Raw genomic sequence first — 57,671 nt, forward strand, 5'->3', positions numbered from 1 at the left:
GAGGAGATGGTTGTCGTTAGCCATCTTTTTCTCTTTTTATAGAAAAATTTCAGGGAGGTATGTGACTCGGACGAGTCACATACCTCCCTGTTTAGAACTGTCTATTAACCGACAGCCCCCTCTCCTTTTGAATATGTTTCAGCAGTCCTTCACAGCCTTCAAGCACATCCCGATAGGTCACATCAAAATTTCCCGTATACCATGGATCCGCCACATCATCCGGGCGGTCGGCAAACTCAAGCAGCTTATAAACCTTATGCTCCGGGTCACTGCCAAAAATACGCAGCATATTCCTTATATTCCAACTGTCCATACCAATCAGATAATCATAATGGGCATAGTCGCTTTTCGTTGCCTGAACCGCATACTTTCCGCGGCAGCTGATCCCAAGCGGCTCCAAAATCTTCCGGGTACCCGGATGCACCGGATTTCCAATCTCCTCCCGGCTTGTCGCCGCGGACGCAATCTCAAAAGAACGGCTTAAACCAGCCTTCGCAACCATATCCTTAAAAACAAATTCCGCCATCGGCGAACGACAAATATTGCCGTGGCAGCAAAAAAGTACTCTAATCATAACCAAAACTCCTTCCTGCTTTTTGGTAAAATTACTTCTTTGTTCATAAAACTACCTCTTTATGTTTCGTTCCACTCTCTCAATTTGTACACAATTGATCAACTTATTGTTTTCTATTTCCAGCTTCGGAATTCATGATCCCACTTTGCGGTGTATTTCTGATCATCGGTTATACTGTCAACAACAGGCAGCAGTAATGTTCGCAACAAATCTACCACATCAACCAGTTCTGCTTTCACCAGTGCCTTTTTCTTTTTCAAAAATGCCTTCCACCTGTTTTGATGAATCTCGCTTGTTATGAAGTCATTCGTGAAAGCAAATATATCACCGAATCCGGTACCTCTGTGGTCAAATGTTTCTTTGACTGCTTCCTTCAGCTCCGTTCCATCAAGATCGTACCGATCAGCAAGTATGTAGATATCATAGAAGTCTTTATATCTGCTGTTGGCATCTCCCAGAGAAACGATTGCTTCAAACTTCTCAGAGATTACCGAAGAGATCGAATACGCGTAAATTTCGGGCACTTCCATATCGAGCAGCACCGGAAAATCCATCTTCACTCTGTCCGGATAAACGACGTCACCAAACCCGATATCAATAGATACCGGAACTTTTGTCCTGTCCAAATATGCCATAATGGACACACTTATGCCGTGATATTCCTTGAATTCTGTTATATTCTTTACATTCAGCGTGCCCAAGTCATACCGCAATGCATCATCGCACTCGATAGAGAATATGTTTTCAAATACTTTCTTCATATCCTCCACATTATTCGGCATGTTTCTTGCCAGAAGATCAATGTCTCTTGTGGCTCTTGCAAATTCACCTTCAAAAAGAGCATACAGGAATATACCGCCCTTCAGAGTAAAACGCTCCACATATTCTGACACCGACAGTCTGTATACGGTTCTTTCCAACCCATACGCCGTCAGTACTTCCTGAAACGTCTTCCCGTTTGCAACAGCCTGATTCTTCCGTCTGTTTTTTACTGATATCGCACTTATCATATGAGCACCTCCAGATATTGTCTCATCGCTTTATCGCATTTCATCAATTCTGCATATTTTAGAAGGCGGTTCAGATTCCGATCCTTCCGTTGCAGATAGGTCACAAGGATTTCCCTGGTTTCTTCTATCCCGACCTTCTCTCTGTAAAACACGATATCCACGACAGTCTTTTCCATATCGTAGATCTGGAACTCATTCTTACCTTCCCTGACCGTTGTGACTCCCAGCTCATGTCTGTCATCTGTATAATGATGGACATTCATCTGCGGCCACTCCGGCATAGTAGATATCTTCGCCTTCCTCGGAATGGCAACATCAACTGCATCCGGAACGAATGTCGTCAGATGATAATAGACTGCTGCACTGAGGAGGCAGATCACACCTTTCGGCGCATAGGCCTCTGCATAATAAAAATCTGATTCCTCTCCACAATACTCTGCGTTCTCGTAATAGCTCTTATTCAATTTTATAAGCTTTCCTTCACTGACCAGCTTACTGACCTTATACTGTGAGAAGCCTCTGCTCTTAAGCTCCTGCATGGAAAAAATCTTCTGATCTTCAGGAAGGACCTCGGTTCCTGCCATCTTTTCCACCTCGATTCTGTTTAATTTGTTTTCGGCATTTTCCTATTCTGCCGAATTTCAATCAAATATTATAACTAAACCGACTGTTTGTCAATCAAAATCTGAGGTGAACATACAACTCCATACCTCTGTCTTTCTTTTCGCGATTTTACATATGTGCCCCGCGCCGTTCCCTGGAAGCCTTACATATAGAGATTTCACCACTCCTATCCGCAACAGTTTTCCCAATAGTCCCCTCTCTTCGCGTGTATGCCTGAATGCCATGACTTGCACAGTGCGGTCAGGTTACTGCGATCGTGCATTCCGACTTCACTCAAAGGCAGCTTGTGATGGCTCTCTTCAGTAGACACGTTCAAAGCAAAGGCAACCTGCCGCAAGCGCGCCGAACACAATCTGAAATTTTTGTTGGGCTATTGAATTTTAATTCAACTCAGCATTCGTTTCCTTTTTATAAAATATCATCCTACATACTCCTGATAATATCAATATCGTTGCATTAGCATAAATTACTATACACAAATCTTTAACAAACAGCCATAGAACGCGAGCTGGTGTATTTACCATAAATGGAATACACAACAATAGGATTGGCACCAAAATATAAACCATGATATCCAACACAGTTGCTTTTAAGGTTCTTTCCTTATTCTTGCAATGGAATGCTCTTGATATACTATACACGCTTAATGTGCATAACAAAATGCATACGACGTCAATTACTCCATGTAAAATGAGATACAAATCAGGCAAATCATTTCTCTCCTCACCAATAAGAGGATTAATAATATTCCCGATAATATTATTGGTTACCAGATAATCATTCATGTTTGCAAGAACAACTGCAGCTATTCCTTCCTCTGGAAGAATAAACATATTTGAAGTATAGTTCTCTACCAGTCCTGCATGCCACAAAATCGGTTGGCTATACATTTTTTCGGAATACATCCATCCCATTCCATAATAATAGGAGCCATTATTAACAGAAACATTATCATAAAGTACGGATTCTATACTTTCTTCATTTACTATATCTTCTCCGTCATTTAAATACATTTGTAAATATTTACCCATATCCGAACAACCAGAAGAAATGTATCCTGCAGGTACATTAGTCCAGGTACCATTATGAATAGCTTCCGGATAATCAGCTTCTCCTGCAACGGGAATCCCAAAGTAGTTTCTGTATCCTTCAATCAAGCCATTATCTTTTGCTTTTTCTAACGATGCCGCTGAACGATCCATACCTAACGGATTAAATATATTTTCTGTTACATAATCCTCATATGACATTCCACTAACAGTTTCAATAATCAATCCAAGTAAACCATAATTTGCATTTGCATAAACGTGAGTGCCATAAGAATCTGTTCTCTCTAATTTGCCCAAAGTCTGATATGTATCTATTCCACTTGTCTGATTAAGCAAATCTCGTATTGTTATTTCATTACTATCAGTCGGATTAATAAACCATTCTGAAGCATCTATATATTGAGAAATTGAAGCATCCAAATCAATTCTTCCTTTCTCTTGAAGTTGCATAATTGATATTGCAGTAAAAGATTTACTCATAGAGCCAATAATAAATGGTTGTTCTACACTTATACAATTTCCATATGTTTCTTCAAATATAACTTCATCCTTATCCACGACACATACAGCCATTCCTGGAATATGATTTTCCTCAACATCCCTCGCAATTTGTGCGCTAATTGCTTCATAATCTACACTTTTTTCGGTTGCCGAAACTATCTCCCCGCAAAAAGCTAAACATAGAATCATTGTCATTACAAACCATAATATTTTATTACTTAGCAAGCCCGACTCTCCAGAAATATTAATAAATCATTGGTAAACTCAAGCAAAAAACACAGAAAATGCCTTTTTCCACCATAGAATCATAAGAGTATAGCATCGATCAATTTACCATTATTCGGCTTTTCCTTTGTATTGTCCCCAATGGGTCAACAGTTTTTGTAAAAGTATTTTTAATTGGTTTTGTTCTGTTTCGTCTAAACAAGCGAATAACCGTTTTTCATCTTCGATACTTCTTCCATGGAGCATTTTGTGAAGATAATGGCTACTATAAAACAGCAAATATGGCAGACTGTCCTTGGACAAGTCTGCTGTTAAATATTCTTTTTTTTCACCGCCAAAGCCCCTGAAAGATTTACGGTGAGAGTAACGGTTTCCTGTTGTCTTGTTATTGTTCTTAAAATGTGCGTGTCCTTTTCCACATTTTAGGTGGGTTGTCGGGCAATGATTAGGACAGAGCAGACAAGTTTCACTTCTTTGGTTTCTCATAATTTACCTCCTCATTTATGATTAAGTGCCCAAATGCACTTTGGAACCGAACTAAATAAAATCAGTGGCGTGTTCCCGCGCCCATTGTTCAAAAGAACGAGCCGGATGACCGGTCAATTCCAGAACAGTAGGCAGGACAGTGTACATATATGGTTCAGGGTGCTTATTGGATTCAATCGCATAATCAATTAAAGCGTCCGAAAATCCCAAACCTGCATATTCCGCCCTTGCTTCTTCCTCAGTCTGGATCACCATTTGTACAGGCCTATGGATTGCTTCAGCAATCGACTGTATTCGCAAACGCGGTGTGGAAATTTCGGCTCCCGTGAGATAATACGATTTTTTTTCGTGTCCGGCATTACACAGAACAACTTCCGCAACTTCCGCAATATCCGCTTCGTGTATCAGTGCGCCTTTCGCATCGGGAAAAGGAGTGCGGGCGATATGTTGTGTGCGAATAGATTCCTGCCAAAAGATCAGTGTATTCTTCATAAATTCCACAGGAAAAAGCATCGTCCAGTTTAATTTCGACTGATACAGGGCTTCCTCTGTTGGGTACCTTGTACCATCTGAAAGAGCAACAATGTGTTTAACATTCGCTTCTGCAGCATATTGGATAATGGCAGGATCACCATCCGGAGTAAGCAGCAAGAAAAGGCCATCTATCTCTTTTAAACTGTCTTTCCACGCAAAAGCATTAGACAAATCACCCTGTACTTTTGTGACATTGCCTGAAAAAGCCATTTTGTTGGGATTGCGCATAAGAACAACGATATTTTCCTGTTTTTGCGAAAGATTATTTACCAAAATATTGCCGACGGTTCCAGTGGCTCCGGTAATTAAAAAGTTCATTTTGATACCTCGCTTGTATTATAAAGTAGTAGTGTTTATAGGCTCTCTCCAAGGTCTTAATGCTATTTCTATCATGGCATTCTTTACCTTTTCTACAGGTACAGCTATAATATATGAATTTGATTGTTAATCAGTTATATACGCTTATAACAAGTTCACAATTGCGAAGAACAACTGTAAGTTTATAGCTTATCATTTACTGTTTGTTTCCTTGCTATTTTCTGCAAATTCTCTCAAAAATCTTTTGCCATAAGCACATTGACTTGGACAACGCTTGCAGTAACCGGGTCCGCTGTCGCAGAGATAGTGTATAATATTTTCAATTTTTACATCTGTAGCTGGTTTTGTTGAACCATAATAAACAGATGTATGTGTATTTTGTTGTGCCATGCTGCTATCACCGTCCTTTCATTAAAGATTACAAGTACATTTCCAACAAACAGGCAGGCAGAAAACAGCCTGTGACACGTTTTCTTTTGGTACTGCAAGATTGTTTATTATCTATTCTGATATTTCTCCCGTATCTTCAAATGTTCCATAATCAAATCGGCTGCGCCATCTGCGGTCAGATCGCTGGAATCAATGGATAAATGATAATTTTTTGAGTTTCCCCAAGTTTTATCTGTAAAATGCCTATAATATTCGGAACGTGTCTTGTTTGTTCGCATGATAAGCAGTTCGGCCTCCTGTCGGGTAACGTTTGTTGTCATTTGTATCCGTTTGACGCAATCAGACATCGAAGCATGAACGAATACCCTTAACACTTCCGGCATATCTCTCAACACATAATCGGCACAACGGCCTACAAAAATACAGGATTCTCTCTCGGCAATATCCTTTATGACCTTAGTTTGGGCAAGATATAATTGTTGATGTAACGGTTGGTTATAAGATACCGCAGCATTTCCCATTGCCAGGGAATATAAAAATCTACTTGGCCTTTTTTCCTCAAACTCCTCAATAAATTCTTTTGTAAAACCACTCTGTTTCGCAGTTTCATACAAGATTTCGTTGTCATAGCATTTAATACCCAGCCGGACGGCCAGGAGCTGGCCGATATAGTGACCACCGCTGCCTTTTTCTCTTCCGATCGTAATTATTGTTTTGCTATTCATGGCTAATCCCCCTTTGTTTTATAACCCGCTCCATATGTTTCATTTCAACAATAACAAATATCAATGCGATTACAAATGCCAAAATGTCAGCTGCAGGAGCTGCCCATAAAAGTCCTGTGATTCCCCAGAGTGACGACATAATTATCATAGCCGGGAACTGAAAAAGCAAATCACGGCTGATAGATACAATAATAGATTGTATCGGTTTGCCTATTGCCTGCAAAAACACACCCGCACTTTTCTGAAAACAGGTAAACAGTATCAGACACAAATAGATTCGAAAGCACAAAACCGCAAAGGTGACATAAGCTTCTCCCTCATTACCAAAAACACGAATCAAAACATGAGGGAAAAATTCAAAAATAATTGTCGCAACAGCCGCAACTGCAACAGTCAGTATTGTCGTCAGCCTAAATGTATCACGCACTCGTTTATAGTTTCCGGCAGAGTAATTAAATCCGATAATGGGTTGTGAACCGATTGCAAGGCCAATTGCAATAGAGATCACAATAGCAAAAACTTTCATAACAATGCCCATAACCGCTATAGGGATATCTGAACCATAAACAGAATCTACGCCGTATTTTACTAAAAGCATGTTAGAAACACCGGAAGTAAGTACAATAGCGGCTTGTGTTAAAAAGCTTGAAATACCAAGCGGCAACACCTGCGCTACAGCTCCAAATTTAGGGCGAAAACTTTTTAATTTCAAACGAAAAGTTTTGCTTTTCAACAGATAGAGTACCGCAATCACACACGACAAGATCTGTCCCAAAATTGTAGCAATAGCTGCTCCCTGAACACCCATTTGAAAAACGAAAATGAAAATAGGGTCAAAAATAACATTGAATACGGCCCCGGATGCCATAGCTAACATAGATATTTGAGGGCTGCCGTCCGCCCGGATGACTCCGCTGAGCAGATTTGAAATCATATAAAAAGGCATGCCCATAAAAATTACTGTGCCATATTCTCTGGCATAGGGAAGTGTGACTTCTGTTGCTCCAAAAGCAGTTAGAATACTATCTGTGAACATAAAAAAGAAAATCATGTAAATTATGCTTAAAATAGTACACAGCACTAAACCATTACCCAGACAAAAGTGAAAATCCTCTGTTTGATTTCTCCCTTGACACAAACTTAAGTGAGCGGCTGTTCCGTCTCCAATCAGCAACGCTATTGCCAAACCGATAACCGTCAACGGAAATATGATTGATGTGGCGCAGTTTCCAAGATAGCCAACACCATTACCGACAAAGATTTGATCGACGATATTATATAGGGAACCGATCAACAGGGAAATAATGCTGGGGATTGCGTATTGAAGCAGCAATTTGCCTATATGTTCTGTTGCAAGTGGATTAAATGTATCTTGTTCCATAAAAGTACCTCCTTGTTTACGATTAAGCGCAAAAATGTTTTTTGAACCATGCCGCTATCACCATCCTTTCAATACAGGTTACAAAAAAAAATACGGCATGGAATCCATGCAGGATTCCATGCCGTAACACTCGCGCACACAGTAATAATATCACATCATGTCTAAAAAATCAAATTTTTTTTCAATCTATCTTCTCATTGACCATTCCGCCTTTCTTCCAATGCCTTCAGTAAATATGCCATATTTCTGCCTAAATTTTTCATCGTGTTATATTCTGCAGCATAAAGAAATGATACATTGCATCAAGTGTGGTGAGCGCGCCTCCCCGGCGTGCCGCCGTGACCGCCGCACCAACTTTGTGCTGAAACAGATCCACCTTGCAGATTATTCTAATACCAGTCATGCTTTTCGCCACGATCAAGGGCGTTGATACGCTCCATTTCCTCCTGCGTCAATTCAAAATCAAACAATTCTGTATTTTCCTGAATATGATCAGGATTGCTGGAACCGGGAATAACCACGACGCCCTCTTGCAGATTCCACCGCAGAATAACCTGAGCCGATGATTTGCCATGCGCCGCCGCAATTTCCGAAATCACCTCATTTCCAAGTAATTCTGCCGTATGTCCTCTTCCGCCGAGCGGATACCAGCCCTGCACCACAATTCCGAGACTGTGAATATATGGAATCACATCATTTTCCTGATAATACGGATGTATTTCATTCTGAACCAAAGCAGGCGTAATATTTACCTGCGGTAAAAATTCCTCCAGTTCTTCCACATACCAGTTTGATAAACCCAATGAGTGGATTTTGCCTTCCGCAACCGCTTTTTCCATTGCAAGGTAAGCCTCCACGTCGCCATCTCCGGGGTGGTGGAGCAGCATCATGTCAATGTATTCTATATCTAATTTGTCAAGCGCCTCCTCAATCGCAGCTTCCGGATCAGCGAACTGATTCGGATACAACTTTGTGATGACAAAAATATCCTCCCTCGGTATACCGGAGTTTCTCACAGCCTCTCCCACACTTTCCTCATTATGATACATATAGGCAGTATCAATCAGACGGACTCCACTATCTAATGCCGCCGTGACAGACTCCACACAGGTATCCCCGGTCAGACTATATGTGCCAATTCCGTATATGGGCATTTCATACCCACTGTTCAATAAAACTGTCTTTGTTTCAAAATTAAAAGAAATATCTCCTGCCATTGTATTATCACCCTCCTGTCTTACCTGCTCTGTCGTTTCTACACTTTCAGTCTCCTCATACTGTTCTGTATCCTTATCCGCAGCGGATTCCGTCTCTGCCTGTTTTCCACAGGCTGATAACATAACGATAAGCAGAACAACCAACATAAGACTATATTGCCGTTTCATACCGCTCCTCCTTTTCCTCTTGAACCACCTTCAGCACTTTTGCAGGAACGCCTCCCACTATTGTCATAGCAGGAACATCCCGTGTCACTACGGCCCCCGCCGCAATCACCGCATAATCGCCAATGGTCACGCCCGACAATATGGTTGCATTAGAACCAATCCATACATGGGCACCAATTTTTATCGGCGCATAATGATTTTTCCTGTTTTCTTTTGGATTCAGATCATGGTTGATTGTTGCCAGTACAACATTATGACCAATCAATGCGCCGTCCCCAATCTCAATTCCGCCCTGATCCTGAAAATGGCATCCTGAATTGATAAAGACATCCTTCCCGATTGTGATATTCTTTCCAAAATCCGTATAAAACGGAGGAAACATTCGAAAAGAACTGTCTACCCTTTTTCCGATCAGTCTGCTCATAATCTCCCGAAGTTCCTCTGGTGTATGATACTTCGTATTAAGCTCCATTCCGATGCGGACAGCCTCCTGAAAAAGTTCATTTGCATACGCATCCCGCTCGGCATTATCTTCTGCATCTCCCCGAAATCCGCCGATTACTTCCTTTATAGTCATGATTGACATCTCCTTTCACCTTTCTGACTCTATTGTAATTTGACGCAAGTAAAATATCAAATACATATATAGAATGATGTTCCATACTTGAAAAGTATGCCTTCTTCTGCTATTGTTAAGACAAAACACGATCAGGGAGGCCTTCCAATTGGATATTCGGGTATTACAGTACTTCCTTGCAGTCGCAAGAGAAGAAAGCATCACAAAGGCAGCGGAAACTCTGCGCATGACACAGCCGCCGCTCTCCAGACAGTTAAAAGATTTGGAAGAAGAATTAGGAAAACAGCTATTCATTCGCGGAAGTAAAAAAATCACATTGACTGAGGACGGAATGCTGCTCCGTAAACGTGCAGAGGAATTAGTTGATTTAATGGAAAAGACAAAGGCGGAACTGGCATCTTCCAGCGAGAACATCAATGGCGATATTTATATTGGCTGCGGAGAAACAGAAAATATTTCCTTTTTGGCGCAGGCAGCTTGCGATTTGCAGAAAAGGCACCCTCTTATTCACTACCATATTTACAGCGGCGATGCGGAACGGGTTATGGAAAAACTGGATAAAGGCTTAATCGACTTCGGATTATTGGTTGGAGAAGCAGACACAAGCAAGTATAATTACCTCAAACTTCCTCAAAAAGATGTATGGGGTGTATTGATGCGCAAAGACAGTCCGTTAGCCAAAAAGGAAACAGTCTGCGCAGAAGATTTATGGGATAAGCCTTTGATCGTATCACATCAGTCCTCAATCAATACAGAAATGTTACATTGGTTAAAGACAGATATCTCTAAACTCAATATCGTTGCAACCTACGATTTAATATACAATGCGGCGCAATTTGTTAAAAAAGGCTTTGGATACGTGATCGCATTGGACAGGTTGATCAATACGACAGAGGACAATAATCTATGCTTTAAACCACTTTTTCCCCCAATGGAAGCAGAACTTTGCATTGTTTGGAAAAAATACCAGGTTCTTTCAAGGGCCTCAAATATATTTCTTCAACAATTAAAAGCAGAAAAGACACCTACATCCCTGTAAGTGCGGGAGTATCCCAAATGGACTGGTCATCGCCAGGACTGGGGGCAGATTCATTCCCAGTGAGAGAGTTTCAAGTTTTGTGTAAACAGAAAAAACTGATATAAGATATGTCATTAGTTACCGAAGACAGAGTCTGATTTTCAGGCTCTGTCCTGGGAATATCCCAATAGGTAAGCAGCATCGCCTTACTGGAGGCACTATTCTATTTTTTTACCATACACCACCAAAGTCACCACAAATAATAACGTAATCATCTTTTGTCATTTCATTCTGCTCCAGAAAAATACTGGCATTAAACCTATAGTATAATTTTTTTATATCCGTCTTGCATTCAACTGAATTATTAACTATAATATACTTAACAAGCAATCGGAAGGTGAGTGCACTTCACCTAACCCGGCGAATTTATAACAATCTACAAAAGTAGCGGTCCAAAACTTGCCAGGTGCGGACGGCTACTTTTTATTTTTCATATTTAGAATCAATACAATCAATGACACTACATTCAAGATTATCATGAATTCTTCATATGTACTCATAATCATCATCCTTTCCGTCAAGCTCGGATCGGATGAGAGCACGTCCTCCCGACTACCTGAGTAAATATATTATATTTTTCTATATCTTATATAGAGTAAAGCCGCAGCTTTCGCCACGGCTTCCATTCATAATCTGCCTACATTACAGCCATGAGGCTTATCCCCGGTCAATCAGTTTCTCACCTTAACCTTCTCCACGGATTTCAGCACATTCCTATGCCTAAAGAAAAGTTTTCTATTTAACTAAAACTGTTCAAGAACAAAATCGTTGACTATTTAATGATAACAGTTCAAACAAAATCCAAAACAATTAACAACTGGAGATGTCCTGCAACATCGTTCGCAAACCACTTTTTCCGGAAGTAGGACTCGAACCCACAAATCATGATCACTAATCATGTGCGTTACCATTACGCCATCCCTTAAGCAGCTACCCAATTTAATCAGAATTGGTATACTCTTCTTGTAACATAACCCCGTTACAGGGAAACTAAGTTTAGGATTTTCGTAATGCAGGCAATGTCTTTATGCTATTTCAATAAATGTCGTTGCATTAGATACTTTAATTTGTGTATCCAGTTCTGTAAGCAAAATATTTCGCTTCTCTTCCAACAATTCCAATTTCTTCTTTATATCCAAAGGATCCACCAATTCTGTAGTATTTTCTTTTACGTAAGCATCAACCACACCTAATGGCTTATCATCTTTTGCCTTGGTATCCCGACCCAGAATACTCAAACGCATGTTTTCTGCTGTTGACTGAAGCTGACTATTCTTCATATCGCAGAATCGAACACGTTCATTATATTCATTATTCAATTTTTCTCTCAATTTGCCTTCAAAATCCGCATCCCCGTCATAGGAATCCATACCGCGAAGTCTGCTTCTAAGCGAAATTGCTCCGGCAACTGTAAATATTCCATAAGAAGTCCTAACTTCCGTCTTTGCGTTAGAATCCACGATAGCAGCATCAATTTTTTGGAAACGTTCGATCAAATCATTAATCTGCTGATAAGAGGCTTCGGCCTCTTTCGCATACTCTGCTTTATCGATTCTCTTTGCATATACTTTATCCTCATTCGGTTTAACCGTATCTACAAAGCTCGCTTTTGCAATTTTATCCGTTATTTTCTTTACCAACAGATCTCTTTCATCCAAGGCCTGTGTTACTAACATCTTTTCGCTCATAAAAATCCTCCCTCAAATCATTCCTAAATACTTCCTGGAAATAATTTTAAGGGAGACTTGCTCATTTGTCATTGAACTTGTAGTATAATTCTACGCAGCCCGCTTATTCAATTCCGCATAATATGCATACAACCGTCTTCCCTGTGGCGTTTTTGGCTGATATACATATTTCTTTCTATTTCCGCAAACCATTTCATCAATAGGAATTTGAAACAGTTCACTCAACGCATACAGATTATCTATGGTAGGCATACTGATTCCATTTAACCAATGATAGACGCTTTGAATACTTCCAAGTTCCAAATACTGTTGAACATCTTTTACAGTAAAACCTTTTTCATCCATGATTTTTCTTAACTTTAAACCTGTTTCTTTCCTGCTGATTACCGGAATCATGATACCACTCCTCTCTATTTATTTCTCTTTAAAATCAACTCGCAGAGCTCTTCTATTCCATCAAACCCCTGCCGGCTTAGTTCATTAGCCGCCGACCTCAATGCATCAGGAAATTTTTCAACCATTGTGTCGAATCTTTTCATCGCCATCTTGTTTCCTAAGCCCACATTGCGCGCCTCTTTTTCAAAAGACTCTCTGGTAATATCCCGGATACAATATGTTCCACCAATGCTGAGTGCCATATCTTCGGTGCTGCTCTCATAAACCATCGTGCTTACAATATCATAAGCAGGTGCCAAGCGAATCGATTTCAGATCCTCGCTGTATATTAATGAAAGATTCTTGATATGATTATCTGTATTCCCAATCAAATAATTAAACACGCAGATATCCCACAATTTCATTTGATCTGTGATAGGATCTACCGAATAATTCCGTAAAACCTCGAACATTTTCCGCAGATAACCGGAATTATTTTTTTCATACTTTTCCGCAGATGAAATTCCAAGTGCCTGCGAAAAGTCTTCCTGATGCAATCTATATGGTACTGGCATGCCATCAAGCCTTCTACAATTATCATTCATTTTTCGATCATATCGTTTCGTTGCAAACAATACATCTTCATCTTCTGCACTTCCAAGATGAATGATAAAACTATCCGGTATTTCAATTCCAAGTTTTTTTGCAGTAAGTAAACACAATTGTTCATTCCAGACGATTCTTTTCAATCTGATATGGCTCTGCTTTACAATGTGAGTGCTTGGTGCCTCTCCAATTGGCAGAAACCAATGTTTCCCATCATAATACAGTCCAACCTTTCCTGATGCACCTGTCAGTGATAAATGAGATTTTGTCACAAGCTCTGCGGATTCTGCTGCCCCTTCTTTTGCCAGCTTTTTCACCTCTTCATTTGTTAATTTTCTATACTCAGGCTTTATTTCCGCGATACTTTCATCAATAACTTTTATTGCTCCCAAACACTCCTGCCCAAGACCGGCAAGAATAGATAAATAATCATTCTCTTCCGCATGCATCCATTCAGCGACACATCTTCTTGTAAATCCCTCGGGCAATAAACCTTCAAAAAAATTTCTGGTAGCCTGAGCGTCAAAAGTTCTATCCATTAATGGAAGGCTGATAGATATTGATCTATGCTCGGGAACATTTACGTAACTTTCAGCATATGTAAAACACGCATCTTTAGAATCATTTCCAACAATATCTCCTACATAAACATTTTCTCCATTTAGTTCTATCTGGATCAACAAGTCCCGCATAACCCTATCCTCTTCTCTCTACGAATACATCCATCCCCAGGACGTGAAGTAACTCTATGATTTTTCCAATTTCTGCCGTTGATTTCCCTCTCTCCACATCAGAGATAAAGGTAACACTAAGACCGGTAAATTCCGCTAAAAATGCCTGGGTATAATTTAACTCTTTTCTTCTCTCGCGTATCGCTTGTCCTAAAGACTTTGAATCAATAATTTTCATAGACTTCCCCACTTTGCCGTTCGGCTTATTTCTTATTTTTTAATATCTTTTTATGCCGTTCGGCTTATTTTTATATAAAACATTATATTCTTAGCCGTTCGGCTGTGTCAATAAATATTAGCATGATTCGACTTTGCAAAATTTTCTATAACCTGCCACCAGCAGCTTCCTCCGGATGCATGACAATGCAAAAGAGAGGCCGCAAAAATACGGCCTCCCGGAAATCACTTTTCACCCGGCTTGTCGCCGCAGACGCGATCTCAAAAGAAGGGCTTAAACCAACCTTCGCAACCATATCCTTAAAAACAAATTCCGCCATCGGCGAACGACAAATATTGCCGTAGCAGAAACCTCCATCTCCGTTCCATTCGAAGTGACATTCAAGGTGACACTTTGAATGTCACTTTGAATGGAGCTCATTGAAACTAAACTTCATCTTTGCGGTTCACCTCCTGCTCCAACATGAGAAAGCGGTCGAAGTCACTCTCGTAAAGGCGATCCTGTATAATCCGATACTTTTCATATTCGGTCTCAGCATGGAGCTTCGCTTGCTCTGCGCTGATTTTTCCGGGGCCGATCAGTAATTCATTGCCATTGAACTCCAAAAATCCGTCCAACCGCTTTGCCCAGTCCTCCATGCTCATCGGAATCTTACGCTCAGCCTGCAGTTCGGCATAATCCAGATACAGCGACACAATGCGCTCCAGATAGTTCATTTCCTCTTTGCTCAGATAATTCTTGGCAATCGTCACATCCGCTTTCAGGATTTTGCCATCCGGTGCATTCTCCCATGTGGTAAGCCCCATGTGTTCCTTAGCCGCGTCAGCACGCTCCACGATCAGTTCCGCGGCTGTGTGCCGATGAACGGCAAAGTGCATCTTATTCTGCACTGTCTGAAAGAACAGGCGGGTTGTCTTTGCGCTTTTATCATAATCGAAAGCTGTTGCGTACAGGTCTGTGACCTTCTGATAAAACTTTCGCTCGGATAGCCGTATTTCACGAATCTGCTGCAGCTGCCGCTCAAAGTATTCATCCGTAAACATATGCCCTTTTTTCAGGCGGTCCGCATCCATTGTCCAGCCCTGAATGGTATGGTCCTTTACAATTTGCCCCGCCCATTTGCGAAACTGTACAGAACGCTGATTATTCACCTTGAAACCCACAGCGATAATCAGCTGCAGATTATAATGGGCAACTTCACGGCTGACCTGCCTTGCACCTTCCGTCTGAACTATTCGGAATTTCCGAATAGTTGCCTCCTCCATCAATTCTCCGTCAGCATAAATCTTTTTGATATGCCCATTGATGGTGGGCAGCCCAACGTCATACAGCGCCGCCATCATCTTCTGCGTCAGCCAGATGTTCTCATCTTCATAGCGCATTTCAAAGCTGGCATCGCTCTCTCCGGTAGAGGCCACAAAGGTCAGATATTCCGCTGCGGAGCTGCGAATAATCAATTCTTTTTTTTTATTTTCTACCATATCACAGCACCTTCCTTACTGTATTCCATTATCATTTTCCTCCCCATTTTTTCTAATAGGATTAGTCCCCTTCTGTATTGGAAGAATCCTGCCACGCCCTTGATATCTTATTCCGTTTAACCGTCTTATTACTTTCAACCCATGTGTATTCTGTTATCAAAATCTGCAAGCCCGACTCTCCAGAAATATTGGTAAATCATTGGTAAAACTGAGTAAGGAACCCAGGAAATGCTCAATTTTCAACACTTTTCTCGTGCCCGGTAAATCCTGCCGTGGCAGATAAATAATATTTTTATCATTTTTATATCGCTCCTTATAAGTCCTGTATTTCTTCTCAAATACTTGATTTACAAAGGATTCCAGAGTTATTTCTGGACTTTCATAGAATTATTTTATACAATTCATAATTAAACTTATCATCATTTCTTTTTCTTCTGGATTTGATTCTGCAATCATAATAGTAAGTGCCACAAGAGTATGATCATCAATTAACTTTTCTCCATCCTGAAACAACACGTCATTTTTGTCTAAAAAATACAGAAACATCGTTGCCGCAATCCGCTTATTTCCATCAGAAAAACTGTGATTCTTCGTTACAAAATATAATAAATTTGCTGCCTTTTCTTCCAAACTAGGATATAAATCTTTTCCCGCAAAACTTTGATAAATTGCACCAATGCTTCCTTTGAAAGAATCATCCTTTTCATTCCCAAATAAAGAACTACTGTTCCCAAATTTCATATTATCAATTACTTTTCTACATTCCTCATAAGTCAGAATATACGTTGCCTTATTTCCTTTTGGGCGTATCATATTCTGATGATCATAGGCATCCAACAGTTCCAATGCCTGACTGTATCTTTCTACTACTGTCAACACTTGCCTAGTGTCAAGACTATTTTCTACTCTTTTCATAACCCGTATTACCTCATTCAACTGATTCATACGGTTATGGTTCACAGAGTATCCTTTAATTATGTATTCTTTTAAAACAGAATTTGCCCAACGTCTGAATTCAACACCTCGTTTTGATTTTACACGGTATCCCACGGAAATAATGACATCCAGATTATAGTACTTGATTCGATATTTTTTCCCATCTGAAGCAGTTGTCAAGGATTCCTTGACAACTGACGTTTTATCCAGTTCACCTTCCCTGAAACAATTATTAATGTGTAAACTAATATTCTGTTTTGAAACATCAAAAAGCTGTACCATTTGTGCTTGTGTCAACCAAACTGTTTCCTCTGCTATAGTAACATTTAATTTTACACTTCCGTCTTGTGCTTCAAATAGTACTAATTCATTCATCCACATCACCGCCCTTGTCGTATCAATTCACAAGTTTTCTTTATATTATCATATCAGAGCATCTTTCAAAAGTTGTAAATCAGTTGTACAAATTATCTACTCCATTTAAAATCTCGCATAAATCAAAGAAATCTTATCCAATCAACACCTCCTGCCGTGGCAGATAAATAATACTTTTATCATTTTTGTCTTTTCCTTTCATTTCTTGGCAAATCTTTGCATATTTTGGCATATCTTAGTCGGCAAAAGTGGTACGAGGAGTAGTAAAATTCTTTGGGAACCTCTGCTTTAAATTTACTTTTAAACACTCAGAAACTCGCTCATCCTATACATACCAACTATTAACTATACATAAGTTGTACTCTTTGAATAAATTCATTAAGTTGTACATCATCAAACAAATCACCAGAATATACAGCAGAACAAAGTTCATTCATTTGATTAGCAATCTCTAAATCCAAATGATCCTGAACTTCTTTTTGCATGATATCTATTTTATCCATCACCTTCTTAAGTTCATAAGCACAATATATTTTATCTTCCTCATCATGAAGTAATTCTCGAATTTTTGAATATACCCACAATTCCTCACCTATATCACCAATATTATGAATATATGGATTAATATTTTGTGGTTGCAATTCCATATCATAATCAAAGCACTTCATCATTTCTGGTGTTACATCTACCGGATATGGTGTCATAAACGAATTTTTCACATTTTGATCTTCTGATATAAGAATTTCGTGTACTGTTTCAAAAAATCGTTTTGGAAATTTAAGTGCCATAGGCAGAATATAATTTTCATCATTGCAAATCAAAACAATCAAATAGTCAAACGAACTCTCCGCAAATGCTACTGAATTTACAATAAAATTCTGCATCATCTCTTCATTAGTTAAATCAAATGCTTTAAAAATAATTGGATAGCTTTTGAATATTTCATCTTCATAAACTCGAGTAGGAAAAACAGCATCATATTCATGTTGCATACTTTCGAATACTACATTTACTTCACTAATTTCCTTTTTGCAAATATCTATGTACCAACTTTTTACTTGATATTTATTAAAATTCAAAACTGCATTATGTTGCAAATAATATCTACAACACATATCGGTTTCAATGATTTTTTGAGATTCATACTCACATAATCTTAAATGCTTTGTAATATATTCATCTTCCAGTGCCATATTTTCAAAAAATTCATGCATACGTGATAACGACGCTGTCGCTTGTTTCAAATTAAAAAGAACTAATCGTGAATCCTTTTCATTCTTCTTTATCAAGCCAACAACTTGTCGCAAAAAATTTTGTATACTGTTAAAATACTCTTGTCGTATTTTTGTAAACTTTTTAGGCACATCTATTACTTTTTCAAATGGTCTATACTCTTTAGGATATGATAATACACCACATACCATACTTTCAAATTTTTCTCTCTTTTTATCAAATTCTACACCAGTACTACCAATCTTTTTACCTGCTAAAAGTTTATAAATACATATACATAATTTATCTAAACTTTCACAGATACATTGACGGATATTGAACCAATGTTCTATCCATTCAGACACTGAGTCAAATTCATAATTGCTTTGTATCGTTTTAATCCATAAAGAAGTAAATTCTTGATGAAACATAATCACTAAGTTTCTTCGTGGCATCTCTTTATGTGCATCATCCGGTATCGTATAGCCTTCCAAAATATCTAACCGCGGCATTATAGCATCTGAATAATATTTTTCATAAACAGGTAAAGTTCTGCAAATATATTTTAAACGCGAAACGCTTTCCTCATTTCCTTTTTGTATCTCACTTGACCTAAGTACATATTCAACATGGATTGTATTTTCCGCTACAAATATTCTGTGAGAAAAGGTCTTATACTTCAGATACTTCAATATTATTTCAAGATTTTCTGTGATGAATCTTTTATAAACTTCTCTATTTCCACAATAAGATGTATACATCAATAAAGAAACCGTATCTATTGAACATTTTTCTGCGCGAACCCAAAGATTTTCCAAGTTAATATTGGTAGCTAAATTTAGCGAAATATCCATATTATATAACCAATCTGATATCAGTGCGTATGAATCAATATCTGCAATATCTTTTGTATTTATTTCTTTTAATTTATTGTATAACTTCGAGCTTAAAATATATATATCCGTTTGAACTATGTCTATTCTTGTAATGGTATCTCGTAACCTTAATAAATACTGAATATTTTGATTATCTGGCATTAACTCCTTCATTTTTTCAAGAGTTTGTAAAGATTCATCTATTTCCTGAAATTGTGCAAATGGGCAAATATCTGTTGCTAACACATATAATCCATTATGATCATTAGCATCATTAAATACTTCCTCATTTTGCTTAAAATACTGCATGACACTACCTGAAAAAGTTCCACGTATCGCAAACACAAAACATTTTAAATCTTCAAGATTCCACCATTGTTGTACAATATCTGAATAGAATTTTTCTTTATCAAATTCAAATTCCGGATAATGCGAGAACAGAATAGCAAAATCTTTTATGTCAGCAAGTTTCGTAACATTATATGCTGTTTCTTCAAATGGATAATATTCATGCAAACGATTTACAATATGCTGTGAGCGCACAGGATGCAAGCCCTCTACATAATCCCCATCCTTACTGACATGAACCAAAAATTCATCTACCATACTTTTCAGGATTTCTCCCACATCATAAGATGATTTTCTTGACAAATCTTGCAATAACTTTCTTGTTAATAATTTAGTTCCGCATATGTCAGCAAAACATACTGTTCTTAATATTTCAAATTTAATTCCACTTTCTGCAGTAGTCCCGATTTCACTCATTTGAGCAGAAATACGTTCTGCGATCATTTCACCATGCGTAAGTAAATAAACATATTCTATCAACAATTTTTTTTCAGCTATCTTTTCCCAAGAATTTTTCCAATCCATTATTTTAGAATGTATATGACCTGATTTTTGTAGGGTATTAAAAATCTCAATAGCTTCTTCTTTCGATAGTATCGGCTTAATAATGTTCATAGAGTGTATATTACTTATATCCCCACCATAATTGTACCAATCATTTTCTCTTGAAGTTACCAAGAATTTATAATTATATGCCACATCAGATTGCATAAGTTGAACAAGCTGATTCCATTCACTCAGATGAGCATCTAAGTTATCAAGCAAAATCAATGGTTTTTCACCAAGTCGAATTCTAGAATGAAAATATTCTACAATATGTCCAAGTTCTTTTCTATTATTGCAGCATATGATTTGATAAGGTGTATATTCTTCTTTTAAAACATACTGTGTTTTCAGTGCTAAAGTGGTTTTTCCCTGTCCACTTGATGATTTTATTATCGTAACCATATAATCATTAACGGAATTAGTTAATTCTCTTTCAATTATAGGACGAGACACCGGCAACCCGTTTGCTATATCTAATGGCGTTGCTTTTTTCCCTTCATAGTAATCAGACTCTGAATTTAAAGAAGTGATAAAATCAATCTTCTTTATCCAACTATGAGCAGGATTTTGTGGACCCATGCTTATATCAAATTTAACTTCTTCAATACATTTCTTTATATCGCCTAATGAAATCTCACTTCTACTCTCCATTTTATCTAAGCAAAAAATCTCCATACTATTAGCATATAATTTTATATTGCCAGTTGTAATACCATAATTATTGATCAGTGTCTTTTCAACATCATCTTCAAGTGTCGATTTTTTTACATTTTCATACGATATTTTCGAAATAAATTCTTCAAAACCATAATTATTCCAATTCCAATTAGAATTTTCTTTTTTTATCTTTTCAATAACTGCTTTCCAATACTTTTGTGAATTTGAATCCAATTTTCCTTCCAACAATTTTTTCAAATAGCCTGTTGCTACAGAAAAGTCATACACAAGCTTAAAATTTCTGTTTTTATCAATTAAGTAAGCTTCCAGAAAATTTTTCAACACACTCGGCATAAAACTGGCATCTTGTTTTACTGTAGAATATTTTAGCTGAATATGAGTTATAGATTGTCCATCATTTTCGCATATTCTATAATCGATATCTTCTATTCCTTCTAAGTTGAAAATCACATTTTCTTCTCCCTCAGACAACAGCAAATAGCAAGAATAAAGGAATTGATAAGAATATCCTCTTAAAGCATTTTGTCCTCCATCTCTTGAATCTTTTAATTCTTCTATACTAGTCTTTGGTTTTGAAACTAATTTAGTCTTGCTCTTCTTTTTAACATTTTTCTTTTTTGCCATAGTCAATTCTCCTAATACCTTATCCAAAATATCTACTGTCATTATCAAAAATTAATCTTATCTATCAAACCAACAACTACTTTACACACATCCCCAAACTCAATCCCTACCGCATATTCAAAATCCTTCTGATAATTCTTCCACTGTCTCTGCATAACCTCGCTCTTTTCAATAGTCTCCATAATTCTCAGATAATCCTTAATTACATCCGCGGAACCGCGCTTCTTTGCAGTTGCGTCCAGTGCCGCCTTTAATGCTTCAGTCTCAATATTTGAACTTTGTAACTTTGACAATATGTATATATCGTAATAATCCCTTGGTCTTGTGTTCTGATCCCCTCTGAAAATAACTGTTTTCTTCTGTGACACGAAACCATAGGAACATATTTTTGATGTGGTGTTCCATATCTACGTTTGGAAGCAGAAAAAGCACTTTTCAAAAATAATATCTTTATATGCCTGCAAGCTGATATATGCCCCAGACTGCAAGCAAGCAAAGATACTGATTTCCAGTTAGTAAAAACATAAAAACTTGTTTGATTGGAAAACTAGTCCGAATCATCGGCTTTCATTTTGCACACCGCTGAACGAACTGACCGTTATTTCATCATACACTTCATCTAATTTCTTACTTAAACCAAATAAGTTCCGTCCGATCTGCGCCTCTTGCCGTAGCAAATAAATAATACTTGTATCATATTTTATATCTCTCCATATGCCTTCAAACATTGATATTTCGGGCTTTTCGACACCTTTTGAATTTTTCCCTCTGATTTGACTCTGCAATCATAATAGTAAGAGCCTCAAGTATATAATCATAATAAATCCTTTTACGCTACAGCATTTGCGTTTATCTGATCGATAACCTTCCTTATGCCCATCCACACAGTCAAATCTGTAAATATCTCTACTACGCTTCCCTTATCTGTAAATGGTGTCTCCTGAAGCACAGACAAATCTTTCATCATTCCGTTATGCACAATATACTCTACAATCTGATTTACAAAATAAATTTGTCTGCTATCAAGATTAGTATCATTTAAAAACTGTGAGAATGCCTCTTTTGCCGCGTTCATATCAAGTCCGACGATTTCCCGAACAAATTCACCTAAAGGTTTATGACCATATTCTTTTTCATAATCATCCTTGGTTCCGACTTCTTTCCAAAGAATTTGTTCCAAACTCTCAATATCTGTTTCTGTCAAAGGCCGATTTGTCTTGAGCTTTGCAATTGCAATATGATCCTGATGCTGACGCACATAGAATTCTGCTTTTGCTTTATAATTCTTCAACTCATCATTTTCTAATTCAGATTCATTCCATTCCGTAGAAAGTATTTCATCCGTAAAATCCGTATCATATTTGATAATTCCGTTAGGGAGGTATTTCATTAATCCCCGCAGATTCACTCTAATATGCTCAAACTCATCAATTCCGGCATTCTCCACATAATCTGTATGCAGAATCTTATTGATAAGTTCTGCCTGCATCTGAATCTCCGGAATATTTGCAACGCTTGCGATACCTTCCACTTTTTTGAACAAATCACTTTTATGACGGCCATAACCTTTTCCTGCAAGGTATGCCAACTCCATTCCATATATCAACGCATCAAATCGAACAGCACTGGCCTCATCTCCATCCGGTTGAATAAGCGGTGCCAGTTCTTCCCTTACAATCAATGTATCCTCAAACGTAATGGAATTATAATTCTCAAATACTGAATATGTATCAACATATTTAAGATGCTGCCGCACCGCAAAGTTTTCCCGGTTCAGTTCCTGCACTTTACCGGTCATCATTTCAATCAGCTTTTTTCTATACGCTATTAAACGCTTCACCTGATATTCTAAACTCTGCAGCTTATATACAATCTCGAATTCCAGGGAGAAAACAGCACCTTGCAATGCAATCATATTTGCCGTAGGCCTTCCCTGATTCATACGGAAAAATTCAAAATTACCACAAAAGTCAAAAATATAAAACTTATCCTTATCTTCTCCGTTTATGAGTCCCGGACACAATCTGGTTCCACGGCCAATCATCTGCCAAAACTTGGCCTTGCTCATTACTTTCTTAAAAAAAACAAGATTTAATACTTCCGGTACATCGATACCGGTATCCAGCATATCTACAGAAATCGCAATCTGCGGCATTTTCTTTGAATCCGAAAATTCATCAATTGCACTCTGCGCGTAAGTCATATAATTATCGATCACCTTTGCAAAAGGCTGTTCATTCTTACTCAACTCCGGATACTGCTTGTTAAATACTTCGAGGATTTTTTCCGCATGATCATGATTCTTTGCAAAGATAATGGTCTTTCCGATCTTCTGACCGTAATCAATCCGAAGTCCGTCTTTCATAAGCACATTCAAAACCTGCTTAATGGTATCTTTATTGAATATCCACGTATTCAAGGCTGATGAATTTATTCTTTCCGGCAATTCACCATCTTCGAATTCAAAAGTTTCCTCATACGCAGCCTTATCTTCCTCAGACAACTCGTCATAAGCAATACCCTCTTCGATAAACTTAAGCCTTGTCTCTACTGTAATAAAATCAACCAAATATCCATCTTTTACTGCCTGCGCCAACTCATATCCATAAGTAGGAACACCATTTTCTAAATCAAAGATTCCATATGTATTCTTATCAATCTCATCCTTAGGAGTCGCTGTAAGTCCAACCAACGGCGCATCAAAATAATTGAATATATCCTTATACTTGTTGTAAATGGATCTATGTGCCTCATCACAGATAACAAGATCAAAATGACCGCAAGTAAATAATTTTCCTTTTTCATCTTTTACGGAGTCAATGCAATTCATCATCGTCTGATATGTCGAAAAGATACAGTGAGCCGTATAATTATCCTTTTCTCCAACTAAATTTGAACATGACAAATCAGGCAAAAGATTTACGAAATTTCTTTTTGCCTGTGTAACCAACGAATTACGATCCGCGAGGAATAATATATTTTTAACCCATCCCGCATCTAAAAGTACTTTACATAATGCGATAACAGTTCTTGTCTTGCCGGAACCTGTAGCCATTACAAGAAGTGCCTTCCTGCGGTTCTTCTTATCAAAGCTGTCGCAAACCGCTTTCACTGCAGCTTCCTGATAATATCGGCCGGCAATATTTTTATCCACTGAAATATGGGTAAGGCTTGTCTTCATTGTCTGAAGGTTAAACAATTTCTCCAAATCCCTCTTAGAATAAATAACGGCAACCTTTCTTTCCGGATATTGATTATCTATAATTCTTGTCTCAAAGCCATTTGTCAAAAATACAACCGGTCTTCTCTTATACTGAGCTTCTAACAAATCGGCATATAACTTGGCCTGCTGTCTGCCTTTGACAACATCCACACATGTTCTCTTCGCTTCAATTACAGCCAATGGTCTATAGCTATCGTCATATAAAACATAATCTGCAAAACCGACTTCTCTCTTATTAGGCATTCCCGGAAGTTCAACCTCGTTCATCCAGTCTTTGCCTTCCGTCCATCCGGCATCTAATAACATCGCATCAATATAAATTTTACGGGTCTTATACTCTGAAAGATCCAAAGGCTTTGGAACGTAAGTCTGCTGCTGCTCTGCACGTTTTGCCGTAAGTTCTTCTTTAAGTGCCTTATTTTCAGCAATCAAAGCCTTCAAATTAACATCCGTATCGGAAATTTTTGAAACTTCTGCTTCTTCATGTGTCTCTGTCAGCAGATTTACATTATACTGTCTCTCCTCATAGAAATCTGAATAGCAATAAGATACATAATCCATGAAAATAAACAAATTCTTTAAACAAAGAATAGCCTCATCCTCTGTAATTTTTCTGCCATTATGCGCTGCTCTGTTTCCAATCTTACGAATCAAATCAAGCCGTTTCCATAATGCATCATCAACGAGATCATGAAAATCTTCTGTACTCATCAAACTAATAAGGCTGTCCTGATATGGCCTTTCCAGAGACTTATCTACAGAGTACATCCACTTAATGGCAAATTCCATTGCACGCCGACAATTAATTACACTGGATTCTATATCAATTTTAAGAACCTTCTCTGCCACAATGGCAACATCGGCAAAACTACTGAATTTCGGTTCTTGTTTCAAATAGTCAAAATTAGTCATAGACAGATCCTCCTTACTTATTTTATTCCCACAAACTTTGATTTGTCGACTTGGTTGACAAATTCCTCATATTGTTGCTGTACATCCAAATCAGGAATTCTAACAACCAAATTTGCTATGCTTTTAGTATTCACTACATGTTGAGTGGAACCCACAAGAGTTTTATCTATTTGTTTTTTTACCATCGGTGAATTAATCAAGCCAGCTAAAAACACTGATCTTGCTTTTGCTCGATTTGGAACAATCACAACTGCATTAAGGCATTGCGCATCCGGCCCGCTATATACATTTGCTTGACCATTGGAACCATGCCGCGCAATTAGCAAGTCTCCTGAATGTATTTGTGATTTTTTGTTCTTCTCATGGAATTCAGGGGTTACATACTTCAAATCTTTAATGTTAATTCCCTTTTCTGTAATATTTCCTGTTCTTAGCATAGGAATTCCAGAATCATCTGTATAATACTTTTCACAAGTACCAACAAAACCAACCTTTACTCTCTCGGTTATTGCCTCTATTGTAATCTCATCACTTAATTCTGATACCTTTAATATCTCGACAAATCGGGCTTTGATGAGATCATCTAACAATTCGAGTTCTGTTTTTCTTTCATCTATCAAAATTGCAACTTTATCCAATATCTCACATATCTTCTCTTGTTCTTTTCGTGGAGCAACATTAACAACCGTCTCTCGAATTACTCCTAAATGTAAATTCGGCACGCCAACGCCTTTCAATCCAGCATTAAACTGCCTCTTTGCAACTGGACTATTTATTGCATATAAAAGATATTTTGGATAAATTGTATCTAATGGTCTTAAAACAGCCAAACTAACATAGACATCAAACACTTCATCTTTATCAACAATAGCTGCAACACCAGTTGTTCCATTCTTTGCAAGTAAAATATCATTTATTCTTGGGCTCAATCGCTTATATAATTTCTCATGTAAACTATTGGGAATATACTTGACATCGTCCCAATTTATTTTTCTTTCTGTAACATCTTTAGACGAAAGAAATATTATGCCACCTTCCGCACAGTATTCAGGTGTCTGATGCGTTCCATCAGTTATAAACTCACATAATTCGTCTAATTTACATTTTGCCATCTCTCATCCCCTACAAATCCGAATTTTGCATTAGCTGATATATTTCTGATGAGATGTCTTGACATTATTCTGATTTACTATCGCATACTGCATTGTTGTATCAATTTGGGAATGTCCCAATATTTTCTGAACTTGCTCTATCGGCATTCCTTTATCAATGGCCCGTGTAGCCATGGTTCTCCTGAACTTATGTGGATGAATCCTAGTTAAATTTTGTTTTCGCCCCAATTCTCTAAGTCTTATTTCTACTCCACTAATTTTTAACCTATTATGTGGAGAATCCAAAGTAACAAACAGCGCATCATTTTCATCTATTCTGCTATCTATATAGTTTTTCAAATGCAATTTCGCTTTGGCATCGAAATAAACTTTTCTTTCTTTATCTCCCTTACCAAATACAACGCATTCTCTATCTTCAAAGTTTATATCTGAAATATTAAGATTTACCAACTCTCCTACTCTAATCCCAGTTGAATAAAGCAAATCAATTATTGCAAGATCACGTGAACATTCACAACTATCCCTCAACTTTTCTATCGCTTCATCTGAAATAATTTCTTTAACTTGCTGTTTTGTTTTTATTTTATGAATACGCCTCATAGGACTTTTTAAAATATAATCCTCTTCCTCAAGCCAAGAAAAGAAACTGGAAATATTCCTGCGAACATTATCCACTGTCACCCTGCTACAATTATTAATTTTCTGGTACCCCGCTAAATAATCTCTTATATCCTCTGTTGTTATTTTTCTTATAGGAACGTCTATTGACACAATCAATTTCTCAATGGTCGTCCTATAATATTGTATTGTCCTACTGGAACAACCTTCAATTTGCTTTGCATCTAAGAATAACTTCAAATAATCACTATTCGATATTTCTCTTGAAGTTTCTGCTTGATCGGAGAGATTCTTTAGTAAAACCTCTTGCAATTTTTTCATTTGGGCAATTGATAAATACTCTGCCATTTCGTTTAAAATGCATACTAATTTTTCTTCCATGTCGGTATTCCCTTTCCTACCAACATCCTTCTCCGGCAATCGCCTATTTTATCCAAAATATTGTTGCATTAAACTGTCAAACAATAATTGTGCCTCATCTAATGCTTTCTGCACCGCAACCTTTGATTTGTCGACTTGCCTGCAAATATCAATAAACGCTTGCTGAAGTTCTATTGGTGGTAATAGAAGAGGCATGGTTTCAATTCTAAAGATGGCCAACTTAGGTACACCTACAGACATTTTTCGTTCATTAATATATTCTTGTATTCCTGGAGAATTAATATAATGAGCCAGAAATACGCCATCTATTGGTGTTTCTCCTTTAGGAATGAGTTTAACTGCATTTTCTGTCAGGTTAGCCCCATTATATTTATCTGGAATAACACCAGCCATCCCTAGATTCACACCAACATTTGTTAAATAAATATCCCCACTTTTAACCGTATACCGTTTAATATGTCTATATACACTTTCGTCAATGTAATGTATGTCATCATCAAGAATAGTTCCATTTTTCATATCAGTTGCTCTTAAATATGGATGCTCAGTTACGCTATCGGTGTAGCCCATTCCTTTTGGAATACGCTTTCCTCCTTTAACCTCGTAGTAATCAGAAATAATGCCAGATTTCCAACCTCTTTCATTTAATTTGGGGTCACCAAAGAGTTCGACAAATCGGGCTTTGATGAGATTATCTAACTCTTTTAACTCTTGCTTCCTCATTTGAATAACCGAATATGTTTTCTCTAAAATTTGAGCATACTCATTCTGTTTACCAAAATCAATATTAGGAACTAACGTCTCTTCAAGCACCTTTTTACTTATGGCTTTAAATGTACTCCCCGTCCCCTTACTATTTAGCTCATCATTCTTTCCCTTTAGTAACCAATATATAAATTCTAAGGATACCTTGTCTTTGTCAGGTGTTATTGCTGCTAACCCACGTCCAATACAACAATCCTCTTTTGCATAATTCAATGCACCTATCGGTGCACGAACCGAAATTAATATATCTTCTGAATGTGCAACTTTTGTAGGTTTATCACACCAGACTCTCGTAACAGGATATCTATCTCCAAAATCAGCATTGCCTTGAAAAAAAGGTATCCCCTCTCCATTCTCATTATAACTCGATGAATCCGGTGATTGTCCCATATTAATATTGCAAACTTCTTTTAACATTAAATACTCCATCTATCTCATCCCCACAAATCCGAATTTATAAATTCAAATTGTCCTTTCACATTAATTTGCAGATAATGCAATTAAATAATTAATAAACGCACTACACGAAACAAGCATAAATTTTGCTTCCTCAAAAGTTGATGTTCTACCGCCAATATCTCCAGCGTGTCTAATGCCATTAGCATCAGAAGTATAACCATACAAAACATTAAACGCTGATTTAAGGCCTGAATGTATTTGAATTCCATCATCTTCTATTTTCTTTAACATCTTACCAAGTGTTGCTTCCTTGCCTTTTATTCCAGTTATTATTTCACACATTGCTTCTACCGCACTAATACTCTCTTTTATCGAGTTCTCATAATCTGGATTATTCCTATCTGAAATCAGCTTATTTGCTTTTGATAAATGCTCATAAACTGGTTTGTGTTTAGTATTCAGTGCTTCTTTAACTGAATTTACTTCATATGTATCACTGATTGGAACTATAATTCCATCCACAAATCTATATCCCAAATATTCTCTTAAAAAATACTCATTCGCTATTTCATAAATTGATTTAGAAACATATTCCTTATTATATTCATCATAATAGCGGTATCCTTTTGTGTTTCTTAAATACTGATCCCAAAATTGTATTAGAGCCTCTATCACTGTCAAAACATCATCATAATCATCATTAAGAATCGTCATTTTTATCATCTTAATAATTTGATCGTCGCCATACATTTTCCTAGTATCAATAGGTTCAGAATAAATGCTATCAAGGACAAACCTCAAAAACTCTTGAATATCTTCTCCTCCATAATATAAATCATCCTCATATACATATTTATAAAATTTGCTTATCATATTTTGTAGCTGAATTCTTGTTCTTTGATCAATTTCTCTTAACTGTATTTCTGTATTTAAAGATTTTAATCCATTTCGATCAGAAAATCCGCCTCTCTTAGATACTTTTGCCATCTTAACACCCTCTACTTTAATAATTTCTCCAGCTCATCCATCTCCTTGCCTATCTCTATCTCAAGTTCACGGATATTTGCCATAATCTCAGATGTTGGCGGATACTCTACCGCCACATACTCTATCTCCTTATACTTATTGATAGATAAGTCATAATCATTATCTACAATTTCCTGTTTAGGAACCATAAATGACTTATTGGTACGTTTTCTGTCTGCCTCTGCGTCTCTATGTTTAAATCTCTCAATAATATCAGGAATATCATTCTCGGCAACTGCAGTCCTCTTGTCATCTAAACTGCGTCCATCCGCCTGCATATCATAGAACCATACATTGTCAGTTCCGCCATAATTTGTTTTAGTGAATATGAGGATTCCTGTAGAAACTCCTGCATATGGTTTGAACACTCCGGAAGGCATTGAGATAACTGCTTCTAATCTTTGATTCTCTATTAACTCTTTTCTGATATCTTTATGAGCTTTTGATGATCCAAACAACACACCATCAGGTACGATACACGCACATCTTCCACCAACCTTAAGCATGCGAACAAAAAGCGCTAAGAAAAGTAATTCTGTCTTCTTTGTCTTACATACTTTAAGTAAATCTGCCGATACGATATCCGCATCAAGACTCCCCTTAAACGGTGGATTTGCCAGGATAAGTGTATATTTATCCTTGTCTGGATTCTGATCTGACAAACTGTCTCTATACTCAATAAATGGGCTTTCCACTCCGTGAGTCATCATGTTCATAGCCCCGATCCGAAGCATTGTTCTGTCCATATCAAAGCCGTGAAACATATGATTCATAAAATGATCTTTCTTAGCTTTATCATAGAAAATTTCTTCCTTTTTATTTGCTCTTAAGTATTCTCCTGATTCTACAAGAAACCCCGCTGTACCGCAGCTTGGATCGCAAATAATGTCATCTGCTTTCGGCTCCACTAGCTCCACCATCATTTTAATAATATGTCGTGGTGTTCTAAACTGCCCATTGACACCGGCAGTTTTCAACTTGGAAAGCAGATACTCATACACATCGCCTCTTGCATCCGTCTCCTTCAATTTTTCCATCTGTGCATATAGATCATCCATTGCATCAACCACCTTTGAAAGCATCAACGGGGTAGGCAATTTAAAAATTGCGTCATCCATATATTTTGAATATGCACTATCCTTGTTTGCATGAAGATTTTTAATAAACGGAAATACCATTTCCTGCACAACAGAATACATTCGATCCGCCGGGTAGTCCCTGAAAACTGACCATTTTAACTGTGTTCCATCAATCGTTCTTTCTCCGATCTTAACCTCCCTTGCAAACACACTCTCATATGGTAATCCAAGCATAGCGCTTTCCTTTGCGTGGATATTATCAGAATCATCTAAGTCATGAATAAACATAAGATATGTCATCTGCTCGATGACGTCCAAAGGATTCGTAAGTCCACCTGTCCAAAAAATTTCCCATAAACTATCGATTCTGTTTCTTAATTCTCCTGTAATCATACCTTAATTCTCCTTATCCCAGTTCCACTTATATTTAGTGTAGCGGCCATTTCCAATCTTGATAATTTTTTCTTTCTTAACCAAATCAGACAATGTTCTCTGAACCGTAGTCTGACTGATTCCTGATGTATTTTCGACGATTTCTTTCTTGGTGATTGTTCCCAAATGGTTCTTAATCACCTCTTCGATTCTATCTGGTTTAGATACTTTCTTTTCTTCAAGAATTTGGACTCTGCCAAAAAATTCTCTATAGGCAGCGCTAATAATGCCAAGCATATACTTTACAAATGAAGCATAATCATTTTCTCCTTCCATCCATTTTTGTGAAGAATCTTGTAAAACATCGTAATAATTAACTTTCGTTCTCTCTATTAATTTTTCTAAGCTGATATATTTTCCGACTATATAATCATTCTGATAAAGGAGAAGCAATGTCAGCAACCGGCTCATTCTCCCATTTCCATCATTAAATGGATGAATACAAAGAAAATCTACAATAAACATCGGTATGATCAATAAAGGATCTGCATCTCCCTTATTAATCGCCTCATTATATGCCTCACACAGATGGATTATAGCGTCCGGCGTTTCCCAGGCAGCCATGGGTTTAAAACGGACAAACTTATTTCCATCTGTATCCTCTTCTTCGATAAAATTATCTGCTGTCTTAAACTTTCCGCCATTTGAAGAATTTTCAAATTTATACAAATCCCTATGAAGCTGTAAGATAAACGTGTCTTTAATAGGAATATGTGCATAATTATCATGGATTGTATTCAACACATCCCTATACCCGGCAATTTCACGCTCATTCCTTGTCTTTGGCATGGTCTTATCCAAAACAATCTTTTTCAAACGGTCATCCGAAGTATAAATACCTTCAATCTTATTAGAACTTTCTGTACTTTGAATCCTGGCTATTTCAACCAAACTATCCAATACATCCGCATGTCGTTCCGCTATTAATCGTTGTTCCCCTTTATATTCATGAATCATTGTAAGATATCTTACAATCTCCGGCGTCAATAATTTTTCCCATTTTTTTGTATAATCGAATTCTCGCATTTCAATTTCCTCATTTATTTTTCAACTACGCCATTTTTAACATTTTGACTTATTTGTATTATATATCTTAATTACATCATTTTCAATCCCAATTTCGTCATTTATGATAAAATGACGAAATTGAACTCTTTTTGACGCACTAAAAAAGAGTATCGCAAAATCATGATTGAGCGATACCCCCAATGTGACTAAAAGTCTTCCAAAAACATCTTAGCTATACTGTTTAAACCAAATCTGTCAGCCACATTTTCCAGCCCTGATTTAATTTCATCTCTGCTGAAATCATTTGTTTCTAAAAAATCATCTGTTTTATCATTCAAATAGGAATAAAATAATAGTGCGATTTTCAAATCATTCACAGTGACATCATCGGTTAAATCAAATAATTTATTTTCTGCCTCATTGATCTTCCCGGCGTCAACCATGTCCAACAGATTTTCCAGTGCTTCTTTTTCTTCTCTGTTTTCCAACAAGTCTACTGTCGGAGACTCTGTATCTATGTTGAATAGCAGCTTTAAGATAGCCCGCACCATTTCTTTAATGAGCCGCATGACATAATCTTGCTCAAACACAATCATTCTCCTTTCCGCTTTTTTATTTGCAGAAAGAATTTAATTATCCATGCGAACTTTTAATGTAACTATAGTATCACCTCGCGGAAGCTTAATTAAATTAATGCAAAAGCGGATACACACAACTGCCATCAAAACTTCAAACCAACTATTAAAAATATTTACGCCTTTTACCGTTTGAATTTTTCCATGGTTTATGGATTTGATATGAACTGTTTCTTGTTCTTTATCCTCTGCTGCTGTGGATGTGACTATTTCACCAAATAAGCCATGCACATTGATCATTCCGCAGGGAATTACGGCAACAGATACGGAAATTGTAAAAAATACTAAAAATAATCGTATGGCCCAATGCCTTTTCTTATCCATATGACCGCCTCGTCTGCTTCAAATTTCACTCTCTATCCTCTATTTTCCATCTCATAAAAACTTACAATTTCCTGTTCAATCTTACAATTCTGTTCCAGCATGAATCGCATCTCTTCCATATACATTCCTCTGTCCATCAGTGTTTCCGCTTTTTTTCTGTCATTTTCATTCATAGGTCTGCCATATTTCCGGTATTTTTCCAATTCATTAAGTCCCATATGAACCGGCCGGAAATCAATCCCTGTTTTCTTTTTCAAATGCTCTATGATCAGAAATCCATCCGGGTCAAAATCACCGAAATGGAACCACCTCATTCCTTTGTTCTGTTCTGCGATGCGGATCAAAAGACGCTGCTTGGCAGTATTGTGGTATCCGCTTAAAAACAGATAGAAATAGCCTCCCTCTTTCATTCTGTTAAATGAGGTCAGATTTTCTACCGTCATAAGCTTTGAACAATGAATTTCAATACGTTCCAGCCTTTGCAGGCTTTCGGAGGAATAGGCTGTCGGTGTATCCAATGATATTTCCACCGGCGGCAAGTTCCGGAATGTCAGTGTCGCATTCCCTTTTATGTACAAATACGACGGATTGCTGCATATATTATGTTCCCCGAGAATAATCTGTTCCATTTCTCGTTTTTCATCGATTCCCTCCAGAAGTCCGGCATAATCACCATATTTCTGCAGGATACGGCATACCCGGGTTCGAAATGTTTTTTCAAATCTTTTGCTGTCGCCGAATCGTACAATGGACAATTCTCTCTCCAAAAGCTCCTGATCGTTTTGCAGTATGAAAAGACACAGCGGCAGAAGTTCTTCAGCGACCTCCGGCGAATATTCCGGTTTGCGTCCCAGTTTCAGCAGATGAATTTGTTCCGCACAGAATTTTGTCAAAACAGGGGATTTTCCCATATAACCCTCGTAAAACAAAATCTGCCGCCGGATTCGTTCATTTTTGTCCTCTCTGCCCAGAATATCATAACAATTCGATATATATTCCGGATTTAACAGGATTTTCCGAATTACTGTTCCTTTTTTCTGCAGCCGGATAAACCCTTCCTTTTCCAGTTCATCCAGCTTTTCCTCAAACAGATGAACCTTTTCCACATCGGCAAAATCCGAATCATACTCTTTCAAGATCACATCCGGTGTCATCGAAAAGCTCTGCTGCACCCGATTCTCTCCTTTATAGGTTTTGCTGCTCTCGTATTTATCCAGCAATGCAGAGAGCACCTCTCGCTGAGTCTTATCCGCATTAAATTTCATTCTGCTTAATCAACCCTTCCACAACATTTGTATAACGGCCGGTGATAACAAGGCTGGCCGTAGAATCGATAAACTGCCCGATACTGCTGATTTTTTCAGGCGGCGCCGCGTAGATCACCTGAAAGCTGTTTATCTCAAGATATTTGACCATCTGCTCAATCCTTTCTCTGGACAAAGCAGAAAACGCCTCGTCGATAAAAGCCAGTCTTGCACAGCAGCTTTCCCTCGGATAATACTGCATCAGACTTGCGGCCAGAATAATAAAATATGGCGTCTGCTTTTCTCCGTTGCTTGCCGAGCCCTGCTTCTTGGACAGATCAGCCGTAACCTGTTCGCTTCCCTGATTGCTCATAATTTCCATATCGTAGGAAAAATATTTTCGATAATCCGTGTATTCGCTTTCATCCTCTTCCTCTAAAATGACACTCATAAATTCCTGTATATCATGCTCCATCTCCTCATCATCCCGCATGGAATTCATATACACTTCCGGAGAATCCATATAATCCCTCAGCCGCCTGCAGATTCGGAAGAAAACAGCGCGGTCCGCCTTTTCTCTCATCACAAACCGATAGGTATCATTTCCAAAAGGAATCCGCTTCAATTCCCGGTTGATCGACTCGATCTCCAGCTTTGCTTCCGTCACCGTTTCATTGATCTCGGCAACAAAATCATTCATAAAAGCACTTTCCAGTTTCTTTGACTGTTCCTCAAGCTGTGCCCTTACCCGTTCAATTTTCACATTTGCGATATTTCGATACTGTTCCCGATAAAACGGAATATGCTTCGGCCCATATTGAAGCATATCCATCCGGGCTATTTTGCAGTATTCCAACTGGGCATTTTCCATTTTACGCTTACTTTCTTCAACTTCTCCCCGCAAATTGATTATGGTTTTTTCTTTGATCACCCGGATACCGCCCTGCCGTTTTTGCAGCTTAGCATACTCCTCCAGCATCGGCCGTTTCAATTCCAGATGTCTCAGACATTCCGCATCGTACTGCTGCTGCAAAAGATAAATTTCACCAGCAAGCTGTTTCAATTGTTTTTCACCCTCTGAGATGCGCTCCCTGCATACGCCGGCTTCTGAACTATTCCTTCTGCTGTGTTCCATGATCTCGTCAAAATATTTTTTCGCTCTCTGCTGCTCTTCCAGCACCGTGGCAAAATCCGGATTGCTTTTTATCTGATGAATCGCCTGCTCCGTCTCCTTTTTCTCTTCCATCCGGTCAGCAAGCCGATGGGGCGCGGAAAATTCATAGACATCCGCTCTCCATATAACCTCCTCCATCCAGCGCAGTTTTTCCTGAACGGCCTGTTTCTTTTCCCCGAGGGCCGAAAGCAGTTCTTCCAGTTCCTTCTTCCTGCGCAGTACCTCGTTTTTCTGCAGCTTGACCGCCTTTGATCCCAAACATACTTTTGTATCCTTCATATTCATCAGGGATACCGCATAGCTTTTTGCCAGCGTGCCATCCGACATCAGACCGCCTTTTGGATGATCATGAAGCTCTTTTAAATCACGACAAAGGTGGATGCCGTTCAACAAATAATTGGCATACCGCCGCGCATAGACATTCGGAATGACCAGCTGCTCCGCCGCGCTTCCCGGCACAATATCCGCCTCCGGCAGCTTATCCGTCAATACGAGCGTCGCCGTCCGAATCCTGTTCTCATGCAGGATTTCAAGTGCCTGATGACAATATTTTCCATCGATAATAATGTTGTGGCGTTTATTTCCAAGAAAGGTTTCCACCGCCATTCGCCATTCTTCGTTCTGAATATCCTGCACCAGTTCGGCAAAGGTCCGAACCTCCGTATGGATGCCCCGTTTTACCAGTTCATTTTCAATAAGTTTTTTGGCGGCCGTGATTCTTTTAGGTTCGATCAACTGATTGGATTCCAGCAGCGTAAGCTGTCTCGACAGTTCATCCTGCTCATCGGACAGGTTTCTCTCCTCATCCCGGATATGAACTCTGTCTTCCTGTAAAAGTTCTTTTTTGCCTTCTGAAAAAATGCAGAGTCTTTGAAACAGCATCCTCTTTTTTTCTTCCGTATATCCCGTTTCCGCCAGATGTCCGAGACATGCCCTGTCTATATCAGAGTCGATTCCCTCTTCAAGCAGCCACTGCAGGGGGCCTGTCAATGTCCGCTGCAGTTTCTTCAACCTTCCCGTCTCCGCTTCATACCCGGAAATTTGAAGATTTAACTCTAAAAGCCGATTTTCCATCGACTGAATACTGGACTGCATTTCTGAAAATAATTCATTGGACTCGGCCGCCTGCAGCCGAGCCCGGGCATATTCCAGCTGTGTTTCAATATCTGCCCTTTGCTGTTCCAATAACTGGAGATTCTGCTTTAAATTCTGCTGCCGAAACGTCTCCTGCTCTTTCTCCTCCTGCTTTCCTTTCAGCTCCTGATAAAGCAGCATCAGCTCACGAATTCCCAACATTCTCATTTTTTTCTCATAATCCTGGGTTTTTTGCTCAATCTCCTCCAATTTTTCTTTTCCATCCTGAAGTTCCTTATAGGACTCCCTCAGTTTTTCAAAATGATCTTTCTGTTCTCTCAGTTCTTTCAGGGAATCCACTTTTCCGGGTTCCAGAACACACTCCTGAATAAACTGGTCAATATTGTTTTCCGGATTAAAAGCCATCATTTTTAACAGCTTTGCCCGATATTTTTTTGTATCGCAGCGAAGCCCCAACACTCTCAGAATCTGTTCTGTCCCCTTGCCTTTTCCCATAAGATCCGATGCTTTCAGCTTCTTTCCCTTGACTGCAAGCTGGCGCAGAGGCGTTACATAGAGTTTTCTATCCTCCGTTTTTGAAAAATTAATCTCCTCCATCCGGGTATCTCTGCAAATAAACTATGAAGATGACACATCCGATTCACTGGCCGATTCAATACATACTCCAACCACAAGATACATATCCTCAACCGGCGACCAGAATTCCATGGCAATATAACTCACTACTCCGTCTTTTCTCAGATAACGGTCCTTCCCATTACTTTTCGTATCTCCGCGCACATAGGCCACAACTGTCCGATCCCGGTCTTTTGCCGCCTTATTAAACTGGGTATTACCGGTCAGAAGATAGGTCATTGCATCCAAAATTGTGGATTTGCCGCTTCCGTTGACCCCCGTAAACAGCGTGGAACCCTCCAAACGCACAGTAATGTTCTGAAAGCGGGACCAATTGAGCAGCAACAGCTTTGTCGCTGTCTTTCTATTCATCAAATTCATCCTCTTCTTCTGATCCATCTTCTTCCTCCTCGTAATCCTGTCCCTTTTTATCTTTCATTCTCTGATTTGCGCTCTTCGCAAATTCGGCAAATTCATCTCCGTCCAGCGCAAACTGAAGAGACGGATATAAACGTATCAGGCACTCCGGCTCTCCCACCTTTCCCTGCACATCAATCAGGTTAAAGCGCTCAAATAATGCCAGTATCTGTGTCATCAGTGTTTTGTCGATGGGCGTCTTCAGTCCGTATTTTTCCAGTTCGTATTTCAGATCCACCACGGATACCAGAATTGCCCGGGCCAGACTGCCTGCCCGGATGTGATCCGCATATAACGTCCAAAGTGCGCACAGCACAAGGCTTTCCGCTTTTTTCAAGATTAAATGATTTGTCTGTATTCTTCCATTTTCAGACACATCAACGCAGTTGCGCAGCATGATCACCCCGTTATCTCTGTCAATAATAACATCAAATCCAATATACCCAAAATACCTTGAAAAAGGCTCCGGCCTTTTGGAAACAAAAAAATAGGCGCGTTTATTTTCCTCATCTTTATCCCTGACAATAAAAGTTTGCTTCAGCAGCCGTCGGCATGTTTTCTGAAACTGTTCTTTTTCCGATGATGTATAGCTATCCCAGTATTCCTGCATTTACTGTTTTTCCTTTCTGATCGTAAAATTACGAAGAAGCATCTGCTCCGTTTCTATGTATCCTTCTTCCGGTTCGACAATGTACCCGTTTTCTCCGCTATAGGCAACGGCCGACAAGCTTGCCAAAATATCATTTTTACTCCGAATCGGAATATCTGTGCTGCCAATCGAATCCTGCTCTCCCATCAGATGTTCCACATAAACTCTCATTTTTTCTCTGGAATACGGATTATAGGCTTCTTTCTTCTGGGCCAGCCTCGCTTCCTCGATCTGCTCCTCTGTCATCTCTTCAATCTCGCTGACCGTCACTTTCCTAATCTGCCGCTGTTTTCTCGGATATCGAAGCGACGCCATATCTATAAATTCATTCCTGTCCAGCAAAAACAACCCGTTCATATCCTGCGGCATATCGTCTTTTATACCGACATCCTGCATCTCCTCGATGATGTATTTAATCGTATTCTCTACAGCTCCCCGGATATCTGTTCCCCGATTATAAATAAAACGCATCCGCCCTACAGCCACATGCAGATAAGTATTGATCTTATGTTTTATTTCTTTCATGATACGGTCATAATCATCCGTGAGAAATCTTTTTGTGGCCTGAATCAAAGTCAGGACTTTTTCTTCCGCTTCTGCTTCGGAAATCTCATCTTCAACCGCACAGCCGATCACGAGCAGCTCAAATATTTCCGGATCCGACTGAAGACGCTCCAGCTTTTTCTTAATGATTCCCCGATATACATGAATATTCTGCTGCTTTGTCAGCCTGGTATATTCTTTAATAAAGCTTCCTTCGCAGTATTCGATGATATTTTCCGTCAGGCTCTCAAATGTCCCCTCATTCACCATGCGTTCGATAATCTTGCGTATAAATGTGGACAGTCGTTTTAAGGCTTTGGACAACATTCTGGCATTCCGATTGACCTGGAGCAAAACGTCAACATAGGGGTTCGACCTCCACATTTCCTCATTTTGAAGCGTATTATAAATTGTATATATATAACCGGAAAATTCCTCCTGTTCCGGTTTTTTTAATTCACTCAAAAATTCGGCCAGCCGGATCCCCGCCTCTGTCATGACAATATGTTTTTCATAAGTCATATCATCCGTTTCTTCTTCCAGCCACCCGACATCCTTATCCGATAACTTGCGGATAACCGCGCTGGCCATATCATTATAATTTCTGTTTTCCGCAGGCTTTTCATCCTCCAACTGAACATGATTTTCCAGCAGATAAATCGCCAATGCGTCCCGCACTCTGCTTCTGGGGATCCTGTAGGAAATTTCCCTATCATATTCATCATAAATCACCTGCAGGCAATCCGCATAAATACGGTGATTACTATTGCTTGCAAGATAATTGAAAAAACCAACCGGTATTACATCAAACAAATTTTTCATTCTTAACTTTTTCCTTAACCGCGAGGTATCGCGTCCGCTTCCCCATTGATCTCAAAACAGTTTTTAAATTCCTCTATTATATAATATAGCATACTACCGGCAATGAGCTCAACCTCATTTCATCAGAGGCTTTTTCCGTCATCAAATTGCTGTAACTATATTGGATGGTTTTTCTTTTTTATTTTCTAAAAAACGTTTCATGAACTTAATTAAATTTTTTTATATTTTTTTGCAATTTGTCTAAAATACTCTTGACATTACTTGATTTTTTCATTATTATTTATATAAATAACGTTTCACGTAATGCAAGGTGCTTATTCACAATTAACAAATTGGAACAGCAGCTCACTCCACTCGCTATGACTGCTGTACAACAAAAAAGGAGGGATTATATTTCCGCAAGGCTTGCGGTGCAGCAGTGTGGAGACCTGCTGTAAGCTGGTGCGCCCCATGCGGGCGGCCGGGAGTCGGTCTTTAGAGGAGTCTGGACCGTCAAAGCCACATTTATGTCCGAAGTTTTATTAAAAGGTATCAAAAAAGTCTATGACAACAAAGTAACTGCAGTCCACGATGTCAACCTTAAAATCGATGACAAAGAGTTTATCGTCCTGGTTGGCCCTTCCGGATGCGGAAAATCCACTACTCTGCGTATGATTGCCGGCCTGGAAGATATTTCTGACGGTGAATTGTACATCGATGACAAACTGGTCAATAATGTTGAACCGAAGGACCGTGATATTGCCATGGTTTTCCAGAGTTATGCTCTGTATCCTCATATGACGGTTTACCAAAATATGGCTTTCGCCCTGAAATTGAGGAAAACGCCTAAGGATGAAATCGACCGCAAAGTACGGGAAGTTGCTGAAATTCTGGACATCACCCAGTACCTGGAAAGAAAGCCGAAAGCTTTATCCGGCGGCCAGCGCCAGCGTGTAGCCATCGGTCGTGCCATGGTGCGTGATCCGAAGGTATTCCTGATGGATGAACCGCTTTCCAACCTGGATGCCAAGCTGCGTAACCAAATGCGTGCCGAAATCATTAAGCTCCGCCAGAGGATCAACACCACCTTCATCTATGTTACCCACGATCAGACAGAGGCTATGACCCTTGGAGACAGAATCGTTATTATGAAGGATGGATTTGTCAATCAGATCGGCACTCCTAATGAAGTGTTCCATAAACCGGTAAATCTCTTCGTGGCCGGCTTTATCGGAATGCCGGTGATGAATTTCTTCAACGGCTGTAAACTTTTGCTGAAAGACGGGGTTTATTATGCAGAGATTCGCGGCGCTGAATTCCGTCTCAGTGATTTCCAGCAAAAGGCCTTGAAACAGAACGGACAGAAACCTTGCGAAATCACTTGCGGCATCCGTCCAAGCCATGTTACTATAGGAGAAGGAGAACTTTCTGCTAAGATCAACGTTGTAGAAATGCTTGGAACTGAATTGAACATTCACGCAGTCAGCGGCGGCAATGAAGTCGTTATGATCGTACCTACTACAGATGTTGACCATAATCTTAAGATGGGCGACACAGTTTCCTTCACAGCAAAGCCTGAATTGATTCAGTTATTTGATCAGGAGACCGGCAATAATCTGATTTGGTATGATCAGGCATCCGCAGAGGCCTGCTCCCCTGTCTGCAGATCATATAATTTTAAATAAATTCAAAATTTCTGATTTTTTCTCTGCCCGTGCAGAGTTCTTTGGAAATCCCGTTCCCCTCCGGAATGGGATTTCCCTGGTTTATTGACACAAATCACAACCCGGGAGGGAAAAGGCAAAATGAAAATACTTGCCGTTTCTGATATTGAATCAAGATATTATTATGAATACTATTCCCCCGGCAAGCTGGATGGATTTGATCTCATCCTGGCCTGCGGAGATCTGTCGCGAAATTATCTGGAATTTCTGGCGACCCTCTCCCACTGTCCGGTTCTATACATTCATGGAAATCACGATGATTCCCTGGATAAAGATCCCCCGGGCGGCTGCATTTGTGTCGAAGATCGGATCTATGTCTACAAGGGGATCCGTATTCTGGGCCTGGGCGGCTCCTACCGTTACAGAAAGGGAAATCATATGTTTACAGAGCAGCAGATGTGCCGCCGGATCCGGCGCCTGCAGCTAAATCTCTGGCGTTACAAAGGCTTTGATATTCTGATGACCCACGCCCCCGCCCGCCATATCAACGACTTCGATTCCCTGTCGCACCGGGGCTTTGAATGTTTCGGAAAACTCCTGGACAAATACACACCGCGTTTTTTTGTCCATGGACATATCCACAAAAATTACGGAGTAAACATTCCCCAGAAAACCGTTCATGGGAATACGATAATCATCAACGCATTCGATTCTTGCGAATTTGAATATAAAAATTAAAATAAAGCAGGTATATCCTCCAGAAAGCATCTCAGACTTTCCGAAAGAGTATACCTGCTTTTCTTATCATTTTATTCGAACAGCAATTCGTACTTCTCCACATCCATCAAGGCAGAGCCACCGGCTTCAAAGCTGATCGCATCGGCCTCTTTTCTGGTGTAGATCACTGCGCTCGCGGCCACTTCTCCGTCGTTCACAAAAACTTCAACGCTAAACCGGTCCAAAATGATCCGGAGCTTTAATTCCCCATTTGCCAGAGGCCGCACCAGAAAGCTGCGGGTATGAACAATATCATAAGGCAGGCCGCTTCGGGTTCGATCTAATTTCAGAGTTCCCTGATCCGGCCGGTAACGAATGATCGTATCATGTTCTCCGTCTTTAGCCACATGAATGCGGAACCAACGGTAAGAATCGTGGCCCTCCGGCCGAATTGTCACCGTCATATCCACTAAACGCCCACATATTCCGGGAAGGTTGACTTCTCCGCTAACCGGAATATTCCGATGGGTCACCAACTGTCCCCGATATTTTTCCAGCTCCCGGACCGGCATCTGGAAAAGACGTCCGTCCCGGACCGACAACTCTCTCGGAACAGACATCTGGCCAAACCAGCGGCAATAGTCGGGCTTCGCGCCTATCGTATTCCAGTTCTGCATCCAGGCGATCATGATTCTGCGCCCGTCAGGCGTAAGAAGTGTCTGGGGAGCATAAAAATCCAGTCCATAATCAACCGCCTGTACTTGCTTTCGGATAAATCCTTTTCCCTGAGGCTCATAATCTCCGATCAGGCAGATTGACTCATGTCCTGCATGAAATTCCAGGCCGACAGTCACCATCTCCTGAGGGCTGGTAAGAAGCACCTGATTTCCATCCAGCGAAAAGAAATCCGGACATTCCCACATTTTTCCATACTGGTTTCTGCTGGCATCCAGAATTCGAACAAACTCCCAATTCAGTGTGTCTTCACTCCGATAGAGCAGGATGGTACCGCTGTTATCGGAAGCCCTGTTCCCGATAACAGCATAATACGCCCCGTCATCCCCGCGCCAGACCTTTGGATCCCGGAAGTCCACCGCGCTTCCGCCCTTCGGGAGATTTTTTGCATCCAAAACAGGATTGCCTTCATATTTCTCATAATCCAGGCCATCTCCGACAGCCAGGCATTGAGTCTGTACATCATGGATAAATCCTTCCGAATTGCGTTCCCTGCGAACTCCGGTATACATGATCAGCTGCCGCCCGTCCGGGAGTTCAATCGCGCTGCCGGAAAAACAGCCGGAACCGTCATAATCCGTATCCGGGGCCAAGGCCGCCGGAAGTCGTTCCCATCGGATGAAATCTTTGGATTTTAAATGGCCCCAATGCATCGGTCCCCATTCATTGGAATAGGGATGATACTGATAAAACAGGTGATATTCTCCCTTGTAAAAGGAAAAGCCGTTAGGATCGTTCATCCAGCCTATTGTCGGGGTGGCATGAAAGGCCGGACGTTCCTCATCCGGAATATGCGGCCCGTATTGGGCCTCAAAATCTCTGGCCTTTTGAAGGGTTTCGCTCTTCATAGATTAATATCCTCCTTACAGACAAATACTTCTCATTTTATTCAGCCGCCGAATAGCGGTCATAAGCACTCTGGTAAACCTCCAGCAGATCGTCCATACCACATTTGTCGGACAGGCGTTTTTTATAAGCCTCCCACTCTTCATCGGTAGGCCCGCCTTCCTTAAGCCAAAGTCCTTCCTGTTCCCGGACACTGGTCTCAAAATCAGATTTATGCCAGTCGATCGTTTCCATTTCCATACCTGTAAACACACAATCCACCGGATAAAAAGTCGTATCCTGTACATAAGGCATCCAGAAGGTATCCAGATCCGTCAAACGCTCAATGGCCCGATCTTCCATATAAAATACATCATTATAATACTCTGCCAATATCAGCTTCGGTCCATAAACCTCATAAAGATTTCTCAGCTCGCCGGCGCTCTTTCCGTACTTTTCCCGGGCTTCTTCATCGGTAATGGAAAGCCACATACCGGTTCCCTCTTCCTGTCCGGTGAAGAACACGCCTTTAGGACCGTATTGAAGCTGCATAACTGTCTCTCCATCATACCACTGATCATAGAATTTTAACAGATTAATAGGGCTTTCGCACTTATTGGTAATGCAGAGCTGGCCTGAACTGATCGGGCTGCCCGGACGGATGGTAACATTACAGGTTCCTTCGTACTCTGTACCCTTCGGCCCGGTAAGCGGCGGCAGGAATACATAATCATCCGCATACTCACCCATTAATTCTTCAATATACCACCATGTGGATACGCCAACATAACCCTGCTGACACTTGGCGATGAGCTGGCTGTCACTCTGGCTGAACATTTCCGTATCCATCAGTCCTTCCGCATACCAGTCATGGAAGTAAGTCAGACAGTCTCTGTACGCATCCGTGACACAGACAAACTCCACTGTGCCGTCACTCTTTAAATGAAGGTCATTACAAACATCGTTCGGCCAGTTTGTAAAACCAAAACCGGAATAGAAAATATTCTGTCCCCAGCACCATTCATCAAATCCCGTAGTCATCGGAATCGTAGAACCTGCTGCATTTCCATAATACTTCGCCGACATATCATTGTCTTTAAACGCCTTCAAAACATCATGAAGTTCATCCAGGGATGTAGGAATTTCCAATCCCAGGTCGTCCAGCCATGCCTTGTTGATCATACTATACTGAGGCACAGAAAAAATGGAATATGCGTCATCCATATCTGCCCCGATACCGGCGGTCGTCATCTGTTCACCGGAAGGCAGCCCGTAAATTCCGCCGTCCTCCATAGTCACCGCCGCACGGATCTCCGGATGGGATTCCAAAATTGCACACAGATTCGGCATAATGTCAGGCGTCAGATAAGGTGTCAGATCCAGGAAAGTACCGTCATCTCCGTAACGGGCCAGATCATAGTTGGAAAAACCTACGCCCTGGAATGCATCCGGAAGCTGACCGCCGGTGATACGGATATTTACCTGCTCACTCAGCGAATCACTCATAGTCTCCCAGTTAATATGGATGCCGGCATTCTCCTGAAGGGCATTCAAAACCTCCAGGTCGTCATATCCTGCCGACAGGGCAGACTGACCGCCCATAATATAAAAATCTGTTTGATCTGTATTCTGATTTACAGTGCCGTCATTGACATTGCTGACCAAACCGTTTTCACAGCCGGGCAGCAGCAAGATCATAGCCCCTGCCAATGCCGCCGCACATACTCTTTTCACACTCTTTTTCATAACGTTCTCCTTTCTAGCCCTTTACAGCTCCGGCCATAAATCCCTTCTCAAAATGCTTCTGTACGAAAGGATAAACGATCAGCATAGGAACCGCCGCAACGATCATGGAGCAGAACTTCAAAAGTTCCGTCAGTTTATTCAGCTCCGCATAACCGCCCGAGATGGTCGCCGCCTGAGAGGCAGAAGCAGAACTTCGGATAAGGATATTTCTCATGACAAGCGGCAGAGGAGAACCTTTTCCGCCTAAATAGATCAAAGCAGTAAACCAGTCGTTCCAATAAGCTACCATAGAGAATACCACCATAACCGCCAATATCGGCATGGACAGCGGAATAACCACACTTATGAAAGTTCGAAGCTTTGAGCAGCCGTCGATTGAAGATGCTTCGATCAGATCTCTCGGAATACTGTTCTGGAAATAATTCCGGACAATAATCATGTTTCCAACGCCTACGCCGCCCGGCAAAAACAACGCCCACATACTTCCAACCAGATGGGTCTGCTTTACTACCAGATAGGTAGGAACCAGGCCGCCGCCAAAATACATAGTGAACAGGAAAAAGATGCTTAAAAACTTACGTCCCGGCAGATCCTTCTGGGCCAGAGGATAGGCCGTGATATAAAGCATCGCCACGGAAAATATCGTTCCGATCACAGTATACTTCACAGAATTTAAAAATCCGGAAACAATGGTTTTCTCCGCGAAGACCGCCTTATAACCATCTAACGTGAAACCGCTTGGCAGAAGGAAGGTCTTTCCTGCATATACATCATAAGGATCAGAGAAAGAGGCAACCAGTACATAATACAGAGGATAAGCCACGATCAGAAGCACTATCAGACAGATGGCTACAAGAATAATATCACTGGTCCTATCAGAGATTCCCGTTGATTTCTTTTTTGTCGCTGCAGATGTTGTCATATCTTCTCCCCTCCTTTATACAAATTCTACGTCCGAAGCCTTGGACGCAATCTTATTGACAATTAACAGCAGGGCTATATTGACGATCGTATTAAACAACCCCACCGCTGTTGAATAACTGTACTTGGCACTTTCAATACCCTGTTGATATACGTAAACGGCAATGACATCGCTGGCAGCCTTATTAAGATCTGTCTGCAGCAGCCATACCTTCTCGAATCCTACATTCATCAGACCGCCGGCTGCCATGATCAAATTCAGGATCGCCATAGGCAGAAGTTCCGGGATATCGATGTTTCGGATCCGCTGAAATACTGATGCACCGTCCACCTTTGCCGCCTCATAAAGTCCCGGATCCACGTTGGCCAGAGTTGCCAGATAAATGATACATCCCCATCCGGCATCCTGCCAGACAGCAGATGCAATATATATGGTACGGAATGCCGAAGCCTCCGTCAGGAAATCAATACTGCTTCCCAGAAGCAGGTTGATCAAACCGCCGGAAGGGCTTAAAAAAATACGGATCATACCACAGATAACCATGATAGAGATAAAATGAGGGGCATACAGCACCGTCTGCACAACTCTCTTAAATTTTCCGAATCGCAGCTGATTAATGATCAGAGACAAGATGATCGGAATCGGGAAAGTCCACAGCAATGTATAAAGACTGAGAAGAACAGTGTTCTTGATCATTCTTACACAGTTCGGCGCGCTGAAAAACCTCTTAAACCAGTAAAGGCCCACCCATTCGCTTCCTAAATATCCCCGGCTTGCCTTGAAATCACGAAAGGCGATCTGGATACCATACATAGGTATGTACTTATAGACCAGCGTCAACACCACCGGGATCAGCAGCAGCGCATAGAGCTGCCAATTGTCACGAATCCTTCTGCCCAGAGGTTTTCCTCTGACAGCCTGTCCCATAGCAGGCAGCTGTCCGTTCTTTGATTGTTCACTTGCTTTCATACCATTCTCTCCTCCTTGATATATAGTTTCTAACTGGACGTGTAACGTTATGTGCGAAACGTTATTTCGTTGTTATAAAAATCATACATAACTCTATCAAAAAAGTCAATATTTTTTATTGATTTTTTGGTTAAAACTTATATCATAATTGGAAATTTTTAGGGATATATTCGTTGTTTTCTTTTATTTTTTCATTTTTTTCTTCTTTTTTAACATGCATTTTTTATGAATAACGTTTCATGAAATTATGTGAAAAATCATGAAATGTCCCTTTACATCTGATAATTTATCTGCTATGATAAACATAGAAATTATAGAATATACAGGAGAATTATTCATGAAAAGTAATACACCAACTATGAAAGATGTTGCCAGGGAAGCGGGCGTTGCTCTGGGAACCGTCTCAAAAGTATTTAACGGGCTCCCCGTTGGAGCCAGCTATCGGGAAAAAGTAGAAGCCGCCGCAAAAAAACTGGGTTATCAGGTGAATCAATATGCCAGAGGACTTCGGGCCGGCAAAACTTACACAGCCGCTCTTATCCTTCCGGCAGTGGACCACCCCTACTTTTCTTCCCTGTCCCAGTACATCCACAATGCCCTTGCCAGGCAGGATTATCGAATGCTTTTATATCTGACCGACAGGCGCCCTGACCGGGAACAGGATTGTATCCATATGGTTCGTCAAAACAGAGTGGACGGCGTCATCGCCTTAACTTATAATCCACTGGTGGTCGATCAGGATCTTCCCTTTGTCAGCATCGACCGCAGCCTCGGACCGGATATTCCCTGTGTAGCCACGGATAATTACAGCGGTGGAAAACTGGCTGCCGAAAAGCTTCTGGAACTGGGCTGTAAACATCTGGCTTTCCTTCGAACCGGATCCCCCTATCCCGGAGAACCCGATAAAAGAGGCGATGGGTTCGAAATGGTCTGCCGCACTAAAAACATTCCCTGCGATGTTCTGCGCCTGAACGGCGACGGGACATCCGAAAACTTTCATGAGTTCTTTCTCTCCCATATTACGGGAGGAAAGCTGGATATCGACGGCATCTTCTGTTCCACCGATTTCCTGGCCGAACGTATCCGCGGAATTTTAGCAAACCTTAATATCCGGGTTCCGGAAGATGTTCAGATCATCGGTTTTGATGGTATACGTCAGTTTGGTACGGGCCGTCTGTTCTGCTCTACGATCATACAGCCTGTCGAGAAGTTGGCCGAAACCTGCGTGGACCTTTTGCTTGCTTCTGACCGTTCCAACATTCCTTCTCTGGTATGCCTTCCCGGAATCTATGCCCCCGGCGGCACGACACAGGAGGAGATTTAAATGGCAAGCGAATATTTAAAATGGAAATACCGGGATGTAAAACCGGATGAGCCGGTTACCCTGACATCTGCGGAGAAAAGGAGAAACTGGTGGCATTATCACAAATGGCATGTATCCCTCGGCCTCATCCTTTTAGCCGCTTTGATAAGCATTACCTGTCATGCCATGGGTTTCGGCGAAACCAAGCCGGATTACCAGATTGCTTATGTCGGAACCGATCCTTTGCCCGATGATACCGTTTCCGCCGTTGAAAACCTTTTTGCTTCCCTGGGGGAAGATTTAAACGGCGACGGAAAAGTATCGGTACTTCTGACCCAATATGCCGGCGGAGAGGACGCGGAAGCCGTTTACGCCGCCGGAACATCTCTGTTGGGTGACCTGCTGGAATGTCAGAGCTATTTTTTCTTATTGGAAGACCCGGAACGGTTTCAGGAGGAATATCATTCCCTTTGCCGTTTAGACGGTTCTCTTCCGGCAGATTATGACAATTCAGTTGATGAGGCCTGCGTCGCCTGGAGTCAATGTCCCGTCCTCACCGCAAATGACCTCGGAACTTATTCTTACAGCCTGCTCGGCGAAACATTCGCCGGCGACAACAGTCCGTTGGTAGAGCCGCTTTTTTTAGGCCGACGGGGTTTCTGGACAGAGAAAACGACAAAATATCCGGAGGGCTGTGAAGCCTTGTGGAAACGATTAACGGAAGGAGCTTACATATCATGAAAAAAATCATTTTTTTCCTGCTTGCAGCCATTTTCTGCTTTAACCTGACAGCCTGCAGTGAAGTTCCCGCGCCGGAAAAGGCGGCAGACGGAACTCCCTGGAGCGATGACTGGGTCACGATCAGCAATGTCATGGGGATCGACACTCCGGAAGGACTGACGCTTCAGGATAATAAAGATGCTCTGGCGGCAAGCGGCATGTATTATTCCACCTGGTCTATAGGCGAAGAAACTTCTTATATTGATAAGACAGATGATGAAGAAAAGGAAGTAACTATTTATGACGCACAGCTCTTCCTTTTGTTGTCCGGTTCTTCTTCTACGGAGGAAACCGAAAAAAACAGGGAAGAATGGCTCGCCATGGCTGACGAACATTATCAGATTGACAGTGAAGAAACAGGCACCTGGAATGGGCAGGAATACACATTGATTTCCTACCATCTTACGGACAGTCCCTATGCGAGAGGCGCTTCTGCCTTTGGAATCTACGGAAATTATGCGATCATCGCAGAATTTTCCTGTCAGGAATCCTTCGAAGGCGACCCGCGGGAATATCTGGATACATTTCTTAAAAATTGCCACTATGGTGCATAGGAAAGGAGAACAATATGGGACTTTTTATTTCGGACGACCAAGAATATGACGAAAATATCCGTCAAACAGGATTTCGCCGTTATAAGCAGCTTTTATCCCTTCATTTTGGAAGCTGGTTGAAAATCAACCTGCTGACTATTGTTGGTTTCATACCTCTGGCTTTAGGTATTATTTACGCCCTGCTTTCCTCAAGCGTTCTGATCTTGCTGCCCTGCTCGATTCTCGGCGGAGCAATCTCCGGTCCCTTTCTGGCAGGTTTATATGATTCCATTCTCCGAGGACTCAGAGACGACCCGCAAAATGTTTGGAAAAATTACCGGCGCTCCTGGAAACAGAATTGGAAAGAAAGCCTAGTGCCCGGCGCGCTGACAGGGCTGATGATCGGATTATTTGCCTTTATGGGTATGCTGTTTTGGTGGGCTGAAACGTCACCCAGCCCCGGAACCATATTGCTGTATCTTTTTTCCTTCCTTCTTTTTCTGGTGATCAGTATGCTTTACTGGCCCCAACTGACACTCTTTGAGCAATCGACGTTTATCCGATTAAAAAACTGTATGTTGTTTGTCATTACATATTTTTGGAGAGTAATAGCAGCCGCTCTTTTACAGCTTGCCTATTGGGCAATTTATATTCTCTTTGCCCCTTGGACCGTGCTTCTCCTGCCTTTCCTCGGGATTTGGTATATTGCCTTTCTCTCTCAATTTCTCATCTATAAACAGATGAATGAAGCATTTCATATCGAAGAGCAATTTCAGGAATTATAAACTATTTAAATAAAGGGAGCCAGCTCATCAGAGCTGGCTCCCTCGCAATCCTATTTTATTCACAACCCATTTTTTCCCAATAAAAATCCAGAAATCCCTCAATCGGAACAGGTTTGCTGGCATAATACCCCTGATAGCAATATCCGCCGAGAGAGGCGATCAATTCATACTGTTCCTGCGTCTCAATACCTTCGACACATGTGGATAAACCGGCTTTCCTGGAAAGCTGCAAAATGCCCTCCACCAGATATCGATAATTATCATTAGTAAATATCTCCGAAAGGAAGAAACGGTCCACTTTTATCTCACTGACAGGAAGCTGAAGCAGCAATGTCAGAGAGGAAGTACCGGTTCCAAAATCATCGACAGCAATCATAATGCCATGGGAGCGGAAAAACTTTAATTCATCCGATAAAAACTCAAAATTCATGTGGCGGCAGCGCTCCGTCAGCTCCAGGCACAGATTTTCCGGCGGACAGCCTGTATCAGCCAGAATATTCAAAACATCCTCCCGGAATCCTCTGTGTTCCAGCTGAGTACCCGCAATATTAACATTCAGGATAAACGCCGGATCAGCCTGACGAAGAGGCCTGGTCTCCTCAATCGCCTGGCGAAGGATCCAATTTCCAACCTGGATAAACGCCGGATCACTCTCCAGCCATGGGATAAAACTATCCGGAGGCACAACACCGTACGGTTCCTGCTTCCAGCGCAGCAACGCTTCCGCACCGATAACCTTTCCTGTTGAAAAAGAAACTATCGGTTGATAACACAGGAAAAAGTTTCTGCATCCTTCCATAGCGCTGCGATGAATATCCGTATGCAGCTGAATATTCTTGACATTGACAGCCTGCGGAATATCTTCATTAAATACCAGTTCGCTGCGATAGTTTTCCAGAGACTGCTCCATCGCATAGATCAGACTGCTGCGCACTATATAATCATTATAGGAATGTTGATTGTCTAACATCACCGCACCGCCGTAAATCCGCAGAGGAATCCGCAAATTATTGATTTGGATGCAGTTTTCTGCGCCAAGGCGGATCCGGCGGAAAATTTCCCGGGCTTCATCACAGCTGACATTATACATATAAAAGGCAAACTTTGCACCCTCCAACCGGAATACCCGCCCCTTGTTTCCGACAAGTTCCTGGAGTTCCATTCCGAAAAGCCGCAGCACCTGGTCTCCTCCCTGATGGCCATACATGGCATTGACATGGCGGAAATGTTCGATTCCCAATTTGATCACACAGGCGGCTGACCTTTCTTCGATCAGGCGCTGAATACTCTTTGTAAATTCCGAATTCGTATGCAGATTGGTAACAGGGTCCACATCATCTACAATGCCGTGATTGATGATCGTCCCCGCAAACAGATCGGGATCGACGCCATTTCCCTTCAATACCACTCCCCGGCATGTACAGACAACATATTCTCCCAAATGATTCCGAACCCGATATTCCAGCTCATGAACCATACTGCGCCCTGAGAAAACAGCCTCGATATCATCATGGTACATTTTCCGGTCCTGCGGATGTATATAAGACTCCCATATTGTTCCTGCATTAAACATGTACTCACCCGGCAGATTAAAATACTTCACCGCATTCGGAGACCATCTGGATACTCTTGTATCCATGTTGCACAGATATATGTAACTGCGCTCAGAAGTGGCTGAAAACGCGGTAAACATCCGGCTTGTCAATCCGCTGGTGTCCAGCATTGGCATATCAGACTTCTGCTTTTCTCCTATCTTGTACGCATCAAGTGATGTATTCTCCCGAATCGCCGGATGCGGAATAGGACCGTATTTGATTTTGTTGCGCCCTTTATTACGGTACATGTTAGATTCTGCTGCCTGTACAGTATCCTGAATATCTGTCCCGGAAAGCTCATGCCGGGCATACCCAAGAGAAATATACGGAAAATGCGGATCCGTCCCCCGGTATTCTTCCATAGCGGCAAAAAAGCGTTCATTCAATACAGTTATCGACTGATCGGCTGAATCCAGAATAACGCAGAATTTATCGCCTCCGACCCGATAGCATTTGCCATGCTGACCATAAATATCCCGGATAATATCTCCAATAGCCCGTAAACATTGATCGCCATAGGATCGGCCATACTGTTCATTCACGGATCTGAAAAAATCCACATCAAAAAACTGGATCGTAACGGGCTCCCTCAATCGGGATAACCGGTTATTATAGCTGGAACGATTGAGCAGCATAGTCATTTCATCCACCCGCTGCACCATATCATTATAAAAAATGTAAAGCAGCGTTACAACGATAGCTACCGTAAGCCAGGCCGACTTTACACTCTTATCAAGCTGATTCGCAGCGACGCCGCCCAGCAAAAAGGCCAGCAGCATAACAAGAATAATCTTGTTTTTGTTCTGATATTGGCGGCTAATCTGATAGCCGCTCCACAGTACATAAACAGAGCCTCCCAGATAAGTCACCAGATAAATCCAATAAAAAGGGCCATGGCAAAAAACGCCATTACTGTCCACATAAAATATGAAGCCTGCAAAAGCGGACAAAACTTCCAATACGGTATGGAGAGTCAGGATATAATAAACCCATTTATTTTTTCGTGAAGTATCCACAGAATAATTTAATATCTGCGCACATATAAAAGGAACAACCGGAGTCATCGAAAGTTCCAGCACCTTCGTCCAAATATGAAGCTGCCGGTATCTTCCATTAAAAAGAACCGTCATACTGCCCGACCATTCTGCAATGATGGACAGAATAATACAGAAAAAGAGTAGTAGAAACAACTTGCGCTTATGTTGCGAGAGCAAATCATTAGTATTTGCCATAATCACAAGGAGTATCATTAAAAAAACGACTTCCAAAACAATAACACTATAGAAAGTCAGCATAAGGACGCCCCCTTCGATATTTTTATGTTCTACTAAAAGTATAGAACTTATTTTAAAAAAATGCAATAGCGTCACTTCGCATCTGAATTTTTTCTATAATCCGCTCATCGCACATGAAACCCCGTTTCATGCGGATCCACCGGCATTTCTTTTCGATCAATCCAGGAAATCAAAATATAGGGACTCTGATTAATGATCTTCAGCATTTGATTCAACTGTTCGGCCGTCCCCTGGGCCTCCAACTCCACACTTCCATCCCACATATTTTTTACCCATCCGGTCACCCCAAGACCGCTGGCCGCATAACGGGCGCGATAACGAAAACCAACGCCCTGAACCTGCCCTGTAATTTTCATGTGTTGACGTACAATTGTTTTTTCTATCATATCGCTCTCCCCCACCATATTTCTATTTCAAATATAATTATAACACATAATTTGAAAAAATTTCGTCAAAAATGTTAGACATAATAATGTATTTAGAATAAATTTTCAGATATTTAATTTTTGTATGTTGTTTTTTTCTGTCAAATCATTTATAATATAGTTATGACAATTTTTTGTCAATATGTATTGAGGAGGTATGCATATGGAACTAAAGAAACTGATCTATACTGTTGAGGACGGCGTGGCTGTTGTCACAATGAATTACATGAAAAACCTGAATGCCATTGATGAACAGATGGCTGACGAATTGATGTATGTCGTTGACACAGCCGAAAAGGACCCGAATGTCAGGGTACTGGTCCTCAAAGGCTCCGGCAGGGCCTTTTCAGCCGGGGGTGATATCGGGTATTTCTATGAATTAATTCAGGCTGGCGGCGATGTGAATATGGACGGACTGATCGCCAAAGTCGGAATTGTGGCTGATGGATTAAAGAAAATGAGCAAAATGGTCATTACTTCCGTTTGCGGTGCCGCAGCAGGCGCCGGCGTAAGTCTTGCCCTCGGCGGAGATTTTATGATCTGTGCCGATAACGCCAAATTTATTCTCGCATTTGTCAACATCGGACTTGTGCCGGATACAGGGGCAACCTATCTGCTCTCGAAAGCAATCGGCGTATCCCGCACAATGGAGCTGGCAGCGACGGGGCGTCCTTTAAGCGCCGATGAGGCCAAATCACTCGGACTGGCCTACAAGGTTACGACGCCGGATGAACTGGATGAAGTAACCATGAAATTTGCCAGAAAACTGGCTGCCGGTCCATTGCTGTCTTACAAAAATATTAAGAAACAGATCTATGATGCAAATTATGCCGACTATAAAAAATGGCTTGATGAAACTGAAATTCCAACGCAGCGTGAATGTGCCGCATCCATGGATTTTCAGGAAGGCTGCAAAGCATTTATTGAAAAACGCAAAGCTGTTTTTGAAGGCAAATAACAAAATATTTTATGAAAGGTGGGAACTAAATTGCTGTCAAAAGTAGTAACAATGGATAAAATTCTTGATAAATTCCATGATGAACAAACAATTATGTTCGGCGACTGGCACGGCGAATTTGCCGCGGACGACATCATCGACAGGCTTGTTCAAAAAGACATTAAAGGTATCAACGCCATTGCTGTTTCCGCTGGTATGCCGGATCAGGGTGTCGGCAAACTTATCAAAGCAAAAATGGTAAAAAGTCTTATTACGACTCATATCGCTTATAACCCAATCGCCCGCGATCAAATGTTTGCAGGAGAACTCGAGGTCGAGTTCAGCCCTCAGGGCACATTCTCCGAACGCATTCGCTGCGGCGGCTTCGGTCTCGGCGGCTGTCTCACGCCAACCGGCATAGGTACAGATGTGGAAAAGGGCAAACAGAAACTGACGATCAACGGCAAAGAATATCTCCTTGAGCTGCCTCTGCACGCAGATATTGCGCTCATTAAGGCAACCAAGGCTGATACGGCCGGAAATCTTTCCTTCCGCATGAATTCCCGGGCTATCTGCAGCAATATGGCATTTGCGGCGGACCTTGTCATCGCCGAAGTTGAGGAATTAGTCGGACTCGGCGAGCTTGGCCCTGAAGAAATTCAGGTCCCGGCGCCTGTGGTCGATATGATTTATGTGCGAACCGGTGAAACCCGTCATATATGCCCGATGTGGCAGCGTTTAAAAGCAAAAGCAGAAGGAGGCGAAAAGTAATGGCAGAACTGAATGGACGTGCACTTATTGCATCCCGCTGTGCAAAATTCTTTAAAGACGGCGATTTTGTAAATCTTGGAATCGGCGTTCCTCTGATGTGTGTCAACTATCTCCCGGATGGCGTGGACCTTTGGCTGGAAGCTGAAATCGGCACTGTCGGCAGCGGCCCGTCGCCTCAATGGAGCGATGCGGACATTGATATCATCGATGCGGGCGGAATGCCTGCCTCCGTCATTAAAGGCGGCAGCGTTTATGAACATCCAACCGGATTTGGTCTGATCCGCGGCGGGCATATCGATGTGGCTGTTCTCGGTACACTCCAGGTAGACCAGGAAGGCAATATCGCCAACTGGACAATTCCGGGCAAACTTGTTCCGGGCATGGGAGGTGCGATGGACCTTTGTGCCGGCGTAAAGAAAATCATTGTGGCAACGGATCATTGCGAAAAAAATGGGGATTCTAAAATTCTAAAGAAATGTACACTCCCTCTGACAGGAAGCAAATGTGTTACTGATATTGTCACCGAGAGATGCTACTTTGAAGTCACCTCAGAAGGGCTTGTTTTAAGAGAACTTGCTCCGGGATACACCGTCGAGGACATTCTCGCCTGCACGGAAGCAGATGTGATTGTCCCTGATGAAATCGGCATTATGGAATAAACTTAAACCGGGCTGCTGAAAACGCTTGCTTCAGCAGCCCTTTCTATATCGAATTTAAAAAAACATCACAAGTAACTTAAATAAAATCAATGTCACTACAAATCCCAGACCGCCGGATATGAGAACCTTCAATATATTCTGATATGGACGTTTGGCCTCTTCCTGCCTTTTGGATATTTCGTCCAGCCGTTCTCCATTGGTGAACGCCAGTATTTCCTTATATGTCTGAATATCATTTCTCTTCTTATACCCTTCGACCTTAAAGGCAAATATGAACGTTACAGAAAAAAGAACAAATACTACGATCAATCCTTTCATATCCAGAAAATACACCAGCGGCGCCGCGCTGAGAACGGTTCCGATCAAAAGCACTCCAAAAATATTCGCATAAAAATTAAATTCCCTGACCTCTTTTTCGTTTACCTTTTCTCTCATCATCTCTAAATCTCCTTTTATTAAAGTATCAAGAGATACATCGAATAAAGAACTCAACAACAACAGGCTGTGAATATCCGGATAGCTCTTGCCCGTCTCCCAATTGGAAATCGTCTGCCTGGTGACATACACCCGTTCTGCCAAATCCTCCTGGGATAAATTCATCATCGTACGATATTTTTTTATTTGTTTGTTCAATTCCATTATGTCTTACCTCCTGACCTGCTTCCAGCATAGGCCATGATCTTATGTTTCGTCTATCAAAAGGGCTTAACATCGGCCAAAAACACTGTGTCAAAAGAATTTGACATGGCATTTTCACCGCTTATATGCCATAATCTGAAGCTTCCACATTCAAAACAAAGTAATTTCGATTGACAGTCAACATACCTTCCTTCTGCATTTTACTCAGCTCATTAGACATGGCGCTTCGGTCCACACTGAGATAGTCCGCCAGCTGCTGCCGGTTAAAGGGAATGGTAAACTGCAGACTTCCCTGACGGGTAGCCTGATAGGACAGATAAGATAAAAGCCGTCCCCGAATGGATTTCGATGTTGTGTGAAAAATACGCCGTGAAAGATTCAAATTTTTCTGGGCCGATATAGTCAGCAG

53 protein-coding genes, 1 tRNA gene and 1 pseudogene (1 of these 55 running past the window's edge) are annotated in these 57,671 nt (G+C 40.7%); 10 read left to right on the forward strand and 45 right to left on the reverse strand.

The window, feature by feature from the left end; genetic code table 11:
• Positions 1 to 91: 91 nt before the first annotated feature.
• The 13 genes from ACMN7X_RS06675 to ACMN7X_RS06735 form a co-directional block, all read right to left on the reverse strand.
• The gene (locus tag ACMN7X_RS06675; protein ID WP_418746693.1) at positions 92 to 574 is read right to left on the reverse strand and encodes a low molecular weight protein-tyrosine-phosphatase; all 483 of its coding nucleotides are present in this window, start codon (positions 572 to 574) and stop codon (positions 92 to 94) included.
• Positions 575 to 687: 113 nt separating this feature from the next.
• A complete protein-coding gene (locus ACMN7X_RS06680; protein ID WP_418746694.1) occupies positions 688 to 1,584 on the reverse strand; it encodes a nucleotidyl transferase AbiEii/AbiGii toxin family protein in 897 nt (298 codons plus the stop codon).
• A complete protein-coding gene (locus tag ACMN7X_RS06685) occupies positions 1,581 to 2,168 on the reverse strand; it encodes a type IV toxin-antitoxin system AbiEi family antitoxin domain-containing protein (protein ID WP_418746695.1) in 588 nt (195 codons plus the stop codon). Before ACMN7X_RS06685 ends, ACMN7X_RS06680 begins: the two co-directional genes overlap by 4 nt.
• Before the next feature lie 206 nt (positions 2,169 to 2,374).
• Positions 2,375 to 2,518: an HNH endonuclease gene (locus tag ACMN7X_RS06690; RefSeq protein WP_418746759.1), complete on the reverse strand. Its 144-nt coding sequence runs from the start codon at positions 2,516 to 2,518 to the stop codon at positions 2,375 to 2,377.
• A 70-nt stretch (positions 2,519 to 2,588) separates the two neighbouring features.
• On the reverse strand, positions 2,589 to 3,983 hold the full coding sequence (locus ACMN7X_RS06695; protein WP_418746696.1) for a serine hydrolase domain-containing protein: 1,395 nt from the start codon (positions 3,981 to 3,983) through the stop codon (positions 2,589 to 2,591).
• A 111-nt stretch (positions 3,984 to 4,094) separates the two neighbouring features.
• Positions 4,095 to 4,469 carry a hypothetical protein gene (locus tag ACMN7X_RS06700; RefSeq protein WP_418746697.1) on the reverse strand — a complete coding sequence of 125 codons (375 nt, stop codon included), beginning with the start codon at positions 4,467 to 4,469 and terminating at the stop codon, positions 4,095 to 4,097.
• 51 nt (positions 4,470 to 4,520) lie between these two features.
• Positions 4,521 to 5,321: an NAD(P)H-binding protein gene (locus tag ACMN7X_RS06705; protein WP_418746698.1), complete on the reverse strand. Its 801-nt coding sequence runs from the start codon at positions 5,319 to 5,321 to the stop codon at positions 4,521 to 4,523.
• Between the two features lie 192 nt (positions 5,322 to 5,513).
• Positions 5,514 to 5,711 carry a hypothetical protein gene (locus ACMN7X_RS06710; RefSeq protein ID WP_418746699.1) on the reverse strand — a complete coding sequence of 66 codons (198 nt, stop codon included), beginning with the start codon at positions 5,709 to 5,711 and terminating at the stop codon, positions 5,514 to 5,516.
• Between the two features lie 107 nt (positions 5,712 to 5,818).
• Entirely contained in the window at positions 5,819 to 6,436 is a 618-nt protein-coding gene (locus tag ACMN7X_RS06715; protein ID WP_418746700.1) for an AAA family ATPase, read from the reverse strand.
• Complete coding sequence (locus tag ACMN7X_RS06720) at positions 6,429 to 7,817, reverse strand: MATE family efflux transporter (RefSeq protein WP_418746701.1); 1,389 nt, start codon at positions 7,815 to 7,817, stop codon at positions 6,429 to 6,431. Before ACMN7X_RS06720 ends, ACMN7X_RS06715 begins: the two co-directional genes overlap by 8 nt.
• 259 nt (positions 7,818 to 8,076) lie before the next feature.
• Positions 8,077 to 8,220 (reverse strand): hypothetical protein, encoded by a 144-nt coding sequence (locus tag ACMN7X_RS06725; protein ID WP_418746702.1) that lies wholly within the window; start codon positions 8,218 to 8,220, stop codon positions 8,077 to 8,079.
• Positions 8,207 to 9,202, reverse strand: a complete 996-nt coding sequence (locus tag ACMN7X_RS06730; protein WP_418746703.1) for an aldo/keto reductase — start codon at positions 9,200 to 9,202, stop codon at positions 8,207 to 8,209. The genes ACMN7X_RS06725 and ACMN7X_RS06730 overlap by 14 nt, the downstream gene beginning before the upstream one ends.
• Positions 9,186 to 9,779: a DapH/DapD/GlmU-related protein gene (locus tag ACMN7X_RS06735; protein ID WP_418746704.1), complete on the reverse strand. Its 594-nt coding sequence runs from the start codon at positions 9,777 to 9,779 to the stop codon at positions 9,186 to 9,188. The genes ACMN7X_RS06730 and ACMN7X_RS06735 overlap by 17 nt, the downstream gene beginning before the upstream one ends.
• Positions 9,780 to 9,927: 148 nt before the next feature.
• Here ACMN7X_RS06735 and ACMN7X_RS06740 point away from each other — a divergent pair, with 148 nt between their 5' ends.
• Positions 9,928 to 10,818 carry a LysR family transcriptional regulator gene (locus ACMN7X_RS06740; RefSeq protein WP_418746705.1) on the forward strand — a complete coding sequence of 297 codons (891 nt, stop codon included), beginning with the start codon at positions 9,928 to 9,930 and terminating at the stop codon, positions 10,816 to 10,818.
• Between the two features lie 896 nt (positions 10,819 to 11,714).
• On the opposite strand, the gene ACMN7X_RS06745 is transcribed toward ACMN7X_RS06740, so the two are convergent.
• The 24 genes and pseudogenes from ACMN7X_RS06745 to ACMN7X_RS06860 all read right to left on the reverse strand — a co-directional run bounded on the left by ACMN7X_RS06745 (position 11,715) and on the right by ACMN7X_RS06860 (position 39,983).
• Positions 11,715 to 11,778 (reverse strand) — tRNA-Thr (locus tag ACMN7X_RS06745).
• Between the two features lie 104 nt (positions 11,779 to 11,882).
• Positions 11,883 to 12,545: a hypothetical protein gene (locus tag ACMN7X_RS06750; protein ID WP_418746706.1), complete on the reverse strand. Its 663-nt coding sequence runs from the start codon at positions 12,543 to 12,545 to the stop codon at positions 11,883 to 11,885.
• A 90-nt stretch (positions 12,546 to 12,635) separates the two neighbouring features.
• On the reverse strand, positions 12,636 to 12,941 hold the full coding sequence (locus tag ACMN7X_RS06755; protein ID WP_418746707.1) for a helix-turn-helix domain-containing protein: 306 nt from the start codon (positions 12,939 to 12,941) through the stop codon (positions 12,636 to 12,638).
• A gap of 14 nt (positions 12,942 to 12,955) precedes the next feature.
• Positions 12,956 to 14,218 carry a type II toxin-antitoxin system HipA family toxin gene (locus ACMN7X_RS06760; protein ID WP_418746708.1) on the reverse strand — a complete coding sequence of 421 codons (1,263 nt, stop codon included), beginning with the start codon at positions 14,216 to 14,218 and terminating at the stop codon, positions 12,956 to 12,958.
• 4 nt (positions 14,219 to 14,222) lie between these two features.
• Entirely contained in the window at positions 14,223 to 14,435 is a 213-nt protein-coding gene (locus ACMN7X_RS06765) for a helix-turn-helix domain-containing protein (protein ID WP_418746709.1), read from the reverse strand.
• Between the two features lie 238 nt (positions 14,436 to 14,673).
• Positions 14,674 to 14,754: pseudogene (locus ACMN7X_RS06770) on the reverse strand (low molecular weight phosphotyrosine protein phosphatase); the annotation flags it as partial.
• 106 nt (positions 14,755 to 14,860) lie between these two features.
• On the reverse strand, positions 14,861 to 15,916 hold the full coding sequence (locus ACMN7X_RS06775; RefSeq protein WP_418746710.1) for a virulence RhuM family protein: 1,056 nt from the start codon (positions 15,914 to 15,916) through the stop codon (positions 14,861 to 14,863).
• A gap of 387 nt (positions 15,917 to 16,303) precedes the next feature.
• Complete coding sequence (gene rhuM / locus ACMN7X_RS06780; RefSeq protein WP_418746711.1) at positions 16,304 to 17,227, reverse strand: RhuM family protein; 924 nt, start codon at positions 17,225 to 17,227, stop codon at positions 16,304 to 16,306.
• 341 nt (positions 17,228 to 17,568) lie between these two features.
• Entirely contained in the window at positions 17,569 to 21,510 is a 3,942-nt protein-coding gene (locus ACMN7X_RS06785; RefSeq protein WP_418746712.1) for a hypothetical protein, read from the reverse strand.
• 44 nt (positions 21,511 to 21,554) lie between these two features.
• Entirely contained in the window at positions 21,555 to 21,878 is a 324-nt protein-coding gene (locus ACMN7X_RS06790) for a nucleotidyl transferase AbiEii/AbiGii toxin family protein (RefSeq protein ID WP_418746713.1), read from the reverse strand.
• Positions 21,879 to 22,339: 461 nt separating this feature from the next.
• Positions 22,340 to 25,645 carry a DEAD/DEAH box helicase family protein gene (locus tag ACMN7X_RS06795; protein ID WP_418746714.1) on the reverse strand — a complete coding sequence of 1,102 codons (3,306 nt, stop codon included), beginning with the start codon at positions 25,643 to 25,645 and terminating at the stop codon, positions 22,340 to 22,342.
• Positions 25,646 to 25,662: 17 nt separating this feature from the next.
• Entirely contained in the window at positions 25,663 to 26,757 is a 1,095-nt protein-coding gene (locus ACMN7X_RS06800; RefSeq protein ID WP_418746715.1) for a restriction endonuclease subunit S, read from the reverse strand.
• Positions 26,758 to 26,787: 30 nt separating this feature from the next.
• Complete coding sequence (xerA, locus tag ACMN7X_RS06805) at positions 26,788 to 27,756, reverse strand: site-specific tyrosine recombinase/integron integrase (protein ID WP_418746716.1); 969 nt, start codon at positions 27,754 to 27,756, stop codon at positions 26,788 to 26,790.
• A gap of 48 nt (positions 27,757 to 27,804) precedes the next feature.
• On the reverse strand, positions 27,805 to 28,950 hold the full coding sequence (locus ACMN7X_RS06810) for a restriction endonuclease subunit S (RefSeq protein ID WP_418746717.1): 1,146 nt from the start codon (positions 28,948 to 28,950) through the stop codon (positions 27,805 to 27,807).
• A 51-nt stretch (positions 28,951 to 29,001) separates the two neighbouring features.
• The gene (locus ACMN7X_RS06815) at positions 29,002 to 29,907 is read right to left on the reverse strand and encodes an AbiJ-NTD4 domain-containing protein (protein WP_418746718.1); all 906 of its coding nucleotides are present in this window, start codon (positions 29,905 to 29,907) and stop codon (positions 29,002 to 29,004) included.
• Positions 29,908 to 29,918: 11 nt separating this feature from the next.
• Positions 29,919 to 31,418: an N-6 DNA methylase gene (locus ACMN7X_RS06820; protein ID WP_418746719.1), complete on the reverse strand. Its 1,500-nt coding sequence runs from the start codon at positions 31,416 to 31,418 to the stop codon at positions 29,919 to 29,921.
• Positions 31,419 to 31,421: 3 nt separating this feature from the next.
• Complete coding sequence (locus ACMN7X_RS06825; RefSeq protein WP_418746720.1) at positions 31,422 to 32,483, reverse strand: Fic family protein; 1,062 nt, start codon at positions 32,481 to 32,483, stop codon at positions 31,422 to 31,424.
• 188 nt (positions 32,484 to 32,671) lie between these two features.
• A complete protein-coding gene (locus ACMN7X_RS06830) occupies positions 32,672 to 33,055 on the reverse strand; it encodes a DUF6483 family protein (RefSeq protein ID WP_418746721.1) in 384 nt (127 codons plus the stop codon).
• Between the two features lie 39 nt (positions 33,056 to 33,094).
• Positions 33,095 to 33,424 carry a hypothetical protein gene (locus tag ACMN7X_RS06835; protein WP_418746722.1) on the reverse strand — a complete coding sequence of 110 codons (330 nt, stop codon included), beginning with the start codon at positions 33,422 to 33,424 and terminating at the stop codon, positions 33,095 to 33,097.
• A gap of 32 nt (positions 33,425 to 33,456) precedes the next feature.
• Positions 33,457 to 34,689 carry a Wadjet anti-phage system protein JetD domain-containing protein gene (locus ACMN7X_RS06840; protein ID WP_418746723.1) on the reverse strand — a complete coding sequence of 411 codons (1,233 nt, stop codon included), beginning with the start codon at positions 34,687 to 34,689 and terminating at the stop codon, positions 33,457 to 33,459.
• Positions 34,679 to 37,534, reverse strand: a complete 2,856-nt coding sequence (locus ACMN7X_RS06845) for an SbcC/MukB-like Walker B domain-containing protein (protein WP_418746724.1) — start codon at positions 37,532 to 37,534, stop codon at positions 34,679 to 34,681. The genes ACMN7X_RS06840 and ACMN7X_RS06845 overlap by 11 nt, the downstream gene beginning before the upstream one ends.
• Before the next feature lie 21 nt (positions 37,535 to 37,555).
• Positions 37,556 to 37,951 (reverse strand): ATP-binding protein, encoded by a 396-nt coding sequence (locus tag ACMN7X_RS06850; protein WP_418746725.1) that lies wholly within the window; start codon positions 37,949 to 37,951, stop codon positions 37,556 to 37,558.
• Complete coding sequence (locus ACMN7X_RS06855; RefSeq protein ID WP_418746726.1) at positions 37,917 to 38,579, reverse strand: DUF4194 domain-containing protein; 663 nt, start codon at positions 38,577 to 38,579, stop codon at positions 37,917 to 37,919. Before ACMN7X_RS06855 ends, ACMN7X_RS06850 begins: the two co-directional genes overlap by 35 nt.
• Positions 38,580 to 39,983, reverse strand: a complete 1,404-nt coding sequence (locus tag ACMN7X_RS06860; protein ID WP_418746727.1) for a Wadjet anti-phage system protein JetA family protein — start codon at positions 39,981 to 39,983, stop codon at positions 38,580 to 38,582.
• Positions 39,984 to 40,489: 506 nt separating this feature from the next.
• Here ACMN7X_RS06860 and ACMN7X_RS06865 point away from each other — a divergent pair.
• Both ACMN7X_RS06865 and ACMN7X_RS06870 read left to right on the forward strand, forming a co-directional pair.
• Entirely contained in the window at positions 40,490 to 41,647 is a 1,158-nt protein-coding gene (locus tag ACMN7X_RS06865) for an ABC transporter ATP-binding protein (protein ID WP_418746728.1), read from the forward strand.
• A 120-nt stretch (positions 41,648 to 41,767) separates the two neighbouring features.
• The gene (locus tag ACMN7X_RS06870; protein ID WP_418746729.1) at positions 41,768 to 42,364 is read left to right on the forward strand and encodes a metallophosphoesterase family protein; all 597 of its coding nucleotides are present in this window, start codon (positions 41,768 to 41,770) and stop codon (positions 42,362 to 42,364) included.
• Between the two features lie 71 nt (positions 42,365 to 42,435).
• On the opposite strand, the gene ACMN7X_RS06875 is transcribed toward ACMN7X_RS06870, so the two are convergent.
• From ACMN7X_RS06875 to ACMN7X_RS06890, 4 genes are read right to left on the reverse strand one after another with little or no spacing between them, the layout of a single operon-like run.
• A complete protein-coding gene (locus ACMN7X_RS06875; RefSeq protein ID WP_418746730.1) occupies positions 42,436 to 43,926 on the reverse strand; it encodes a glycoside hydrolase family 32 protein in 1,491 nt (496 codons plus the stop codon).
• A 37-nt stretch (positions 43,927 to 43,963) separates the two neighbouring features.
• Positions 43,964 to 45,649, reverse strand: a complete 1,686-nt coding sequence (locus tag ACMN7X_RS06880; RefSeq protein WP_418746731.1) for an extracellular solute-binding protein — start codon at positions 45,647 to 45,649, stop codon at positions 43,964 to 43,966.
• 13 nt (positions 45,650 to 45,662) lie between these two features.
• Entirely contained in the window at positions 45,663 to 46,571 is a 909-nt protein-coding gene (locus tag ACMN7X_RS06885) for a carbohydrate ABC transporter permease (protein WP_418746732.1), read from the reverse strand.
• A gap of 15 nt (positions 46,572 to 46,586) precedes the next feature.
• Positions 46,587 to 47,540, reverse strand: coding sequence for an ABC transporter permease (locus ACMN7X_RS06890; RefSeq protein ID WP_418746733.1), 954 nt, complete (start codon positions 47,538 to 47,540; stop codon positions 46,587 to 46,589).
• Between the two features lie 337 nt (positions 47,541 to 47,877).
• On the opposite strand from ACMN7X_RS06890, the gene ACMN7X_RS06895 reads away from it, so the two are divergent.
• Genes ACMN7X_RS06895 through ACMN7X_RS06910 form a run of 4 tightly spaced genes read left to right on the forward strand, consistent with a single transcriptional unit; the run spans position 47,878 to position 50,941 of the window.
• Positions 47,878 to 48,864 carry a LacI family DNA-binding transcriptional regulator gene (locus tag ACMN7X_RS06895; RefSeq protein WP_418746734.1) on the forward strand — a complete coding sequence of 329 codons (987 nt, stop codon included), beginning with the start codon at positions 47,878 to 47,880 and terminating at the stop codon, positions 48,862 to 48,864.
• Positions 48,865 to 49,584: a hypothetical protein gene (locus ACMN7X_RS06900; protein ID WP_418746735.1), complete on the forward strand. Its 720-nt coding sequence runs from the start codon at positions 48,865 to 48,867 to the stop codon at positions 49,582 to 49,584.
• Entirely contained in the window at positions 49,581 to 50,177 is a 597-nt protein-coding gene (locus ACMN7X_RS06905) for a hypothetical protein (RefSeq protein ID WP_418746736.1), read from the forward strand. The genes ACMN7X_RS06900 and ACMN7X_RS06905 overlap by 4 nt, the downstream gene beginning before the upstream one ends.
• Before the next feature lie 14 nt (positions 50,178 to 50,191).
• On the forward strand, positions 50,192 to 50,941 hold the full coding sequence (locus ACMN7X_RS06910) for a DUF624 domain-containing protein (RefSeq protein WP_418746737.1): 750 nt from the start codon (positions 50,192 to 50,194) through the stop codon (positions 50,939 to 50,941).
• Positions 50,942 to 50,996: 55 nt separating this feature from the next.
• Here ACMN7X_RS06910 and ACMN7X_RS06915 read toward each other — a convergent pair whose 3' ends face one another.
• Positions 50,997 to 53,831, reverse strand: coding sequence for an EAL domain-containing protein (locus tag ACMN7X_RS06915; RefSeq protein ID WP_418746738.1), 2,835 nt, complete (start codon positions 53,829 to 53,831; stop codon positions 50,997 to 50,999).
• A 104-nt stretch (positions 53,832 to 53,935) separates the two neighbouring features.
• Positions 53,936 to 54,217, reverse strand: coding sequence for an acylphosphatase (locus tag ACMN7X_RS06920; RefSeq protein ID WP_418746739.1), 282 nt, complete (start codon positions 54,215 to 54,217; stop codon positions 53,936 to 53,938).
• A gap of 202 nt (positions 54,218 to 54,419) precedes the next feature.
• Between ACMN7X_RS06920 and ACMN7X_RS06925 the strand changes: the two genes are divergently transcribed.
• From ACMN7X_RS06925 to ACMN7X_RS06935, 3 genes are read left to right on the forward strand one after another with little or no spacing between them, the layout of a single operon-like run.
• Complete coding sequence (locus ACMN7X_RS06925) at positions 54,420 to 55,214, forward strand: enoyl-CoA hydratase/isomerase family protein (RefSeq protein WP_418746740.1); 795 nt, start codon at positions 54,420 to 54,422, stop codon at positions 55,212 to 55,214.
• Between the two features lie 30 nt (positions 55,215 to 55,244).
• Positions 55,245 to 55,964 (forward strand): CoA transferase subunit A, encoded by a 720-nt coding sequence (locus tag ACMN7X_RS06930; RefSeq protein ID WP_418746741.1) that lies wholly within the window; start codon positions 55,245 to 55,247, stop codon positions 55,962 to 55,964.
• Complete coding sequence (locus tag ACMN7X_RS06935; RefSeq protein WP_418746742.1) at positions 55,964 to 56,623, forward strand: 3-oxoacid CoA-transferase subunit B; 660 nt, start codon at positions 55,964 to 55,966, stop codon at positions 56,621 to 56,623. Before ACMN7X_RS06930 ends, ACMN7X_RS06935 begins: the two co-directional genes overlap by 1 nt.
• A 54-nt stretch (positions 56,624 to 56,677) precedes the next feature.
• Here ACMN7X_RS06935 and ACMN7X_RS06940 read toward each other — a convergent pair whose 3' ends face one another.
• Both ACMN7X_RS06940 and ACMN7X_RS06945 read right to left on the reverse strand, forming a co-directional pair.
• On the reverse strand, positions 56,678 to 57,262 hold the full coding sequence (locus ACMN7X_RS06940; RefSeq protein WP_418746743.1) for a helix-turn-helix domain-containing protein: 585 nt from the start codon (positions 57,260 to 57,262) through the stop codon (positions 56,678 to 56,680).
• Between the two features lie 121 nt (positions 57,263 to 57,383).
• Positions 57,384 to 57,671, reverse strand: partial view of a Crp/Fnr family transcriptional regulator gene (locus ACMN7X_RS06945; protein ID WP_418746744.1) — the final stretch only. 390 nt of this gene lie beyond the right edge of the window; only the last 288 of its 678 coding nucleotides appear in the window; its start codon lies off the right edge, out of view; its stop codon occupies positions 57,384 to 57,386.

This window comes from Frisingicoccus sp., assembly GCF_048388605.1.
Lineage (GTDB): Bacteria > Bacillota > Clostridia > Lachnospirales > Lachnospiraceae > Frisingicoccus.

Coding starts and splice junctions, on each gene's coding strand:
- ACMN7X_RS06675 (WP_418746693.1), bottom strand. CDS start 574: ATGATTAGAGTACTTTTTTGCTGCCACGGCAATATTTGTCGTTCGCCG.
- ACMN7X_RS06680 (WP_418746694.1), bottom strand. CDS start 1,584: ATGATAAGTGCGATATCAGTAAAAAACAGACGGAAGAATCAGGCTGTT.
- ACMN7X_RS06685 (WP_418746695.1), bottom strand. CDS start 2,168: ATGGCAGGAACCGAGGTCCTTCCTGAAGATCAGAAGATTTTTTCCATG.
- ACMN7X_RS06700 (WP_418746697.1), bottom strand. CDS start 4,469: ATGAGAAACCAAAGAAGTGAAACTTGTCTGCTCTGTCCTAATCATTGC.
- ACMN7X_RS06705 (WP_418746698.1), bottom strand. CDS start 5,321: ATGAACTTTTTAATTACCGGAGCCACTGGAACCGTCGGCAATATTTTG.
- ACMN7X_RS06710 (WP_418746699.1), bottom strand. CDS start 5,711: ATGGCACAACAAAATACACATACATCTGTTTATTATGGTTCAACAAAA.
- ACMN7X_RS06715 (WP_418746700.1), bottom strand. CDS start 6,436: ATGAATAGCAAAACAATAATTACGATCGGAAGAGAAAAAGGCAGCGGT.
- ACMN7X_RS06720 (WP_418746701.1), bottom strand. CDS start 7,817: ATGGAACAAGATACATTTAATCCACTTGCAACAGAACATATAGGCAAA.
- ACMN7X_RS06725 (WP_418746702.1), bottom strand. CDS start 8,220: ATGACTGGTATTAGAATAATCTGCAAGGTGGATCTGTTTCAGCACAAA.
- ACMN7X_RS06730 (WP_418746703.1), bottom strand. CDS start 9,202: ATGAAACGGCAATATAGTCTTATGTTGGTTGTTCTGCTTATCGTTATG.
- ACMN7X_RS06735 (WP_418746704.1), bottom strand. CDS start 9,779: ATGACTATAAAGGAAGTAATCGGCGGATTTCGGGGAGATGCAGAAGAT.
- ACMN7X_RS06750 (WP_418746706.1), bottom strand. CDS start 12,545: ATGAGCGAAAAGATGTTAGTAACACAGGCCTTGGATGAAAGAGATCTG.
- ACMN7X_RS06755 (WP_418746707.1), bottom strand. CDS start 12,941: ATGATTCCGGTAATCAGCAGGAAAGAAACAGGTTTAAAGTTAAGAAAA.
- ACMN7X_RS06760 (WP_418746708.1), bottom strand. CDS start 14,218: ATGCGGGACTTGTTGATCCAGATAGAACTAAATGGAGAAAATGTTTAT.
- ACMN7X_RS06765 (WP_418746709.1), bottom strand. CDS start 14,435: ATGAAAATTATTGATTCAAAGTCTTTAGGACAAGCGATACGCGAGAGA.
- ACMN7X_RS06775 (WP_418746710.1), bottom strand. CDS start 15,916: ATGGTAGAAAATAAAAAAAAAGAATTGATTATTCGCAGCTCCGCAGCG.
- rhuM (WP_418746711.1), bottom strand. CDS start 17,227: ATGAATGAATTAGTACTATTTGAAGCACAAGACGGAAGTGTAAAATTA.
- ACMN7X_RS06785 (WP_418746712.1), bottom strand. CDS start 21,510: ATGGCAAAAAAGAAAAATGTTAAAAAGAAGAGCAAGACTAAATTAGTT.
- ACMN7X_RS06795 (WP_418746714.1), bottom strand. CDS start 25,645: ATGACTAATTTTGACTATTTGAAACAAGAACCGAAATTCAGTAGTTTT.
- ACMN7X_RS06800 (WP_418746715.1), bottom strand. CDS start 26,757: ATGGCAAAATGTAAATTAGACGAATTATGTGAGTTTATAACTGATGGA.
- xerA (WP_418746716.1), bottom strand. CDS start 27,756: ATGGAAGAAAAATTAGTATGCATTTTAAACGAAATGGCAGAGTATTTA.
- ACMN7X_RS06810 (WP_418746717.1), bottom strand. CDS start 28,950: ATGGAGTATTTAATGTTAAAAGAAGTTTGCAATATTAATATGGGACAA.
- ACMN7X_RS06815 (WP_418746718.1), bottom strand. CDS start 29,907: ATGGCAAAAGTATCTAAGAGAGGCGGATTTTCTGATCGAAATGGATTA.
- ACMN7X_RS06820 (WP_418746719.1), bottom strand. CDS start 31,418: ATGATTACAGGAGAATTAAGAAACAGAATCGATAGTTTATGGGAAATT.
- ACMN7X_RS06825 (WP_418746720.1), bottom strand. CDS start 32,483: ATGCGAGAATTCGATTATACAAAAAAATGGGAAAAATTATTGACGCCG.
- ACMN7X_RS06835 (WP_418746722.1), bottom strand. CDS start 33,424: ATGGATAAGAAAAGGCATTGGGCCATACGATTATTTTTAGTATTTTTT.
- ACMN7X_RS06840 (WP_418746723.1), bottom strand. CDS start 34,689: ATGAAATTTAATGCGGATAAGACTCAGCGAGAGGTGCTCTCTGCATTG.
- ACMN7X_RS06845 (WP_418746724.1), bottom strand. CDS start 37,534: ATGGAGGAGATTAATTTTTCAAAAACGGAGGATAGAAAACTCTATGTA.
- ACMN7X_RS06850 (WP_418746725.1), bottom strand. CDS start 37,951: ATGGATCAGAAGAAGAGGATGAATTTGATGAATAGAAAGACAGCGACA.
- ACMN7X_RS06855 (WP_418746726.1), bottom strand. CDS start 38,579: ATGCAGGAATACTGGGATAGCTATACATCATCGGAAAAAGAACAGTTT.
- ACMN7X_RS06860 (WP_418746727.1), bottom strand. CDS start 39,983: ATGAAAAATTTGTTTGATGTAATACCGGTTGGTTTTTTCAATTATCTT.
- ACMN7X_RS06865 (WP_418746728.1), top strand. CDS start 40,490: ATGTCCGAAGTTTTATTAAAAGGTATCAAAAAAGTCTATGACAACAAA.
- ACMN7X_RS06870 (WP_418746729.1), top strand. CDS start 41,768: ATGAAAATACTTGCCGTTTCTGATATTGAATCAAGATATTATTATGAA.
- ACMN7X_RS06875 (WP_418746730.1), bottom strand. CDS start 43,926: ATGAAGAGCGAAACCCTTCAAAAGGCCAGAGATTTTGAGGCCCAATAC.
- ACMN7X_RS06880 (WP_418746731.1), bottom strand. CDS start 45,649: ATGAAAAAGAGTGTGAAAAGAGTATGTGCGGCGGCATTGGCAGGGGCT.
- ACMN7X_RS06885 (WP_418746732.1), bottom strand. CDS start 46,571: ATGACAACATCTGCAGCGACAAAAAAGAAATCAACGGGAATCTCTGAT.
- ACMN7X_RS06890 (WP_418746733.1), bottom strand. CDS start 47,540: ATGAAAGCAAGTGAACAATCAAAGAACGGACAGCTGCCTGCTATGGGA.
- ACMN7X_RS06895 (WP_418746734.1), top strand. CDS start 47,878: ATGAAAAGTAATACACCAACTATGAAAGATGTTGCCAGGGAAGCGGGC.
- ACMN7X_RS06900 (WP_418746735.1), top strand. CDS start 48,865: ATGGCAAGCGAATATTTAAAATGGAAATACCGGGATGTAAAACCGGAT.
- ACMN7X_RS06905 (WP_418746736.1), top strand. CDS start 49,581: ATGAAAAAAATCATTTTTTTCCTGCTTGCAGCCATTTTCTGCTTTAAC.
- ACMN7X_RS06910 (WP_418746737.1), top strand. CDS start 50,192: ATGGGACTTTTTATTTCGGACGACCAAGAATATGACGAAAATATCCGT.
- ACMN7X_RS06915 (WP_418746738.1), bottom strand. CDS start 53,831: ATGCTGACTTTCTATAGTGTTATTGTTTTGGAAGTCGTTTTTTTAATG.
- ACMN7X_RS06920 (WP_418746739.1), bottom strand. CDS start 54,217: ATGATAGAAAAAACAATTGTACGTCAACACATGAAAATTACAGGGCAG.
- ACMN7X_RS06925 (WP_418746740.1), top strand. CDS start 54,420: ATGGAACTAAAGAAACTGATCTATACTGTTGAGGACGGCGTGGCTGTT.
- ACMN7X_RS06935 (WP_418746742.1), top strand. CDS start 55,964: ATGGCAGAACTGAATGGACGTGCACTTATTGCATCCCGCTGTGCAAAA.
- ACMN7X_RS06940 (WP_418746743.1), bottom strand. CDS start 57,262: ATGGAATTGAACAAACAAATAAAAAAATATCGTACGATGATGAATTTA.